Annotated in this window: 57 protein-coding genes and 2 tRNA genes (2 of these 59 only partly in view); 22 read left to right on the top strand and 37 right to left on the bottom strand. The window is 64.1% G+C overall.

Features of this window, described 5'->3' with window-relative positions; translation table 11 throughout:
* The 3 genes in view from KTQ36_RS03280 to KTQ36_RS03290 are tightly spaced (at most 57 nt apart) and all read left to right on the top strand, a layout consistent with a single transcriptional unit that may run on beyond the window.
* Positions 1-425: the 3' portion of a gamma carbonic anhydrase family protein gene (locus tag KTQ36_RS03280; RefSeq protein ID WP_218632321.1), read on the top strand. The gene continues 100 nt to the left of window position 1, outside the view; only the last 425 of its 525 coding nucleotides appear in the window; its start codon lies off the left edge, out of view; its stop codon occupies positions 423-425.
* Between the two features lie 57 nt (positions 426-482).
* A complete protein-coding gene (locus KTQ36_RS03285; RefSeq protein WP_218632322.1) occupies positions 483-1,178 on the top strand; it encodes a pirin family protein in 696 nt (231 codons plus the stop codon).
* 53 nt (positions 1,179-1,231) lie between these two features.
* Complete coding sequence (locus KTQ36_RS03290) at positions 1,232-2,485, top strand: hypothetical protein (protein ID WP_218632323.1); 1,254 nt, start codon at positions 1,232-1,234, stop codon at positions 2,483-2,485.
* A 4-nt stretch (positions 2,486-2,489) separates the two neighbouring features.
* Here KTQ36_RS03290 and KTQ36_RS03295 read toward each other — a convergent pair whose 3' ends face one another.
* The 18 genes from KTQ36_RS03295 to KTQ36_RS03380 form a co-directional block, all read right to left on the bottom strand.
* A complete protein-coding gene (locus KTQ36_RS03295) occupies positions 2,490-3,110 on the bottom strand; it encodes a DNA-3-methyladenine glycosylase family protein (protein ID WP_218632324.1) in 621 nt (206 codons plus the stop codon).
* On the bottom strand, positions 3,110-3,853 hold the full coding sequence (gene rlmB, locus KTQ36_RS03300) for a 23S rRNA (guanosine(2251)-2'-O)-methyltransferase RlmB (protein ID WP_218632325.1): 744 nt from the start codon (positions 3,851-3,853) through the stop codon (positions 3,110-3,112). The genes KTQ36_RS03295 and rlmB overlap by 1 nt, the downstream gene beginning before the upstream one ends.
* 38 nt (positions 3,854-3,891) lie before the next feature.
* Positions 3,892-4,590 (bottom strand): phosphate regulon transcriptional regulator PhoB, encoded by a 699-nt coding sequence (phoB, locus tag KTQ36_RS03305; protein WP_218632326.1) that lies wholly within the window; start codon positions 4,588-4,590, stop codon positions 3,892-3,894.
* Between the two features lie 22 nt (positions 4,591-4,612).
* Complete coding sequence (gene phoU / locus KTQ36_RS03310; RefSeq protein WP_218632327.1) at positions 4,613-5,293, bottom strand: phosphate signaling complex protein PhoU; 681 nt, start codon at positions 5,291-5,293, stop codon at positions 4,613-4,615.
* A 13-nt stretch (positions 5,294-5,306) separates the two neighbouring features.
* The gene (pstB, locus tag KTQ36_RS03315) at positions 5,307-6,146 is read right to left on the bottom strand and encodes a phosphate ABC transporter ATP-binding protein PstB (protein WP_218632328.1); all 840 of its coding nucleotides are present in this window, start codon (positions 6,144-6,146) and stop codon (positions 5,307-5,309) included.
* A gap of 11 nt (positions 6,147-6,157) precedes the next feature.
* Positions 6,158-7,417, bottom strand: a complete 1,260-nt coding sequence (gene pstA, locus KTQ36_RS03320) for a phosphate ABC transporter permease PstA (RefSeq protein ID WP_255554179.1) — start codon at positions 7,415-7,417, stop codon at positions 6,158-6,160.
* Positions 7,410-8,789, bottom strand: a complete 1,380-nt coding sequence (gene pstC / locus KTQ36_RS03325) for a phosphate ABC transporter permease subunit PstC (RefSeq protein ID WP_218632329.1) — start codon at positions 8,787-8,789, stop codon at positions 7,410-7,412. The genes pstA and pstC overlap by 8 nt, the downstream gene beginning before the upstream one ends.
* A gap of 20 nt (positions 8,790-8,809) precedes the next feature.
* On the bottom strand, positions 8,810-9,838 hold the full coding sequence (locus tag KTQ36_RS03330) for a substrate-binding domain-containing protein (RefSeq protein ID WP_218632330.1): 1,029 nt from the start codon (positions 9,836-9,838) through the stop codon (positions 8,810-8,812).
* Between the two features lie 116 nt (positions 9,839-9,954).
* On the bottom strand, positions 9,955-10,950 hold the full coding sequence (locus KTQ36_RS03335) for a sensor histidine kinase (RefSeq protein ID WP_218632331.1): 996 nt from the start codon (positions 10,948-10,950) through the stop codon (positions 9,955-9,957).
* Between the two features lie 33 nt (positions 10,951-10,983).
* Positions 10,984-11,436 carry a hypothetical protein gene (locus KTQ36_RS03340; protein WP_218632332.1) on the bottom strand — a complete coding sequence of 151 codons (453 nt, stop codon included), beginning with the start codon at positions 11,434-11,436 and terminating at the stop codon, positions 10,984-10,986.
* 39 nt (positions 11,437-11,475) lie between these two features.
* Positions 11,476-11,826 (bottom strand): hypothetical protein, encoded by a 351-nt coding sequence (locus tag KTQ36_RS03345; protein WP_218632333.1) that lies wholly within the window; start codon positions 11,824-11,826, stop codon positions 11,476-11,478.
* Positions 11,827-11,886: 60 nt separating this feature from the next.
* On the bottom strand, positions 11,887-12,456 hold the full coding sequence (locus tag KTQ36_RS03350; protein ID WP_218632334.1) for a helix-turn-helix domain-containing protein: 570 nt from the start codon (positions 12,454-12,456) through the stop codon (positions 11,887-11,889).
* Between the two features lie 203 nt (positions 12,457-12,659).
* Positions 12,660-12,745 (bottom strand) — tRNA-Tyr (locus tag KTQ36_RS03355).
* Positions 12,746-12,935: 190 nt separating this feature from the next.
* Positions 12,936-13,009 (bottom strand) — tRNA-Gly (locus KTQ36_RS03360).
* Positions 13,010-13,061: 52 nt separating this feature from the next.
* Positions 13,062-14,015 carry a prolyl aminopeptidase gene (gene pip, locus KTQ36_RS03365; protein WP_218632335.1) on the bottom strand — a complete coding sequence of 318 codons (954 nt, stop codon included), beginning with the start codon at positions 14,013-14,015 and terminating at the stop codon, positions 13,062-13,064.
* A 75-nt stretch (positions 14,016-14,090) separates the two neighbouring features.
* Complete coding sequence (locus KTQ36_RS03370) at positions 14,091-16,370, bottom strand: TonB-dependent receptor (RefSeq protein ID WP_218632336.1); 2,280 nt, start codon at positions 16,368-16,370, stop codon at positions 14,091-14,093.
* 159 nt (positions 16,371-16,529) lie between these two features.
* Complete coding sequence (locus tag KTQ36_RS03375; protein ID WP_218632337.1) at positions 16,530-17,900, bottom strand: glutamate--cysteine ligase; 1,371 nt, start codon at positions 17,898-17,900, stop codon at positions 16,530-16,532.
* A 37-nt stretch (positions 17,901-17,937) separates the two neighbouring features.
* Positions 17,938-18,675 carry a 16S rRNA (uracil(1498)-N(3))-methyltransferase gene (locus KTQ36_RS03380; protein ID WP_218632338.1) on the bottom strand — a complete coding sequence of 246 codons (738 nt, stop codon included), beginning with the start codon at positions 18,673-18,675 and terminating at the stop codon, positions 17,938-17,940.
* Positions 18,676-18,702: 27 nt separating this feature from the next.
* Between KTQ36_RS03380 and ubiA the strand changes: the two genes are divergently transcribed.
* Positions 18,703-19,614 (top strand): 4-hydroxybenzoate octaprenyltransferase, encoded by a 912-nt coding sequence (gene ubiA, locus KTQ36_RS03385; protein WP_425600725.1) that lies wholly within the window; start codon positions 18,703-18,705, stop codon positions 19,612-19,614.
* Positions 19,615-19,631: 17 nt separating this feature from the next.
* A complete protein-coding gene (locus KTQ36_RS03390; protein ID WP_218632340.1) occupies positions 19,632-20,978 on the top strand; it encodes a TldD/PmbA family protein in 1,347 nt (448 codons plus the stop codon).
* A gap of 55 nt (positions 20,979-21,033) precedes the next feature.
* Here the strand turns inward: KTQ36_RS03390 and KTQ36_RS03395 are convergent, their stop codons facing one another.
* The 3 genes from KTQ36_RS03395 to KTQ36_RS03405 all read right to left on the bottom strand — a co-directional run bounded on the left by KTQ36_RS03395 (position 21,034) and on the right by KTQ36_RS03405 (position 23,498).
* Positions 21,034-21,996, bottom strand: a complete 963-nt coding sequence (locus tag KTQ36_RS03395) for a hypothetical protein (RefSeq protein ID WP_218632341.1) — start codon at positions 21,994-21,996, stop codon at positions 21,034-21,036.
* A gap of 77 nt (positions 21,997-22,073) precedes the next feature.
* A complete protein-coding gene (locus KTQ36_RS03400) occupies positions 22,074-22,511 on the bottom strand; it encodes a CoA-binding protein (RefSeq protein ID WP_218632342.1) in 438 nt (145 codons plus the stop codon).
* Positions 22,512-22,538: 27 nt separating this feature from the next.
* Positions 22,539-23,498: an Mrp/NBP35 family ATP-binding protein gene (locus tag KTQ36_RS03405; protein WP_218632343.1), complete on the bottom strand. Its 960-nt coding sequence runs from the start codon at positions 23,496-23,498 to the stop codon at positions 22,539-22,541.
* 71 nt (positions 23,499-23,569) lie between these two features.
* On the opposite strand from KTQ36_RS03405, the gene hflK reads away from it, so the two are divergent.
* The 5 genes from hflK (at position 23,570) to KTQ36_RS03430 (ending at position 29,171) form a co-directional block, all read left to right on the top strand.
* Entirely contained in the window at positions 23,570-24,688 is a 1,119-nt protein-coding gene (gene hflK, locus KTQ36_RS03410) for an FtsH protease activity modulator HflK (protein WP_218632344.1), read from the top strand.
* A gap of 2 nt (positions 24,689-24,690) precedes the next feature.
* Positions 24,691-25,545, top strand: a complete 855-nt coding sequence (hflC, locus tag KTQ36_RS03415; RefSeq protein WP_425600736.1) for a protease modulator HflC — start codon at positions 24,691-24,693, stop codon at positions 25,543-25,545.
* A gap of 109 nt (positions 25,546-25,654) precedes the next feature.
* On the top strand, positions 25,655-27,193 hold the full coding sequence (locus KTQ36_RS03420) for a Do family serine endopeptidase (RefSeq protein WP_255554188.1): 1,539 nt from the start codon (positions 25,655-25,657) through the stop codon (positions 27,191-27,193).
* 66 nt (positions 27,194-27,259) lie between these two features.
* Positions 27,260-28,795 carry a helicase HerA-like domain-containing protein gene (locus KTQ36_RS03425; RefSeq protein WP_218632345.1) on the top strand — a complete coding sequence of 512 codons (1,536 nt, stop codon included), beginning with the start codon at positions 27,260-27,262 and terminating at the stop codon, positions 28,793-28,795.
* Entirely contained in the window at positions 28,782-29,171 is a 390-nt protein-coding gene (locus KTQ36_RS03430) for a nuclear transport factor 2 family protein (protein ID WP_218632346.1), read from the top strand. The genes KTQ36_RS03425 and KTQ36_RS03430 overlap by 14 nt, the downstream gene beginning before the upstream one ends.
* Here the strand turns inward: KTQ36_RS03430 and queF are convergent, their stop codons facing one another.
* Positions 29,172-29,618, bottom strand: coding sequence for a preQ(1) synthase (gene queF, locus KTQ36_RS03435; protein ID WP_218633805.1), 447 nt, complete (start codon positions 29,616-29,618; stop codon positions 29,172-29,174).
* Between the two features lie 68 nt (positions 29,619-29,686).
* On the opposite strand from queF, the gene sseA reads away from it, so the two are divergent.
* On the top strand, positions 29,687-30,514 hold the full coding sequence (gene sseA, locus KTQ36_RS03440; protein ID WP_218632347.1) for a 3-mercaptopyruvate sulfurtransferase: 828 nt from the start codon (positions 29,687-29,689) through the stop codon (positions 30,512-30,514).
* Here the strand turns inward: sseA and KTQ36_RS03445 are convergent.
* From KTQ36_RS03445 to KTQ36_RS03480, 8 genes are read right to left on the bottom strand one after another with little or no spacing between them, the layout of a single operon-like run.
* Complete coding sequence (locus tag KTQ36_RS03445; RefSeq protein ID WP_218632348.1) at positions 30,511-30,762, bottom strand: hypothetical protein; 252 nt, start codon at positions 30,760-30,762, stop codon at positions 30,511-30,513. The genes sseA and KTQ36_RS03445 overlap by 4 nt on opposite strands.
* Positions 30,763-30,811: 49 nt before the next feature.
* Positions 30,812-31,357 carry a winged helix-turn-helix domain-containing protein gene (locus tag KTQ36_RS03450; RefSeq protein WP_218632349.1) on the bottom strand — a complete coding sequence of 182 codons (546 nt, stop codon included), beginning with the start codon at positions 31,355-31,357 and terminating at the stop codon, positions 30,812-30,814.
* Between the two features lie 30 nt (positions 31,358-31,387).
* Positions 31,388-31,783 (bottom strand): DUF3035 domain-containing protein, encoded by a 396-nt coding sequence (locus KTQ36_RS03455; RefSeq protein WP_218632350.1) that lies wholly within the window; start codon positions 31,781-31,783, stop codon positions 31,388-31,390.
* Positions 31,776-32,276, bottom strand: coding sequence for a signal peptidase II (lspA, locus tag KTQ36_RS03460; RefSeq protein ID WP_218632351.1), 501 nt, complete (start codon positions 32,274-32,276; stop codon positions 31,776-31,778). The genes KTQ36_RS03455 and lspA overlap by 8 nt, the downstream gene beginning before the upstream one ends.
* Positions 32,273-35,149: an isoleucine--tRNA ligase gene (gene ileS, locus KTQ36_RS03465; protein WP_218632352.1), complete on the bottom strand. Its 2,877-nt coding sequence runs from the start codon at positions 35,147-35,149 to the stop codon at positions 32,273-32,275. The genes lspA and ileS overlap by 4 nt, the downstream gene beginning before the upstream one ends.
* Before the next feature lie 41 nt (positions 35,150-35,190).
* Complete coding sequence (locus tag KTQ36_RS03470; RefSeq protein ID WP_218632353.1) at positions 35,191-36,564, bottom strand: hypothetical protein; 1,374 nt, start codon at positions 36,562-36,564, stop codon at positions 35,191-35,193.
* Positions 36,561-37,496, bottom strand: coding sequence for a bifunctional riboflavin kinase/FAD synthetase (locus KTQ36_RS03475; protein WP_218632354.1), 936 nt, complete (start codon positions 37,494-37,496; stop codon positions 36,561-36,563). The genes KTQ36_RS03470 and KTQ36_RS03475 overlap by 4 nt, the downstream gene beginning before the upstream one ends.
* Positions 37,497-37,534: 38 nt before the next feature.
* Positions 37,535-38,566, bottom strand: coding sequence for a succinylglutamate desuccinylase/aspartoacylase family protein (locus KTQ36_RS03480; protein ID WP_218632355.1), 1,032 nt, complete (start codon positions 38,564-38,566; stop codon positions 37,535-37,537).
* A 223-nt stretch (positions 38,567-38,789) separates the two neighbouring features.
* Here KTQ36_RS03480 and rpsM point away from each other — a divergent pair, with 223 nt between their 5' ends.
* The 5 genes from rpsM to KTQ36_RS03505 all read left to right on the top strand — a co-directional run bounded on the left by rpsM (position 38,790) and on the right by KTQ36_RS03505 (position 43,767).
* The gene (rpsM, locus tag KTQ36_RS03485; protein ID WP_218632356.1) at positions 38,790-39,158 is read left to right on the top strand and encodes a 30S ribosomal protein S13; all 369 of its coding nucleotides are present in this window, start codon (positions 38,790-38,792) and stop codon (positions 39,156-39,158) included.
* A gap of 53 nt (positions 39,159-39,211) precedes the next feature.
* On the top strand, positions 39,212-39,601 hold the full coding sequence (gene rpsK / locus KTQ36_RS03490; protein ID WP_218632357.1) for a 30S ribosomal protein S11: 390 nt from the start codon (positions 39,212-39,214) through the stop codon (positions 39,599-39,601).
* A gap of 101 nt (positions 39,602-39,702) precedes the next feature.
* Positions 39,703-40,755: a DNA-directed RNA polymerase subunit alpha gene (locus KTQ36_RS03495; protein ID WP_218632358.1), complete on the top strand. Its 1,053-nt coding sequence runs from the start codon at positions 39,703-39,705 to the stop codon at positions 40,753-40,755.
* 117 nt (positions 40,756-40,872) lie between these two features.
* Positions 40,873-41,292, top strand: a complete 420-nt coding sequence (gene rplQ, locus KTQ36_RS03500; protein ID WP_218632359.1) for a 50S ribosomal protein L17 — start codon at positions 40,873-40,875, stop codon at positions 41,290-41,292.
* A 351-nt stretch (positions 41,293-41,643) separates the two neighbouring features.
* Positions 41,644-43,767, top strand: a complete 2,124-nt coding sequence (locus KTQ36_RS03505; protein ID WP_218632360.1) for a penicillin acylase family protein — start codon at positions 41,644-41,646, stop codon at positions 43,765-43,767.
* On the opposite strand, the gene KTQ36_RS03510 is transcribed toward KTQ36_RS03505, so the two are convergent.
* The 3 genes from KTQ36_RS03510 to KTQ36_RS03520 form a co-directional block, all read right to left on the bottom strand.
* A complete protein-coding gene (locus KTQ36_RS03510) occupies positions 43,764-44,423 on the bottom strand; it encodes a DUF3108 domain-containing protein (protein ID WP_218632361.1) in 660 nt (219 codons plus the stop codon). The genes KTQ36_RS03505 and KTQ36_RS03510 overlap by 4 nt on opposite strands.
* A gap of 86 nt (positions 44,424-44,509) precedes the next feature.
* Positions 44,510-44,938, bottom strand: a complete 429-nt coding sequence (locus KTQ36_RS03515) for an SRPBCC family protein (RefSeq protein WP_218632362.1) — start codon at positions 44,936-44,938, stop codon at positions 44,510-44,512.
* 177 nt (positions 44,939-45,115) lie between these two features.
* On the bottom strand, positions 45,116-45,271 hold the full coding sequence (locus KTQ36_RS03520; protein ID WP_218632363.1) for a hypothetical protein: 156 nt from the start codon (positions 45,269-45,271) through the stop codon (positions 45,116-45,118).
* 68 nt (positions 45,272-45,339) lie between these two features.
* On the opposite strand from KTQ36_RS03520, the gene KTQ36_RS03525 reads away from it, so the two are divergent.
* Both KTQ36_RS03525 and KTQ36_RS03530 read left to right on the top strand, forming a co-directional pair.
* The gene (locus KTQ36_RS03525; protein WP_218632364.1) at positions 45,340-47,850 is read left to right on the top strand and encodes a GAF domain-containing protein; all 2,511 of its coding nucleotides are present in this window, start codon (positions 45,340-45,342) and stop codon (positions 47,848-47,850) included.
* Positions 47,847-48,278 carry a response regulator gene (locus KTQ36_RS03530; protein ID WP_218632365.1) on the top strand — a complete coding sequence of 144 codons (432 nt, stop codon included), beginning with the start codon at positions 47,847-47,849 and terminating at the stop codon, positions 48,276-48,278. Before KTQ36_RS03525 ends, KTQ36_RS03530 begins: the two co-directional genes overlap by 4 nt.
* A 26-nt stretch (positions 48,279-48,304) precedes the next feature.
* Here the strand turns inward: KTQ36_RS03530 and KTQ36_RS03535 are convergent, their stop codons facing one another.
* Genes KTQ36_RS03535 through KTQ36_RS03545 form a run of 3 tightly spaced genes read right to left on the bottom strand, consistent with a single transcriptional unit; the run spans position 48,305 to position 51,355 of the window.
* Positions 48,305-49,351 (bottom strand): glutathione synthetase, encoded by a 1,047-nt coding sequence (locus KTQ36_RS03535; RefSeq protein ID WP_218632366.1) that lies wholly within the window; start codon positions 49,349-49,351, stop codon positions 48,305-48,307.
* Positions 49,348-50,577 (bottom strand): tyrosine/phenylalanine carboxypeptidase domain-containing protein, encoded by a 1,230-nt coding sequence (locus KTQ36_RS03540; RefSeq protein WP_218632367.1) that lies wholly within the window; start codon positions 50,575-50,577, stop codon positions 49,348-49,350. The genes KTQ36_RS03535 and KTQ36_RS03540 overlap by 4 nt, the downstream gene beginning before the upstream one ends.
* On the bottom strand, positions 50,570-51,355 hold the full coding sequence (locus KTQ36_RS03545; RefSeq protein ID WP_218632368.1) for an N-formylglutamate amidohydrolase: 786 nt from the start codon (positions 51,353-51,355) through the stop codon (positions 50,570-50,572). The genes KTQ36_RS03540 and KTQ36_RS03545 overlap by 8 nt, the downstream gene beginning before the upstream one ends.
* Before the next feature lie 147 nt (positions 51,356-51,502).
* Between KTQ36_RS03545 and KTQ36_RS03550 the strand changes: the two genes are divergently transcribed.
* The 3 genes from KTQ36_RS03550 to KTQ36_RS03560 all read left to right on the top strand — a co-directional run bounded on the left by KTQ36_RS03550 (position 51,503) and on the right by KTQ36_RS03560 (position 55,131).
* Positions 51,503-52,159 (top strand): hypothetical protein, encoded by a 657-nt coding sequence (locus tag KTQ36_RS03550; RefSeq protein ID WP_218632369.1) that lies wholly within the window; start codon positions 51,503-51,505, stop codon positions 52,157-52,159.
* 321 nt (positions 52,160-52,480) lie between these two features.
* Positions 52,481-54,259 carry a calcium-binding protein gene (locus KTQ36_RS03555; RefSeq protein ID WP_218632370.1) on the top strand — a complete coding sequence of 593 codons (1,779 nt, stop codon included), beginning with the start codon at positions 52,481-52,483 and terminating at the stop codon, positions 54,257-54,259.
* A gap of 218 nt (positions 54,260-54,477) precedes the next feature.
* On the top strand, positions 54,478-55,131 hold the full coding sequence (locus KTQ36_RS03560; protein ID WP_218632371.1) for a calcium-binding protein: 654 nt from the start codon (positions 54,478-54,480) through the stop codon (positions 55,129-55,131).
* Here the strand turns inward: KTQ36_RS03560 and KTQ36_RS03565 are convergent.
* Positions 55,128-55,502 (bottom strand): response regulator, encoded by a 375-nt coding sequence (locus KTQ36_RS03565; protein ID WP_218632372.1) that lies wholly within the window; start codon positions 55,500-55,502, stop codon positions 55,128-55,130. The genes KTQ36_RS03560 and KTQ36_RS03565 overlap by 4 nt on opposite strands.
* Positions 55,503-55,659: 157 nt before the next feature.
* On the opposite strand from KTQ36_RS03565, the gene guaA reads away from it, so the two are divergent.
* Positions 55,660-55,815, top strand: partial view of a glutamine-hydrolyzing GMP synthase gene (guaA, locus tag KTQ36_RS03570; protein WP_218632373.1) — the 5' portion only. The gene runs 1,416 nt beyond the window's last position; the window shows 156 of its 1,572 coding nt (coding positions 1-156); its start codon is at positions 55,660-55,662; the stop codon falls past the right edge of the window.

Below are 55,815 nucleotides of genomic sequence, written 5' to 3' on the forward strand. Positions count from 1 at the left end.
GCGCGAGCGTTTGGTTCAACGCCGTGATCCGCGCCGACAACACGCCGATCATTCTGGGCGAGGAAACCAATTTCCAAGACGGCGTGATCGGGCATTCCGACCCTGGCGCGCCGCTGACGATCGGCGCGCGCGTGACCGTCGGGCACCAGGCGATCCTCCACGGCTGCACGGTCGAGGACGAGGCGCTGATCGGGATGGGTGCGCGAATCCTCAATGGTGCCGTCATCGGAAGCCAGTCGATCGTCGGTGCCGGGGCGCTGGTGACCGAGAAAAAGAGTTTCCCGCCGCGCAGCCTGATCGTGGGCGCGCCGGCCAAGGCGATCCGGACGCTCGGCGACGAGCAGGTCGAGTTGCTGCGCGGGTCGGCCGCGCTCTATGCCGAGAAAGCGGCGCACTATGCGCGCGGGTTGAGGTTACAGCGCTGATACCAAGGAACGGCGGCGCGTCTTGAACCCTTTGCGCGCCTCCATCATTTCCTTGTCATGATCGACATCCGACCCTTCGCTTCGCTGGGCCATGCCAACCATGGCTGGCTCGATGCCCGCCACCATTTCAGCTTTGCCAGCTATCACGACCCGGACCGCATGGGCTGGGGCAAGATCCGCGTCTGGAATGACGACCGGATTGCCGGGCAGAGCGGCTTTCCCCCGCACCCGCATCGCGACATGGAGATCGTGACCTACGTGCGCACCGGCGCGATCACGCATCAGGATTCGATGGGCAACAAAGGCCGCACCGGAGCCGGTGACGTGCAAGTGATGAGCGCCGGGACCGGCGTCGTGCACAGCGAATATAATCTGGAGGACGAGGAAACGACCTTGTTCCAGATCTGGATCGAAACGGACGAGCGCGGTGCGCAACCGGGCTGGGGTCAGATGCCCTTTCCCAAGGAGGAGCGCGAAGGCGCATTCCAGCTGCTCGCGAGCGGGAGCGAGGATGATGGCGCGCTGACCATCAAGGCCGATGCGACGATCCACGGCGCGACGCTGCCACCCGGTGGCTCGATCGTGCACGCCGCCAATCCCGAGCGACACCTCTATCTCGTGTCCTCTGCACCGGTGACGATCAATGGCGTCGAGGCAGGTCCGCGCGACGGCGTGGCGATCACGGGCGAGGAGCGGATCGAGATCGTTGCAGGCGATGAGTCGGCGGAACTCGTCCTGGTCGACGCGGCATAGGGCGTTCACCCTGTTGACAGGGCGGCCTGATAAGGCTGTGTGCGCTCAAGTCCATGACTCGCGTATCGACCCTGCTGGCCGGCATGTCCGCCGTCGCCCTTCTCGTCGCCCCTGAGGCGCGTGCGCAAGATGGCGACCAGGATACGGCCATTCCGGGCCCGATCGTCCTGCCCAATGCGACGCCCGCGCCGACACCGTCGCCGACGCCTTCGGGCGGCATCGTCGCTATCCCGCCCTCGGGCCAGCGGGGGAGCGGGGACAGCGCCGTCGGCCCCGACTCGCTGCGCGACTTTTCGCTTGGCGGACCGACGCCTGCGCCGCGCGCCACGCCTGCGCCGACGCCTGCACCAACGCCGCCGCCCTCGACCGCGCCGACCCGCCCGTCCTCGACCGGCTCGCCGCCGCCCGCGCGGACCAATTCGCCCATCAGCCGCCCCGAGCCGCCGCCCCCCGGCAGTGCCGGCTCGTCCGGTCGCCTGACCCCGGTGCCGCCGACGCGGATCAACCCGGGCGCAGTCGTGCCGGAAGAGCGGGGTGCGCCCGTCGACCTGCCGCCACCACCCGAAGGCTTCACGCCGCCTGAAAGCGGGACGGCGGCCTGGCCGTGGCTTCTGGCGTTGCTCGCTTTGATCGGGGCGGGTGCCTTCGCCTGGCATCGCCGCCGGAGCGGACTGGCGCTGGCAGGCGGTCCCGCGCTCGAACGCGCGCCCGCGCCGCAACCCGCGCCTAGACCCGCACCCACGCCACCGCCGCCGCAGCCGGAAACGCCCAAGGCGCCGCCCGCCGCACCCGCGGGGGTTATTACGTCGTCGGTGCTCAAGCCAGACCTCGAGATCGACGTCGAGCCGGTGCGCGCAGTCTTCTCGGAGGAAGGCCTGGCGCTCGATTACCGGATGACGATTGCCAACAAGGGGCATGGCGAGGCGAGGGGCCTGACGATCCGGCAGGATTTCCTCTTCGCGAGCGGGACACAGGCGAACGATTTCGACGAGTTTCTCGGGCGCCCCGTCGATGCCGAGGACAAGCCGCTACCGACGACCATCCCTCCGGGGACCGCGATCGGTCTCGATGCGAAGGCCTTCCTGCCGCTGAACAAGGCGCGGGCAGTGATCTTCGAAGGGCGTCAGCTTCTTCTTCCCATCCTGGCGCTCGGCGTGCGTCATGGCGGGCAGGCATCTGCGCACAAACCCGATGCGCACGGCATGTGGCTGATCGGGCGCACGGGCGGCAGCGACGGTCGCATGGCGCCGATCCGTGCCGACCAGGGCCCGCGCATCATCCGCGATCTCGAACTGAAACGGCAGTAGCGCTTTAGTCGAGGGGCACCGCGTTGTAGCTGTGCCAGGCGAGGATCGCCGCGGCGCCGCGATGCGGTGACCAGGGCTCGGCCCATTGGCGCACCAGCTTCTCGGGCGGCCGTTCCTCACGGCCAAGGATGCGTCCCAGTTCGACCTGCACGGCAAGATCGCCTGCGGGAAAGACGTCGGCACGGCATTCGGAGAACAGCAGGTAGATTTCCGCCGACCAGCGTCCGATGCCCTTGATTTTGGTGAGCTCCTCGATCGCGGCTTCGTCGTCTTCGGGCAGCGCGGCAAAATCGACTTCGCCGTCGAGGACGAGGCGCGCGAGGCTGCGCGCATAGCCCGCCTTCTGGCGTGACAGGCCCGCTTCGCGCATCTCTTCGTCGCTGGCGGCGGCCATCGCGGCCAGGTCGGGGTCCTCGCCATACTTCGCCTCGAGCTTGCGCCACATCGAACTGGCGGCGGCGACGCTCACCTGCTGCCCGACGATCGTGCGCAGGAGCGTGACGTGGCCCGTCGGTCGCACGCGGGGTTCCGGGCGGCCGAAGCGCTCCATGGTCTTCGCGAAGGCCGGCTCGACCCCTGCGATGGCATCGAGCGCTGTGTCGAGACTGGCCTGCGTAGCGACCATTAGCGTGCGACCCGCGCGGCGTAGAGCGAGATCGCGGCGGCGTTGGAGACGTTGAGGCTTTCCATCTGCTCGGAGATGGGCAGCTTGGCGAGCGCGTCGCAATGATCGCGCACGTTGGCACGCATGCCGGGGCCTTCGGCGCCGAGCACCAGCGCCACGCGCGGCGGGCCGAGCGCTTCGGCAAGCGTACTCTCCGCCTCTCCGGCGAGACCTATGCGCCAAAAACCGGCCTCGGCCATCTCTTCCAGCGCGCGGTTGAGGTTGACGACGCGCACCCAAGGTATTGTCTCGAGCGCGCCCGAGGCGGCCTTGGCCAGCGCGCCACCCTCGGGCGGGGCATGGCGGTCCTGCGTGACGATGGCAGCGACGTCGAAGGCAGCCGCCGAGCGCAGGATCGCGCCGACATTGTGCGGATCGGTGACCTGGTCGAGCACGAGGATGATCGCTTCCTCGCCCGCCTCGGCGAGCACGTCGCCTAGCCAGACATCCTCGAGCGGTTCGCACTCGATGACGACCCCTTGGTGCGGGCTATCGGCGGGAACAAGCCGCGCAAGGTCGGGCGCCTCGGCCATCACGACGGGGATGTCGCTAGGGAACTGCATGAAGTTCGCCGCTTCGCGCGTCGCCCAGGCCTTGAGGACCTTGCGATCCGGATTGTCGAGCGCGGCAGCGACTGCGTGCTTGCCCCAGAGCCGAGGCCGGTTGGGGTTTGCGCCACCCCTATTCTTGCGTTTGCGAGCCATGGCGAGGCTCTGCCTGCCTCAGGGCCGACTGGCAAGTCTTAGGCGAACTCTTCCGCATCGAGCGCGTAGCCGGCGCTGCGCACGGTGCGGATGACGTCGTCGCCGCCATTGGCGCTGAGCGCGATGCGCAGGCGGCGGATGTGGACGTCGACCGTGCGCAGTTCGATGTCCTCGCTGTGCGGCCAGACGGCTTCGAGCAACTGCTGGCGCGAGAAGACGCGGCCGGGGTTTTCCATGAAATGCTTGAGCAGCCGATATTCGGTCGGCCCGACGTCGATCGGCTTGCCGTCGCGGCGCACGCGGTGGGCGGCGAGGTCCATCTCGATGCCCGCATAGTCCAGCTTTTCCGCGGCGATGGCCGGGCGTACGCGGCGCAGCACTGCACCGGCGCGCGCGACCAGTTCCTTGGGCGAGAAAGGCTTGGTGACATAATCGTCGGCACCGGTCTCGAGCCCGCGAATGCGATCCTCTTCCTCGCCGCGCGCGGTAAGGATGATGATGGGAAGGCTGGCGGTTTCCTTCTTGCGGCGCAGGCGGCGGCAGACCTCGATGCCGCTGATCCCCTCGATCATCCAGTCGAGGATCATGAGGTCGGGATTGACCTCTTCCACGAGGATCAGTGCTTCCTCGCCATCGCCGGTCCGCGTGACGTCGTAGCCGTCGCGATCGAAGGTGAAACCGATCAGGTCGGCAAGATTGCGGTCATCTTCGACCAGCAGGAGCTTCTTCGATTGCATCGTCTCCGCCCCTCCCAGCCGATTACTGTCCCAGCCGCTCGGCCATGTTTTCGCCAGTGGCAGCGTAGTAGACCATCTCGGCGATGTTGGTGGCGTGATCGCCCACGCGCTCGATATTCTTGGCCACGAACAGGAGATGCGCGGCCTCGGTGATCTGCTGCGGATTTTCGATCATGTGGGTCAGCAGGGTGCGGAAAATCGAGTTGTAGAAATCGTCGACCTTCTTGTCGCGCTCGAACACCTCGCGCGCCGCTTCGGCATCACGCTCGACGAAGGCGTTGAGGACGTCATGCACCATCTCGGTCGCGATGCGCGCCATTTCGGGCATCAGAGAGAGCGGCTCGATATTGCGGCTCTCCATCTGCGGCACGCGCTTGGCGATATTCTTGGCATAGTCGCCAATGCGCTCGACGACGCCCGAAATCTTGAGCGCGGCGACCACGTCGCGAAGGTCGGCGGCCATCGGCGCGCGCAGGGCGATCAGCTGGATCGCACGGCGCTCGGTCTCGATCTCGAGCGCGTCGATCTTCTTGTCGTCCTTGACGATCTGCTTGGCGGTTTCCTCGTCGCGCTGGACGAGGCAGCGCATCGCTTCGCGGATAGCATGTTCGGCCATGCCGCCCATCTCGGAGATGAGCGCGCGCAGGCGATTGAGATCGTCGTCGAACGCCTTGAGCGTATGTGCGGTGGTTTCTTCGTTCATCGTTGCCCTCCGATCAGCCGTAACGACCGGTGATATAGTCCTGCGTGCGCTTGGCCCGCGGGTTGGTGAAGATCTCACTGGTGCGCCCATATTCGACCAGCTCGCCGAGATGGAAGAAGGCGGTTCGCTGCGACACGCGCGCGGCCTGCTGCATGTTGTGGGTCACGATCGCGATGGCATATTTGCCGCGCAGTTCGTGGATCAACTCTTCGATCTTGGCAGTGGCGATAGGGTCGAGCGCCGAGCAGGGCTCGTCCATCAGGATGACTTCGGGGTCGACCGCGATGGCGCGCGCGATGCACAGGCGCTGCTGCTGGCCGCCCGAAAGCGCGGTGCCGCTATCTTCGAGGCGATCCTTGACTTCATCCCACAGGCCGGCGCGCTTCAGCGACTTCTCGACGATCGCGTCCATCTCGCTCTTGCCCGAGGCGAGGCCGTGGATACGCGGGCCGTAGGCGATATTCTCGTAGATCGACTTGGGGAACGGGTTGGGCTTCTGGAACACCATGCCGACGCGCGCACGCAGCTGCACCACGTCCATGCGCGGGGAATAGATGTCCTCGCCGTCCAGCTCGATATGACCGGTCACCTTGGCGATCGGGATGGTGTCGTTCATGCGGTTCATGCACCGCAGGAAGGTCGACTTGCCGCAGCCCGACGGGCCGATAAAGGCGGTGACCTTGTCGTCGTGGATGTTGATCGACACGTCCTTGATGGCGTGCTTGTCGCCATAATAGACGTTGACGTCTTCGGCCTTCATCTTGGGCGTCTTGCCGACGTCGAGATCGTCGGGCGCCACGGGCGTGGAGACGTCTGGGGCGTCGGTGTCGATCGGGGTTGCGGTCTCGTTCATGATGTTCCTGCCTACCAGCGGCGTTCGAAGCGGTTGCGGAGATAGATGGCGAGCCCGTTCATCAGCAGCATGAAGATGAGCAGGACGATAATGGCGGCGCTGGTCTTCTCGACGAAGCCGCGATCGACTTCATCGGACCAGAGAAAGATCTGCACGGGCAGCACCGACGCGGGCGACGTGATCGTGTCGGGTGGCGAGGCGATGAAGGCGCGCATGCCGATCATCAGCAGCGGCGCGGTTTCGCCGAGCGCGCGCGCCATGCCGATGATGGTGCCGGTCAGGATGCCGGGCAGCGCGAGCGGCAGGACATGGTGGAAGACGACCTGCATCTTCGACGCGCCCACGCCGAGCGCGGCGTCGCGGATGGAAGGCGGCACGGCCTTGATCGCATTGCGACCCGCAATGACGATGACCGGCATGGTCATCAGCGCGAGCGTCAGGCCGCCGACCAGCGGCGCGGAGCGCGGCAGGTGCATGAAGTTAAGGAAGACGGCGAGCCCGAGCAGGCCGAAGATGATCGAGGGCACCGCGGCCAGGTTGTTGATCGAGACCTCGATCATGTCGGTGATGCGATTGCGAGGCGCGAATTCCTCGAGATAGACGGCCGAAAGCACGCCGATCGGGAAGGCAAGCGACATCGTCACCAGGATGGTCAGCAAGCTGCCCTTGAGCGCGCCCCACACCCCGACCGCGCTCGGATCGGTCGCGTCGGAGGCGGTGAGGAAGTCCTCGTTATAGTGGCGCGAGAATTCGCCACCTGCCGCTTCGATCTCGGCGACCAGTGCCTCGCTGGCGGCGTCGCCGTCGCTCTTGGCGGCGATGTCGATATTGCTGGCCACGGGAAGCGAGACGGTCACCTGTCGTTCGAGCATCGAAGGGTCGTCGATGATCTGCTGCGCAAGCTCGCGCCGCGCACCGTCGCCGAACAACTCCTTGCCGATCTCCTCGCCATAGGTCGCGGTCGCACTGTCACGGATCAGCTTGCCGAGCCCGGCGTTGGCGAGCGTCGCCTGCGCGCCCGGGCCCCGCACGGAGGCAGGGTCGACCATGACGGCCGAGCGCGGGAAGTCGAGCTGAATCGACGTTTCCATGCGGGTAAACCCGCCGATGCCCTTGGCGGCCATGGTGACCAGCAGGAAGGCAAGGAACAGGACCGAGACGGCGACGGCGGCAAAGCCGAATGCCTTGAAGCGTCGTTCGGCGGCGTACCGTTTCCTGACGCGGGCCTCCATCGACCCGTCGGTCCACTTGCTGGCGGTGGCGCTACTCATAAGCTTCCCGATATTTGCGCACGACGCGCAAGGCGATGAGGTTGAGGATCAAGGTGATCACGAAGAGGACGAGACCGAGCGCGAAGGCGGCGAGCGTCTTGGCGCTGTCGAATTCCTGGTCTCCGGTCAGCAGCTGGACGATCTGGGTCGTCACGGTGGTGACGCTGTTGAACGGGTTGGCGGTCATGTTGGCGGCAAGGCCTGCGGCCATCACCACGATCATGGTTTCACCGATCGCGCGGCTCACTGCGAGGAGGACGCCGCCGACGACGCCGGGGAGGGCGGCGGGCAGGACGACGCGCTTGATCGTTTCCGACTTGGTCGCGCCTAGCGCTAGGCTGCCATCGTTCATCGCCTGCGGGACCGCTGCAATGCTGTCATCGGCCATCGAGGACACGAACGGGATGATCATGATGCCCATGACGAGGCCCGCGGCGAGCGCGCTTTCAGAGCTCGAAGGAATGCCCAGCATCATGCCGAAATCGCGCACGGCAGGCGCTACGGTCAGCGCGGCGAAGTAGCCGTAGACGACGGTCGGCACGCCAGCGAGGATCTCGAGGATAGGCTTGAGCCAGGCGCGCACGCGCGCGTGGGCATATTGGGTGAGGTAGATCGCGCTCATCAGGCCGAGCGGGATCGCGACGATCATGGCGATGATCGCGCCGATGAAGACCGTGCCCCAGAAGAGCGGGACCGATCCGAACGCGCCTGAGGAGCCGGCCTGGTCGGCGCGGATCGCAATTTGAGGCGACCACTGCGTCCCGAACAGGAATTCGGTCGGGCTGACCATGCCGAAGAAGCGGATGGTCTCGAACAAGAGCGAGAGGACGATTCCCAGCGTGGTGAGGATCGCGATCAACGAGGCCGCGACCAGCACGATCATCACCCAGCGTTCGACGCCAGTGCGGGCGCGGAATTCGACGCCGATGCGCCGGAGCGCAAAGAAGGCGCCGCCGAGCGAGAGCAGGAATGCAATGCCGCCACCGAGCGCTGCATAGCGCGACGATGCCTCGGCATAGATGGGGGCGATTTCGCTCGCTTCGCTGTTGAAACCGACGCTGCGCGCGCCCGAGGCGATATCGCGCGCTTCGGCGAGAATCGCGTTCCGCTGCAGGTCGAAGTCGGGGAGCGCCATGCCCTGCGGGCTGGCAAGCACCGCCTGTTCGACCAGGCCCTGCTGGATCGGCGCCCAGATGGCGAGGAGAAGGAGGGCCGGTAACGCCGCCCAGAGCAGGGCGTAGAATGCGTGGTAGACCGGCAGGCTGTTCAAGCGCTGGCCGTCCCCGCGAAGCCCTTTCGCCCGACGATGGGCAAAGAGCGCGGCGAGGACGGCAACGCCGAGAATGGCGACGAGTGCAATGGACAAAGACATGGCGCCCGTCGCCCTTCTACTTAGAGTTCCGACCCGTCAAGGGTGGTAAGGTTGGTGGCCGCGTCGTTCGAAGCGGCAGCGTCGTCGCCGGCAAGCGGAACGAGGCCGCGCTGCTCGAGCATGCCGCCCGAACCCCACGACTGGGCGTAGAGGTTGAGGAAGTCGCGAATCGCGGGCTTCACTTCGACATGCTCGCCCTTCACGTAGATGAATAGCTTGCGCGCGCCCGGATATTCGAGCGACGAAATCGTCTCGGTGTTCGGCATTGCGCCACCGATCGACACGGGCTGCACCTTGTCCGAGTTGGCTTCGAGGAAGCTGTAGCCGAGCACGCCGAGCATGCCGTCGTCAGCCGACACCTTCTGCACGAGCAGGTTGTCGTTTTCGCCCGCTTCGATGAAGACGCCGTCTTCGCGGATCGTGTGACAGGTGGCCTCGTAGGCCTTCTTGTCGCTCTCCTTGAGCGCCTTCATGTCGTCATTCGACGCGCAGCCGGCTTCGAGGATCAGTTCGGCGAAGCTGTCGCGCGTACCCGACGTGGGCGGCGGGCCGTAGACGCGGATGGGAATGTTCGGAAGGCCTTCGCGGACGTCCGACCAGTTCTGCGCTGTCTGTTCGCCGCCATAGGGATCTTTGGCGAGCGCGGCGTAGATGTCTTCGACGGTCAGGTCGATCGGATCGGCACCCTTGGCCTGGATCAGGGTCAGGCCGTCAATGCCGACGGCGACTTCGATGACGTTGTTGACGCCCGCTTCGGCGCACATGTCGAATTCGCTCTTCTTCATGCGGCGCGACGCGTTGACGATGTCGGGATGCTCTTCACCGACGCCAGCGCAGAACAGCTTCATGCCCGACCCGGTGCCGGTCGATTCGACGATCACGCTGGTGCCGGGGTTGGCGCGCTGGAAGCTTTCGGCAACCGCGGTGGTGAACGGATAGACGGTCGACGAGCCGACCACCTTGATCTGGTTCAGCGCGGACGAACCGCCGTCCGAACCGCATGCCGCGACGGCAGCCGCGAGCGGCAGGATAATCAGAGATTTTTTCATCGGAAGAAATACTCCCTTGGAATTCGATGAGGGTTGGCTTTGCACGCACCCGCCTAGCGGCCATTGCGGTGGTCGTTGTGACGCTTTTGTTACAGTTTCGTGACGCCGGTCCCGGCTTATTCCGCCAGCGGCAAGGCGATCGTGACCGTCGTCCCGTGCCCGGGGCTCGATGCGATGTCCAAGATTCCCCTGTGGCGCTCGACGATATGCTTGACGATCGCGAGGCCCAGACCGGTCCCCCCGCTCTCCCGGCTGCGCGCTTCATCGGCGCGATAAAAACGTTCGGTCAGGCGCGGCAGGTGGTCCGCAGCAATGCCTTCGCCCTCGTCGCGCACGATCAGGCGCACGAATCGCCCCTCCTTGCGAACGCTGATCGCGACCGCCGGCTTTTCCGGCGAGCAGCCATAGCGCAGCGCGTTGCTGATCAGATTGTCGAGCACCTGCCGCAGCTGCCCGACATCCCCCACGATCGCAGGAACGTCCTCTGCCATTTCGGTCCTCACGCGACATTGCGATCGATTCGCCAGATCCTGGTTGGCATCGACCGCATCCTCGACCAGCGCGGGCAGGTCGACCTTATCGCGCGGGCGCACGAAGCGGTCCGCCTCGATGCGCGACAGGTCCATCAGGTCCTCGACGATCCGCAGCATTCGAATCGATTCGGTCTCGATCGTCTTGGCGAATCGTTGTCTGAGTTCGGGGTCGATCTCGGCATCGTCGGCGAGTGTCTCGGCATAACCGCGAATGGTGGTGAGGGGCGTACGCAACTCGTGACTGGCATTCGCCACGAAATCGACGCGCATCCGCTCGGCCGCGCGGGAGGCTCCACGATCGATCATTCGAATAAGGAGCGTCGAGTCCTCGAGCGGCGTCAGGATGACGCGCCAGGGACGGTCGACGCCGCCAATGCCTTCGACGTCCAGGCTCGCTTCCTTGCCGCTCTCGATCGCGGCGAGCACGGCGGGATGGCGGATGGCGAGGCGGATGTCGTTGTGGACCAATCGCCGCGCGAAGATGTCGCGTGCCGCCCGGTTGGCCTGTTCGAGACGATGGCCGCGGACCAGCAGTGCCGGTTCGCTGATGGCGTCGAGAAGGGCGGCGCGTTCGGTCATGGCTCGTCCCTTAGCGAGCCCCGTCGCGAAGGACTAGGCGGCTGCGGGGGGAGGGGCTTCGTCGCCCTCGACCATCGCGCGCAGCTCTCTACGCTGCGAGCGCCAGACGGCGATGCCGATGCAGAGCAGCACCGGATAGCTCCAGAACTGCACGGCGAGCGCGTAGGCGGTCGGGATAAGATCCATCTTCAACGCGCGAATGGCATGAGCCGACACGGTCACGAGATGAAAGCCGGCAATCCACAACGGCCAGAAGCGCTGCGATCGCAAGGCAATGAAAAGGAAAAGACCGAACAGCATCACGTCGACGGCAAGAACGCCGAATTCCATGCTGCTATACTTGGTCGCGTCGGGAGACACGAGCAGGCGCGTCGCAACGGTTGCTGCGACGCAGCCTGCTGCAGCTAGTTTATGCTCTCCTGTGCCTTTGAGGAAAGCATAGAGCGTAATCGAAAACAGCAAGGTCCAGTAGAGGGTGGGAAGCATGCCTGGCTGAACCTTCCTGTTTTCCGCGTCTCAGTGAGATCAGGCGACGACGCGAAGGTCGGCGCGACCCTGGGTCGGCATCGGCGTGTCGCTCTCGTCACCGAACATCACGGTATGGCGAAGTCCGGGGACGTGCTGGGCGGTTTCTTTCAAGATCGCGTGAGCCATCGCGACATTTCCGCGCGCGGCAACCATACCCTGAAGCGACTGGGCGACCTGTTCGAGCGCCTGATGGCCGGTGGCGGTCGGGACGTTGGCAGTCTCGCGGGCGCGGATCATCCGCATCTGCAGCTCGGCCAACTCCTCAAGCGCGCTTTCGATTTTCTGTTCCACGAGACGGACCTGGGTCCCGACTTCGTAGGCGGCGTTTTCGATCATCTGCTTACGCATGGTTTTTCACTCCAGTCTGTCCGCGTTGTGCGGAGCGGGAGCGGTTCGTCGAACGAGTGGTTAGCCCTGAATTCCCAACAGGCGAGCGAGGCTTTCGAGACCGGCAAGGTACATGCCCGCCGAAAACAGCGCGCCGATGGCGATGAGGACAATCCAGAGCAGTCGGAATCCGACGCCCATCTCGTTGCGAGGCTGACTCCCTGTTGCAAACGGCAAAGGCAGGGAGGTCCGAATACGCGCCGAACCTTGCTCGGTTTGAAGCCCGGCAAAGTCGGACCCCCCTGCACGGCTGGCGTGCCGAATCTGTGTGCCAACCGTGTTTTCGGATTGGCTCGATTCGGTCGCTTCGGGAATGTACGGCGATTGATGTATCAACCGTTGAGATGGTCCTTCCACTTGGACCACGAGGCGCGCGGCCTCCTGACGGCGCGAGACGCCGAGGATCTGGATCGCCTGACGCGCCCGCTGGTCGACCGTATGCGGCGAAATATCGAGCTCGGCGGCGATTTCCTTGGAATTCATGTGATTGGCAACCATGCGCAACACTTCCAGCTGCCCCTCGCTTAATTGAGCAACGAGCGCCGATGTGTCGCGATAGTCATCGTCCGATTTCTTCACGGCCAGTCCCATACAAATTCCCTGCCCACTGCCGAGTTGCCCTCACTCGGATACCAACGCATTAACCCTAAATGCCGGATTTCCGCTAATTCTGAAGCGGTGTTCATATCCTAAACGCGCGACAAAAGCCAACGGGGGCATTGGAAAAAGCACCTGTAGAGGCTCGCATCACAGAGATGGAGCGGCTCGAAGCACGGCGTTGCTTAAAGAGAAAATGGTGGACAGGGCTGGATTCGAACCAGCGTACGCTTGCGCGGGCAGATTTACAGTCTGCTGCCTTTAACCACTCGGCCACCTGTCCACAGGTGCTAGGCAGGGGCGCCATTTGGCGGGCAACGGCCTGTCTGTCAACAGGGTACGGCGGCGTTCAGGCGCTTCTTAAGCGATGTTGCACACGAATGGATTTCGAGTGGGCGCTTGGCAGTCGCCTGCGGGCGGCTTCGCCACGCCGCAGCGCTCCACCGATTTTCGTCCCCCGGACGAAAAGTCGATGGAGCGGGTGAAGGGAATCGAACCCTCGTCGTAAGCTTGGAAGGCTTCTGCTCTACCATTGAGCTACACCCGCCCATGTCGGTGCGAGCGGCTCCCTGCCACCGAGCGCCCGCCTTGGTCAAGCACTACTGGTCCGCGAAGCGGTCGGTCGCGCGGATGAGGCCGTCGAGAATTCCCGGCTCATTATAGAGATGGCCGCCATCGGGCACGATCTGGAGATCGGCCTCGGGCCATGCCTTGCTGAGCGCCCAGGCGGCAGCTGGCGGCGTGCAGCAATCGTGCCGGCCCTGGACGATCACACCGGGGATGTGACGGATCTTCTCGGCGTCGCGCAGCAGCTGGTTCTCTTCCAGCCAGCAATCATGGATGAAATAGTGATTCTCGATCCGGGCGATCGCGATCGCGAATTCGGCATCGGTGAAATGGTCCATCACGTCGGGCTGCGGCAGCAACGTGACGGTCGACGCTTCCCAGCCCGACCAGGCCTTGGCCGCCTCGACCTTCTTCTCGTGATCGTCTCCGGTCAGGATCTTGCGATAGGCCGTGACATTGTCCTTCTCCGTGTGGCCCGCGATCGGCGCCATGAACGTCTCCCACGCCTCGGGGTAAAGCTCGCTCGCGCCATAGGTGAACAGCCAGTCATGTTCCTTCTGGCTCGACAGGAAGATGCCGCGCAGGATCAGTTCGGTGACGCGGTCGGGATGGGTCTGGGCATAGGCAAGGCTCAGCGTCGAGCCCCAGCTGCCGCCGAACACCTGCCATTTCTCGTGCCCGCACATCTCGCGCAGCTTCTCGATATCCGCGACGAGGTCCCAGGTCGTATTGTGCTCGAGGCTGGCGAAGGGCGTCGAGCGCCCGCACCCGCGCTGTTCGAACAACAGGACGTCATATTTCTCGGGGTTCCAGCAGCGGCGATTATCGTCGCCGAAGCCGCCACCAGGCCCGCCATGCAGGAAGACGGCGGGCTTGGCGCCCGGCGTGCCGACCCGCTCGTAATAAAGACTGTGCCCGTCACCGACGTCGAGATGCCCGGTCTCGTAGGGCATGATGTGGGGGTAGAAGGTGCGGCGTTGGGTCATCGAGGGCTCCGAAACGAAAAGGGCGGCGATATGCCTCGCGCACCGCCGCCCCTTTGGCAAGCCCATGGTGAGGGCTTAGAACTTCACGCCAAACTCGACGCCATAGATACGCGGTTCGTTGACCATGCCGGTCAGGTTGTTGAAGTCGATGCCGCTCACCGCGCTTTCGTCGTCGGTGATGTTGCGGACGAAGCCGGCAATGTCGAACTTGTCGTTGCGATAGCCGAGACGCACGCCGCCTTCGGTCAGTTTGTCGTCCGAGAATTCAACCGCTTCGTAGAGGAAGAAGTTGATCTTCGAACGATGATACCAGTCGGTGAAGGCGTAGATTTCGCCGTTGCCGACCGGATGCGCGTAACCGGCGGTGAAGTTGAGCGTCCACTTGGGCGCCTGCGGCAGCGCGTTGCCGTCGATAAACACGATGGCCGGCTGGAACGGCGCCGCCGGGACTGCGATCGGGTCGGTGACGGTGCAGGGTGCGCCGCACGTTTCGACCGTCAGGCCGCTGTCCTGGATTTCGGTGTCGTTATAGCTGACGCCTGCGGTGAAGGTCAGGCCACGCGCCGGGCGCGCCTGCAGTTCGGCTTCGAAGCCCTTGCCCTCGACCTTGTCGGCATTGAGCAGCAGGTTGGCGTTGGCCGCCCCGCCGACTGCCGACAGCTGGAGGTTGTCGGTTTCGAAATAATAGCCGGTCAGGTTGAAGCGCACGCGATTGTCGAGCAGCACGGTCTTGACGCCGGCTTCGTAGCTCATCGTCTCTTCGCTGTCGGCCGTGGTCACGTCACGGTCGAACAGGATACGGCCCTGGATCGCCGGGGCGCGATAGCCCTTCGCGACGCGGGCGTAGACGTTCACGTCCGGGTTGATCTCGTAGATCGCGCTCGCGTCCCACGTCAGCACCTCGTCTTCGACGAAGGTCGTGCTTTCGGGAACCGGGCCGCCACCGACGAAGCCGGGACGCGCGTCGAACAGGCGGTCGGCGACCAGCTTCTTCTCGTCCTGGTTCCAGCGCAGGCCACCCTGGAGGGTGAGCCCGTTGTCGAACGCGTAGCTGAGCGAGCCGAACACGCCGAGCGCATTCGAGGTCTGCAGCTGGTTGACGATCGCGGCGGGTGCGGTGTCCTGCGGGTTGGAGAAGTCGAAGCTTTCGATCGACAGGTTTTCGTCAAAGAAGAACACGCCCGCCTGATAGTTCAGGCCCGAAGCATAATCCGACGCGATGCGGACTTCCTGCGTGAACTGGTCGAGATCGGGGATGTTGTCCTGGCTCTGCGCCGGGAAGGGAATGAAGCCCGGGCCGCTCTCGGGCAGGAAGACTGCGCCGAAACCGCCGTCGATGTCCCCGCGGCTTTCGAGCTTGCCGTGCCAGTAGCTGGTGATCGAGTAGAGGCGGGCATTCTCGCCGAAGCCGGTTTCGACCGCGAGCGAGATGTTCTTGGTGCGCAGCGTCTGGAAGTTCTTGGCGTCGGTCCAGATCTGGTCGCGCTCGAAGTCCCCGCCGTCGAGGCCGACCAGCTCGTTCGAACCGGTATTGAACAGGTTGGCGCGGAAGGCGCGGGCGCTGCCGTTGAGGTCGCGATGCTGACCGGTCAGGCGGATCGCAAGATCGTCATGCGGTTCGTAGGCGAGCTGGACGCGCGCGGCGAACTCGTTGAAGCCGCCAAGATCGCCGTCCTGCGTGGTGGCGATGTTGTTGATCCAGTCGTCGCGGCTCTGGAACATGCCCGAGACGCGAACGGCCAGGTCGTTGGTGAGCTGGCCGTCGGCGGCCGCTTCGAGGTTGACGCTGTCGTAGCGGCCGTAGCTGGCCTTCACGTAACTGCGGCCATCACCCGGACGAACCGTGTCGAACTTCACGATCCCAGCCGGCGTATTGCGGCCAAAGGTGGTGCCTTGGGGGCCGCGGAGGACTTCAACACGGTCCATATCGAACACGGGGAAACCCTTGAGGATCGGGTTTTCGAGGACGACCTCGTCGTAGATCAGGCTGACCGGCTGCGACGCGTTGAGGTCGAAGTCGGTGTTGCCGAGGCCGCGGATGTAGAAGCGCGGGAAGGTCCGGCCGAACGAGCTTTCGATGTTGAGCGAGGGCACGCGACCGGCAAGGCCGCGAATGTCCGCACCGCCCGAGTTGATCGCGCTCAGCGTGTCGTCATCGACGGTCGCGACCGACAGCGGAATGTCCTGAAGATTCTCGCTGCGACGCGTGGCGGTCACGACGATGACGTCGAGGCCTTCGCTATCGTCCTGGGCGGCGGGTTCTTCGGCACCGGCGTCCTGCGCGAAGGCAGTGGTCGGAACGAAGGAAAGGCTCGTCGCCAGTGCGACGGTCGAAAGGAGCTGGGTGCGGCGCATCGTCCGGATTTCCTTGTGGTTTTTCAGATGGGCGCCCCCCACGGCCGCCCTTCACGGCGCCGCTGTAAGAAAACTGACTTGAGAGTCAATAAAGGCGGTTAGCTGCTGCGAATTATTCACCGCAAGCGTGGCAATGTCGCATCGCCGACATTTGGCGCGCTAGAAGCTCTCTTCAGCATAAATTCGCGAAATGTCGCCATCCCATTCACCGTGATAGCGCTCGAGCAGGCGATCGGCAGGCGTCATGCCGCTTGCGACCACATCACGCAGCGGGTCGAGGAAGCCGACTTCGGTGTCGCCCGCGCCATTCGTCCGCCCGCGCGCCTGCAGGCCCGATGCGGCAATGTCGAGAACGTCGCTTGCGAGCTCGCGCATGGTCCGCCCGTCGGGCGTCGGCGCCTTGAGCGCAAGCTTGGGCACCGCGCTACGCAGCGCTTCGCGCTCTTCGATGGTCCAGTTTTTGACCAAGTCCCAGGCCGCGTCGAGCGCACCGCTGTCGTAGAGGAGGCCGACCCACAATGCGGGAAGCGCGCAAATCCGGCTCCACGGCCCGCCGTCCGCTCCGCGCATTTCGAGAAAGCTCTTGAGCCGCACTTCGGGGAAGGCGGTCGACATATGGTCGGTCCAGTCGGCCATGGTCGGCGTCTCGCCTTCGAAGCCTTCGAGCCGGCGGTCGAGAAAGTCGCGAAAGCTCTTGCCGGCAACGTCGTGATTGATGCCGTCGCGAAACACGAAGTACATCGGCACGTCGAGGATATAGTCCGCCCAGCGTTCGTAGCCGAACCCGTCTTCGAACACGAACGGCAACATGCCGGTGCGATCGGGGTCGGTGTCTTCCCAGATGTGACTGCGGAAGGAGAGATAGCCGTTGGGCTTGCCCTCGGTGAAGGGCGAGTTGGCGAAGAGCGCGGTCGCGACCGGCTGTAGCGCGAGGCCGACGCGGAACTTGGCGACCATGTCCGCTTCGCTCGAATAATCGAGGTTGGTCTGGATGGTGCAGGTGCGCTGCATCATGTCGAGGCCGAGGTCGCCCTTGGTCGGCATGTAGCGGCGCATGATCGCGTAGCGGCCCTTGGGCATCCAGGCGAGGTCGTCGCGGGCCTTGTCGGGCCACATGCCGAGCCCCAAGAAACCGAGATCCAGTTTCTCCCCGACCGCCTTGACCTGGCGCAGGTGGCGCGCGGCCTCAGCGCAGGTGAGGTGCAAATTGTCGAGCGCGGCACCCGACAGTTCGAGCTGGCCCGAGGGTTCGAGGCTGATGGTCCCGTCTTCGCCCACGAGCGCGATGACCTTCTCATCCTCGATGACCGGCTTCCACCCGAATTCGGTCATCGCCATCAGCAGGTCGCGGATCCCGCCATCCTCTTCCCACGACGGCGCGTGATGATCCTTGCAGCTGTAGACGAACTTCTCGTGCTCGGTGCCGATTAGCCATTTGTCCTTGGGCTTTTCGCCACCGGAAAAAACCGACAAGAGGTCGTCGCGACCTTCGATGGGCGGGCTTTCGGAAAGGTCGGTACGCGTCGTCATGCGGGCTGCCCTACAGGTTGCATGGTGCAACCGGAAGTCATTTCCAGTCGGTTCGGGCCATATAGGTGGCGAGTGCCGCGAGGGAAGCGGTCTCGGCGCGAAGAATGCGCGGGCCAAGCGAGATGGCGGTTGCGCCCGGCGCCGCGCGGATCGCCGCGCGCTCTTCGTCCGTAAACCCGCCCTCGGGCCCCACGAGGATCGTCGCGGGAGGCGGACCGTAAGCTTCGGGTGCCGGTGTACCGCCTTCCTCGTCACAGAAATAGAGCGGGACCGACGGCTCGCGGACCTTCAGGAAAGCATCGAGCTTCATAGGCTCTGCAATCTCTGCGACCGAGGTGCGGCCACACTGCTCGGCAGCCTCGACGATATAGGCGCGCATCTTGTCGAGGTTGATCTTGTCGACGACCGAGCGGTTCATAATCACCGGCTGGAGCCTGTCCGCGCCCAACTCGACCGCCTTTTCGACGAGGAACTCGATCCGCCCTTTCTTGATCGGCGCGAAGGCGAGGGTGACGTCGGGCGTCATTTCCTGCTCCTTCGTCTGCCGATCGAGCGCCAGCGCCAGCCGCTTCTTCCCCGCCTCCGCGATCGTCGCGAGCCATTCGCCGTCGCGTCCGTTGAACAGCAGTACCGGGTCGCCAACGCCCTTGCGCATGACCTTGCCGAGATAATGGGCGGCATTGCCCTCGACCATTACGCCCTGGCCCTCGGCCAGATCCTGCTCGACGAACAGGCGCGGGGTCGATTTTGGCGGCCATGCGGGGGTTGCGATCATGCCTCCACCTAATCCAAGGGGATGGCCATGGCTACCGACCTCGTCCTCGACAGCGAACGCACCGGCCTGATCGGCGCACTGCCCGCGTCGTGGCGTCCCTATGCCTCGCTCATGCGGTTGGACCGCCCGATCGGCACGTGGCTGCTATTCTGGCCCTGCGCGTGGAGCGTGGCGCTGGCAGGCGTCGAGGGGGAGTGGGCGTTGTTCGCCTGGTTCCTGCTCGGCGCCTTCGCCATGCGCTCGGCGGGCTGCGCCTATAACGATATCGTCGACCGCGATCTCGACCGCCAGGTCGAGCGTACGAAGCTGCGCCCGCTGGCTTCGGGACGCGTGTCGCTCAAGCAGGCATGGGCGCTGACCATCGCCCTGTGCCTCGTCGGCCTCATTGTCCTGCTGCAGCTCCCGCTGGCAGCGCAACTGATCGCGCTGGCCAGCCTCGCGCTCGTCGCCGCCTATCCGTTCATGAAGCGCATCACCTGGTGGCCGCAGGCGTGGCTCGGCCTCGTCTTCAGCTGGGGCGCGCTGGTCGGGTGGCCGTCGGTCACCGGATCGCTCGCCGCGCCCGCCGTCACTTTATGGGCGGGCACGATCTTCTGGGTGGTCGGCTACGACACGATCTACGCGATCCAGGACAAGGAAGACGACGCGCTGGTCGGGGTAAAGTCGAGCGCGAGGGCGGTCGGCACACGCGCGCGACCCGCCGTGACCTTGCTCTATCTGGCGGCGTTGGGCCTCTGGGGCTGGGCGCTCTGGCAGGCCAAACCGCATGTGCTGGCCCTGATCGCGCTGGCTCCGGCGGCGCTGCACCTTGCGTGGCAGGCAGCACAAGTCGACCCCGACGACGGCGACGAGGCGCTGCGCCTATTCCGCTCGAACCGCTTCACCGGCCTGCTTGTTTTCGCCGCCTGTCTCGTCGTTGGCTTGTCGGTCGGCAGCTGAGACCCTACCTCGCCTCCATGCAATCACCCGAACAAGCCCGCTCGCTGGTCGAGCAGATCGTCGACGCCGCCACCAGGGCAGGCGCCACTGCCGCCGACGCCGCCTATCTCGGCAGCGCTTCCTCCTCGGTCGAAGTCCGCAACGGCCAGCTCGAGGGGGTCGATCGCTCGGAGGGCGAGAAGCTGGGCTTGCGTGTTTTCATCGGCCAGCGCGTCGCATCCGCATCGGTCAGCGATTTTTCCGACGACAGCCGTACCGCGCTGGTCGAGCGGCTGATCGCAATGGCGAAGGAGGCCACCGAAGACCAATATGCGGGCCTCGCTCCGAAAGAGATGCTGGCGAGCGGCGATGCGCCCGACCTCGACCTGGTCGACGAGCACGAGCCCGAGCCCGAGGCGCTGAAGGAGCGCGCGCTCGCCGCCGAGGCCGCGGCGCTGGCGATCGAGGGTGTCACCAATTCGCAAGGCACGGCCGCAAGCGCGTCGAGCGGCCTGTTCGCGATCGCGACCAGCCATGGCTTTTCGGGCACGTCGCGTTCGACCGGGCATGGTTGCACGGTCAGCGTGGTCGCCGAGCGCGACGGCGCGAAGGAGCGCGACTATCACTGGATGAGCGCGCGCCACCTCGAAGACCTCGACGACCCCGAAGCGATTGGACGAGAAGCGGGTGAACGCACGGTCGCCCGGCTCGGTCCCAAGCCGGTCAAGCCCGGCAAATACCCGATCCTATTCGACTCGCGCGTCGCCACGAGCCTGCTGTCCCATCTCTCGGGCGCGATCTCGGGCGCGTCGGTCGCGCGCCGTTCCAGCTTCCTGATGGACCGGATGGGCGAACAGGTCTTTGCCAAAGGCATCGACATTATCGATGACCCGCTGCGCAGGCGAGGCCTTCGCAGCCATGCCTTTGACGGCGAAGGTTTGCCGGTCAAAAAGATGAAGATGATCGAAGATGGCGTCCTCAGGAGCTGGTACGCCGACAGCGCGGCAGCACGCCAGCTGGGCATCGATCCGACCGGCCACGCAATCCGCGGCCCCGGCGGCGGGCCGGGCGCCGGCCCCAGCAACTATTACATCGCCGCCGGGCAGCGCAGCCCCGAAGAGATGATGGCGGACGTCGGCACAGCCATCCTCGTCACCGACATGATGGGGCAGGGGGTCAATGGCGTCACCGGCGACTATTCGCGCGGCGCGGCCGGTTTCCTCGTCCGGAATGGCGAGATCGTCCATCCGGTCAGCGAGATTACGGTCGCGGGCAACCTGAAGGACATGTTCGCCAGCCTCGAGCCGGCGAACGACCTGGAGTTCAAGCGCGGGGTCGATGCCCCGACCATCCTGATCCCTGAAATGACGGTGGGGTCCGCCTGACCGCGCCTCACGCGCCAGGCGAACCCCACTCGATCATCACGAATTGACGCGCAGCCTAGTGTGCGTGGTCATCTCCGTGATGCTCGCCCTCGGGCTGGTAGCCCGGGACCCAGGTCACGTGGACGACTTCGGTCAAGTTGCCACGCAATTTCTTGAAGACGTTGGGACGGCCCTGTGCATCCCAGCCCACGGGTGTGCCGAAGACGGGATGGTCGCGCCCGCTTGACTGCCGGATCTGGCCGACTTCGCGGAACGTCATGGCATCGGCATGGCCTGCAATGGCGCCCTTGTCGGGCTTGCCGCCGCCCTTGCCGCCGCCTTTGCCGCCGCCGCCGCCGCCGCCGCCTTTGCCGGGTTTACCGCCACCGCCGCCACTTCCTTCAGCAGCGTGCGCAGTATAAATTGCATCCAATTGCTCCCAGTCATGAGCGTCGGGGTCCTCATTGCCGACTGGGTTGCTGGTATATTCCATGCAACTGTCGGTCTCGTCAGTGTTGAAATTCTCATTTTGATGACCAAGCCCGAACACGTGGCCGACTTCCTGACAGGCTACTAGGGCACGGTCGGAAAACGTATCGTAAGACCCCCCGACCCGGAAATAGGTGTCGTTGAGTTTTACATAGCCAGCGGTGATGTGGCCGTCGCGATTGGCATAGATCCCAGCAATGCCGAGCCAGCCATTATTGCCATACGTATCGCTGCAATAGGTCGCCTCGCCCGTGTTGGGGGTACAGCTATTACGATCGAGCGACGGGTCGTACGACGCGCTCAGCGACAGATGGTCTGTCCCTGACGGGGGTGTTTCCCAGTCGGCAATCGATCCAAGAATGAAGTTTGTATTTCCGTCACTGTTATTGGCCAGCCAGACCGACGCCGTGTTGTAACGGAAGTTTATGGTCGGCGAGCCTGCCGCCGACAAGTTCCAGTGATAGTTGCTCCAGCTATGATTGGCGGTCGCCGGCCCCATCGCCGCAGCTGCGACGATCATTGCCGCGCCCGCAAGAAAAGATTTACGCATTTTGTTTCCCCATGCTCCGCGCCCATGCCCCCATGGCACACGCCCGAGTCGGATGGTTTAGGGAAATTTAACGTGAGTCAAGTTGGCTGCGGTCCGTCGGCGATCCCGAGCCTGGGGATTTCGATATTGGGGCAACGATTTACGACCGCTTCAAGGCCCGCTTCCTCGGCCCGCGCGATCGCTTCCGGATCGAAGACGCCCAGCTGGGTCCAGACCGCTTTTGCGCCTGCCGCGATGGCGGCGTCGATGGCTTCGCCGGCGCGATCGGAACGGCGGAAGATGTCGACCAGGTCGATCGGCTCGTCGATGTCGGCCAGGCTCGCGACCACCGTCTCTCCGTTGAGTGTCTCGCCGGCGATGGTCGGATTGACCGGGATGACGCGATAGCCCTGGCGCTGGAGGAATTGCATCACGCCGTTCGAGGCGCGACCGGGCCTGCCCGACGCGCCGACCATCGCGATCGTGCGGGTCTCGCGGAGGAGGCGGGATATGTCTTCGTCGGCGGTCAGCGGCATCGGGGTCTCCTTTGCCTTACCAACCGATCAGCGCGCGATCGTTTCCAGCTGGCTCATCAGCGCATCGGCGAGCGTCGCGAAAGCGTCGCCTGCCGGCCCGTCCTCGCTGGCGGGCGGACGGCCGGCATCGGAGGCCTCGCGCAGGCTCGCCGACAAGGGCAGGCGACCCAGGAATGGCACGCCCAGCTCTTTCGCCGACGCCTGCGCGCCGCCGCTTCCGAACGGGTCGCTTTCCTCGCCGCAATGCGGGCAACGATAGCCGGCCATATTTTCGACCAGGCCCAGCACGGGCACGCCGACTTTTTCGAACAGGTCGATGGCGCGCGTCGCGTCGATCAGCGACAGGTCCTGCGGGGTCGAGATCACCAGCGCCCCGGCGGGCTTGGCCTTCTGGACCAGCGACAATTGCACGTCTCCCGTTCCGGGCGGAAGGTCGACGAGCAGCACTTCGGTGTCGCCCCAATCGCCCTCGACCAGCTGGTTCAAGGCCCCGCTCGCCATCGGTCCGCGCCAGGCGAGTGCAGTGCCCGCTTCGACAAGCTGGCCGACCGACAGGAGCTTCACGCCGCTCGGGCTGGTGACAGGAATGAGCTGTTTGTCGCGCGCCTCGGGCTTGGCGTGCGCGTTCAACAGGGTGGGCTGCGAGGGGCCATAGATGTCGGCATCGATCACGCCGACCTTGACGCCCTTCTTTGCCAGCGCGGCGGCGAGGTTGGCGGTCATGGTCGACTTGCCGACCCCGCCCTTGCCCGATCCGATCGCCACCAGCTTGCGGTGGACCTTGGGGGCGCTGATCGCGATTTCGACCGCCTCGACGCCGTCCAGCACGCGCGCCGCTTCGGTCAGCCGCGCTTCCAACGCGTCGCGCTCGTCACGCGCCAGTCCTTCGCCGTCGAGGATCAGGTGCAGGCGCCCCTCGCGAAGTACCTTGGCGCGGATGCGGGCGGCGTCGGGATGGCTTTCGAGCGGTTGGAGGCTGTCGGTCATGAGGGCGGCCCTAAGGCGTTTTTCGACCGATAGCACTGTTTTTTGCCGAAAGGCTTCCTATACAGAGAGGCATGAGCATTTTTTCCGGTTGGGCCGCACGAGGTTGGGGCCTGTTTAGCGAGAGCAAGGGCCCGTGGGGCTCCAAGCCGCCCAAAAAGGGTGGCAACGGCAGTGGCGGCGACAAGCCCAAAGGACCTTGGAAGACGCCCGAACCCGGGCCTTCGCAGCCGGGTCAGTCCGGCCAGTTCGGCAATGTCTCCTCGCTCGACGATTGGCTCAAGCGTAATCGTTCGCGCTTCGGCGGCGGCGGTGGCGGCGGTCGCGGCCCCGGCGGCTTCGGCCAGCCGAGTGGCTCGCTGATCGTCTGGGGGATCCTCGCCTTCCTGCTGCTCATCATCCTGTTTACCAGCGTCCACCGCGTGCTCCCCAACGAGCGCGGCGTGGTGACCACTTTCGGCAGCTACAGCTCGACCATGAACCCGGGTGTCGGCTTTACGCTTCCCGCGCCGATCCAGAATGTCGAAAAGGTCAATGTGCAGCTGATCCGCGAGATCGCGATCGGGCAGGACCAGCAGCAGACGCTGATGCTGACCGGTGACGAGAATATCATCGACATCGCCTATCAGGTGCGCTGGAAGATCCGCGATCCCGAGAAATATCTGTTCGAACTCGCCAACCCCGAGGACACGGTCCGCCAGGTCGCCGAAAGCGCGATGCGCCAGGTGATGGCGCAGGTGAACCTGCAGGACGCGATCGGCGAGGGCCGCCTCGAAATCCAGGCGCAGGTCCAGCAGGAAATGCAGGAAACGCTCAACAGCTATGACAGCGGGATCGAGATGCGCGGTGTCGAAATCAAGCGCGCCGATCCGCCCGCCGAGGTCAACGAGGCGTTCAAGGAAGTGACCGCCGCGCAGCAGGACGCCCAGTCCTACATCAACCAGGCCCGTGCTTACGCGCTAGAGCTGACCGCGCGCGCGCAGGGTGAGGCCGAAGCCTTCGACAAGGTTTACGAGGAATATCGCCTTGCACCCGAAGTGACCAAGCGGCGCATGTATTACGAGACCATGGAATCGGTGCTGCAGGGCGTCGACAAGACCATCGTCGAGACGCCGGGTGTCACGCCTTATCTTCCGCTCAACGAACTCAATCGCCGCCCCCGCCCGCAGGCGCAAAGCGGTGGAGGCCAATAATGATCAACGCCATCAAAGCGCACCCCATGCGGAGCCTGTTCATCGTCTTCGCGATCCTGGTCATGCTGCTGTCGACCTTTGCGATCGTGCACGAAACCAAGCAGGGCATCGTCGTCCGCTTCGGTAAGCCGGTGCGGATCATCAACCCCTACGAAGACGGCCAGCCCTTCGGGGCCGGCGGCGCAGGCCTGACGGCGCGCATCCCCTTCGCCGAGAATATCGTGTGGATCGACAAGCGTGTGCGCGACCTCGACATGGAGCCGCAGCAGGTGCTCTCGACCGACCAGCTGCGTCTCGAGGTCGATGCCTTCGCGCGCTACCGCATCGTCGATCCGCTGCAGATGTTCGTCGCCGCGCGCACCGAGGAACAGCTCGAAAGCGCGCTGAGCCCGATCCTCGGGTCGCAGCTTCGCAACGAGCTCGGCAAGCGGCCCTTCGCCTCGCTGCTGTCGCCCGAACGCGAGGGTGTGATGGACAATATCCGTCTCGGCCTCGACCGGATCGCGCGTCAGTATGGCGCCGAGATCATCGACGTCCGCATCAAGCGTGCCGACCTTCCCGACGGCGCGCCGCTCTCGGCGGCGTTCGTGCGCATGCGCACCGCGCGTGAACAGGAAGCCCGTTCGATCCGCGCGCAGGGTGAGAAGCAGGCCGCGATCATCCGCGCCGAAGCCGATGCCGAAGCCGCCGCAACCTATGCCGACGCGTTCGGAAAGGACGCCGACTTCTACGATTTCTATCGCGCCATGCAGTCCTATCGCACGACCTTCATCGACAATGGTCGCGAGGGCATGGGACAGACGTCGATCGTGATGAGCCCCAACAATGAATATCTCGAGGAGTTCATTGGTCGCTAATCGAAAAAGTGAAATCGACGAACGGGGGGACGGATCGCAGCGCGTTCAATCCGCGTTCAGCGTTTCGATTTAGCCTTTCGAGAAAGACTGTTAGAGTGAGGATCAAGACATGCTGAGGGAGCACCGACCCGTGCGCTATGCCTATGGAGTTGCCGCCGCCTTGTTTCTGGGTGGCGCCGCCTTTTCGATGACCACCGGCGAAACGCTGGGTGTCGACCAACAGGCACAAAACCAGGTGGTCCCGGTCCCCGGGGCCCCGAGCAGCTTTGCAGATCTGTCGGCGCGCCTCGCCCCGGCGGTCGTCAACATCTCGACCACGCAGCGCGTGCCGGTGCGTCGCCAGATGGATCCGTTCGACCAGTTCTTCCGCCGCTTCGGCGTGCGGCCAGCGCCCGACAGCCAGGAAGAAAATGGCAACGGCCCGACCCGCGAGGCCGGCTCGCTCGGTTCGGGCTTTATCATCTCGCCCGACGGCTACATCGTCACCAACAACCACCTCATCCAGGGGCAGGGCGGCAACGACACGGTCGACGAAGTCATCGTCACCATGACCGATCGCACCGAATATGAAGCGCGCATCATCGGGCGCGATCCGGCATCCGATCTCGCGCTACTGAAGATCGACGGTGCCAACCTGCCTTACGTCAATTGGGGCGACAGCGACCGCGTGCGCGTGGGCGACTGGATCATCGCCATCGGCAACCCCTACGGCCTTGGCGGTACGGTCACTGCAGGCATCGTCTCGGCGCTCCAGCGCGGGATCACCGGCATGGGCGCCTACGACCGCTACATCCAGACGGATGCGAGTATCAACCGCGGCAATTCGGGCGGCCCGATGTTCGACATGGCGGGCAACGTCATCGGCATCAATTCGGCGCTCATCTCGCCCACGGGCGCGAGCGTGGGCATCGGCCTCGCCATCCCGGCGGAAGCCGCCATCCCCGTGATCGAGGCGCTCAAGCGCGGCGAACGTCCGCAGCGCGGTTATCTCGGAGTCGCGCTCCAGGACCTCGACGAAGATATCGCCGAGGGTCTCGGCCTGCCCAAGGATCGCGGCGAACTCGTTCGTACGGTCGTGCCCGGCGAGGCTGCGGCTGCGGCCGGTCTGCGCCAAGGCGACGTCATCCTGACCATCGACGGAATCGACGTCACGCCCGACGCCACCGTCAGCTATCTCATCGCCAATACCGAAGTCGGCTCGACCATTCCGGTCGACATCGTCCGCGACGGTCGCCGCCAGACGGTGATGATCACCGTGGGCGAACGTCCCAGCGAGGAAGAACTCAACCGCCAGATGGCGACCGAAGAGGAGTTCGATCCGGACGAAGAGCCCGAAATGGACAATCTGGACACCCAGCTCGGCATGATGCTGCAGCCGATCGATCCGTCGGTCCGCCGCGCGCTTCGTCTCGACAGCGACGTCACCGGCGTCGTTGTTGCTGGTGTCGATCCGAATAGCGCGGCAGCCGAAAAGGGCCTGCGCCGCGGGGACGTGATCCTGTCGGTCAACCGCCGCCGCGTCACCAGCGTCGCCGATGTGGCCGAGGCGATTGCCGCTGCGCGCAGTGCGGGTCGCTCCAGCGTCCTGATGCTCGTCAAGCGTGGCAACGCGCCTGAAGCCTTCGTCGGGATCGAACTGGACCGCTAGCCTTCAAGGGGCTTGTCTAGCCCGCGCCGCTCCCCCAAGCTGATCGCTTGAAACAAGGGGAGCGGCGTGAGCGACACGATTTTCATCGGTGCAGTATCGGATAGCGAGGGCCAGACGCATGTCGGCCTGCGCCTCGACAAGTCCAATCGACACGGGCTGATCGCGGGGGCGACCGGCACGGGCAAGACGATCACGCTACAGGGCCTCGTCGAAGGCTTTTCCGCCGAAGGGGTTCCGACCTTCGTTGCCGACGTTAAGGGCGATCTTGCGGGTCTCGCCATGGCGGGTTCGCCCACGCACAAGCTGCACGAACCCTTTACCAAGCGCGCGACCAAGATCGCCCACCCGGACTATGCCTACCAAGATTTCCCGGTGCAGTTCTGGGACCTGTTTGGGGAGAAGGGGCATCCGGTCCGCACCACGGTCAGCGAGATGGGGCCACTGCTCTTGGCGCGCCTGCTCGACCTTACCGATACGCAGGAAGGCGTGCTCACCATCGCCTTCCACCTCGCCGACAATGAAGGGCTCGCGCTGCTCGATCTCGACGATTTGCAGGCGATGCTAGGCCATGTCGGCGAGCGCCGCAAGGAGCTGACGCTCGATTATGGCAACGTCTCGACCGCCTCGATCGGCGCGATTCAGCGCAAGCTGCTGCAACTTCGAAGCCAGGGCGGCGACCTCTTCTTCGGCGAGCCCGCGCTCAACCTCCACGACTTTATCGCACGCGACAGCGAGGGTCGCGGCCTCGTCAACATCCTCGACGCGCAAAAGCTGATGCAGAGCCACAGGCTCTACGCCACCTTCCTGCTCTGGCTACTGTCCGAACTGTTCGAAACGCTTCCCGAGGTCGGCAATCCCGACAAGCCCAAGCTGGTTTTCTTCTTCGACGAGGCGCACCTCTTGTTCGAAGACGCGCCCAAGGCACTGCTCGAGAAGGTCGAGCAGGTCGTGCGCCTCATCCGCTCCAAGGGCGTCGGGGTGTTTTTCGTGACGCAGAACCCGATCGACATTCCCGACGATGTCGCCGGCCAGCTGGGCAATCGCGTGCAGCACGCCCTGCGCTCGTTCACTGCCCGCGACGAACGCGCGGTCCGTGCCGCGGCGGAGACGTTCCGTACCAACCCCGACCTCGACGTCGCAGAGGTCATCACCGAGCTGAAGGTGGGCGAGGCGCTGGTTTCGGTGCTCGACGAGGATGGCGCCCCGACCGTGGTCGAGCGGGTGCTGGTCAAGCCGCCGCGCAGCCGCGCGGGCGTGCTGTCCGATGCCGAACGCGCTGCGGTGATCGCCAGCGATCCGGTCGGAAGCCGCTACGACCAGCTGGTCGACCGCGAAAGCGCCGAGGAATTGCTGGGTGCGCGCGCCGAGCAGGCCGCGAAACGCGCCGCGCGCGAGGCCGAGGAAGAGGAAGCCGAAAAGCGTCGCCGCGACGAAGAGAAACGGAGCCGCTCGCGCTCTTCGGGCCGTCGCCGCAGCACGCGCATGACGCCGACCGAGCGGGTGGTGAACAGCGCAACGCGCACCATCACCGGCAAGATTGGTCGCGAGATCGGGAACATGATCATGCGCGGCATTTTGGGGGGCATGCGTGGACGTCGATAACTGCCCCATCCGCGCGATCGAGGAAGAGTGGCGCCAGGCGCTGCTCGCCAAGGACGAGCCGACGCTGCGCCGCATCCTCCACCCGCGTTTCCAGCTGGTCGGGGTTCGCCCCTCGGGTTTCATGTCGGTCGATGTCGAGGGCTGGATCGCAGCGCTCAAGGATATGGACATCGCCAATATCGAGATTGATGTGACCGACTGCGCCGCGCTCGGCGACGTCATGGTCGCGACGGTAAAGGCGTGCTGGAAGGTGCGCTATCTCGGTCAGGAGATCGAGGAGAAGGTGCTGCTTACCGACGTCTGGCTGGAAACCGATGTCGGGTGGCAGATCGTCCGCCGCCACTCGAGCGCGATCCCCGCGGGCGCTGCGGACTAGTTAGCCGCGGCCGCGATAGGGCGCGACGCCCTGGTCGGGCAGCCACAGTCCCTTGGGCGGTTCGCCCGACTGCCAGAAGACATCAATCGGAATGCCGCCGCGCGGATACCAATAGCCGCCGATGCGCAGCCATTTGGGCTTCATCTCGTCGAACAGCCGCTTGCCGATCCCGACCGTGCAGTCCTCGTGAAAGGCCTGGTGATTGCGGAACGAGCCGAGGAAGAGCTTGAGGCTCTTGCTCTCGACGATCGTCTCGTCCGGCGCATAGTCGATCACGAGATGCGCGAAGTCGGGCTGGCCGGTCACCGGGCAGAGCGAGGTGAATTCGGGGGTGACGAAGCGTGTCAGGTACAATTCGCCCTTGCGCGGGTTCGGCACGTAATCGAGTTCGGCCTCTTCCGGAGAGGCGGGCAGGGCGCTGGTCTGCCCCAGATGTTTCGGCGTCATGCTCATGGCGCGAAGCCTCTAGCAGCGTAATCGGCTCTGCACTATCCCTTGTGCCAAAGGAGGCGCGCATGGACGATCTGGTGACCACCAAGTGGCTGGCCGAGCATCTGGGCGAGAAAGACCTCAAGGTCGTCGACGCCAGCTTCCACCTTCCGGGAGCCAATCGCAATGCGCGCGAAGAATATGAAGCGGCGCATATCCCGGGCGCGGTCTTCCTCGACATAAGCGAGGTTGCCGACAAGGATCATCCAGCGCCGCACATGCTGCCGCCTGCTGCCGAGTTCGGGAAAGCGATGGGCGCGCTCGGCATCAACCGCGACGACCGCATCGTCGTCTATGACAATAGCGACCTGCGCACCGCCGCGCGCGGCTGGTTCATGTTCCGCCATTTCGGCGCTGATCGCGTCGCCATTCTCGATGGCGGGATGCAGAAATGGCAGCGCGAGAAGCGGCCTGTCGAAAGCGATGTTCCTTCGCCTGTTCCGGGGCGGTTTGAGGCAAAGGAGGCGGCGCACAAGGTCGTCGACAAGGCCGCGATCCTGTCAGGCAACTCGCCACGCATCGTCGACGCGCGTGGCCCCGACCGCTTCAGGGGAACGGCGCCAGAGCCGCGCGAGGGGATGGCCTCGGGCCATATACCGGGCGCCCGCAACCTGCCCATGTCCTCGCTCTACGACGAGCAGGGGTGCCTGAAGTCGAATGCCCAGATCGAGCGGCTATTCGAAGAAGCGGGGATCGACCCCACGGCGCCGTTTGCCGCGAGCTGCGGGTCGGGCGTGACGGCGTGCAACATCCTGTTCGCCGCGCGTCGCCTCGGGGGGCGCGAAGGGCGGCTCTACGATGGCAGCTGGTCGGAATGGGGCGCCGATCCGGACACCCCGAAAGAAAAAGGCTAAAGGCTGGTCAGGCCGGCTAGGCCAAGCGCCGCAGCCGCAGCCACTTCGTCCGCGCGCCCTTCGAGGACCGCCTTATCCTGGTCGCTCGCGACTTCCCACGCCGTCGTCAGGTCATGTTCGGGCAGCGCGTTGGTGGCGCGGGTTGCCTCGATCATCCGTGCGACCGCGTTCAGGCGCGCGACGGCGTCGGCATAGGGTGCCGGGGTGGGTGTTGCAGTCTTTGTCGAGTCGGGCAGCAGGTTGATCATGGCCTCACCCTAGGGAGGACATGGTAAACGAGCCGTTAAAAAGCGTGACTTACGCCTTGGCGCTGTCGACGTCGCGCAGGATCCAGCCGCGCTGCGGGATCGTCTCGATAAATTCCGCCCCGTTCGACGCGCTGCGCAGCTTCTTGCGCAGTTTCGAGATGAACACGTCGATGATCTTGGGCTGCGGCTGGTCGTCCGCGCGGCGATAGAGATGCTTCAGCAGCATGTTGCGCGTGACGACATTATTGCGCGCATAAGCGAGCAGTTCGAGGACGCGATACTCCATCTCGGTAATCCCGATCGGATGACCGTCGATGCGGATCAGGCGCTGCACCGGATCGACCGCCATACGGCCGTCGCACAGCGTTTCGGGCATTTCCTGTCCCGACGCCTTGAGGCTGGAGAGCATCTGCGAGGCGGCTTCGTCGCTGTCTTCCGCGCTGACGCGCTGCGGCGCGCCGAGTACCGCCTGCTGGATGTCGGCGATCGCATTCTGCGCCTCGTTGACGAGGCCGAGCCCGTCCTCGAGCCGCTTGCGCGCCTTTTCGAGCTGGCTTTCAATGTCGACCAGTTTTCCCGAGATCGGATCGGCCATGGCGGGACCCCCTTCCGCTGATTGCTGAAATTATTGCGGCGTATCCGCGCTCGCGTCCTGGCCGTCCAACTCCGGCGAAGACAGGATGGTTTGCGTTTCCGCGCCCTTGTCGATCACGCGCGTCTGCGGGTCACCGGCGTTCGAACGGGTGCCGACGGGCACACGGCCCTGGCTTGCGGCGCCCAGCACGGCGGCTTCGCCCGACGAGCGCGGTGCGGGTCCGCCGAACAACGCTTCGATCGCCTGCGCCTGCGTTTCGCCCACCGACTGGCTGATCGTGCCCGCACGCGGCGGTTCCAGCGTGTAGTCGGGCGGCAGGATCAGCGGCGCATTACGCGCGACCGCATATTCGTCGAGGGCACCTTGCTTGCCCCCACAGGCCGCGAGGCCAAGGCAAAGAGTGGCCAGAATCAGGGGCTTATGCATTCTTTTTCTCCTCGGGCGGCTTTACGAAGAAAGCGCGCAGCAACAATATTACGATCCCGATGCTAATCGCGGCGTCGGCGATGTTAAAGACCAAAAAGGGACGAAAGTCACCGAAGTGCAGGTCGGCATAGTCGACGACGTAGCCGAACCGTGCCCGATCCACGATGTTTCCCAGCGCCCCGCCGAGCACCAGCGACAGCGCGGCCTGGTCGCCCCACTGCTTCTCTCGCGTGATCCAGATGGCGACCCCGGTGGCGATGATCGCGGTGATCCCGGTCAAAAGCCAGCGCGCAGCCTCGGACCCCGCAGTGAATAGGCCGAAACTGATCCCGCGATTTTCGACCCAGGTGAAGTTGAAGAAGGGCAGCACCTCGACCTGGCGGATCGCCTCGAGGTTCATCGGCCCGATCACCCACCATTTGACCAGCTGGTCGAGGATGAAGATGGCAATCGCGATGACGAACGCACGGCGCGTGTTGCGGGAAAGGGTCAATTCAATACCTCGTCGCAGCGATCGCAAAGATCGCCGTCTTCCTCAACCTCGGGCAAGTGACGCCAGCAGCGCCCGCACTTGGCGTGCTCTGTCGGCGTGATCGTCACGCTATCGGCGTTCGCGACTGGACCGGAAATGAACAGCTCGGCGAGGAAGTCGCTATCCTCATCCGACGGCACGCCGACCTCGGCCTGCAGCGACGAGCGGATGACCTTGTCCTTGCGGTAGGGTTCGATCGCCTCGGTCACACTTTCACGCAGCGCGATCAGTTCGCCCCAGCGCTTGGCCAGCGCCTCGTCCTTCCAGCCTGCGTCCACCTCGGGCCATTCGAGCAAATGGACGCTGCCGCCGTCGGGATAGCGCGTGCCCCACACTTCCTCGGCGGTGAACACCAGCACAGGCGCGGCCCAGCGCACCATCGCGTGGAACAGGATGTCCAGCACGGTGCGATAGCTACGGCGTTTCACCCCTTGGGTGTCGTCGCAATAGAGGCAGTCCTTGCGGATATCGAAGAAGAAGGCGGACAGCTCTTCATTCGCAAAATCAGCCAGGGTGCGGGTGTAGAGGTTGAAGTCGAAATCCTCGACTGCCTGCCGCAGCACGCCATCGATCTCGGCCAGCCGGTGGAGCATGTAGCGCTCCAGCTCGGGCATGTCGGCGGGGTCGACTTTCTCGTCGTCCGAGAAATCGGCCAGCGCGCCGATCATATAGCGGAACGAGTTGCGCAGCTTGCGATACTGGTCGCCCACGCCGCGCAAAATCTCGTCGCCGATGCGATGGTCCTCGGTATAGTCGACCGACAGCGCCCACAGGCGGATGATGTCGGCCCCGAACTGCTCCATCACCTTCAGCGGGTCGATGGTATTGCCGAGGCTTTTCGACATCTTCTTGCCCGCGCTGTCCATCGTGAAGCCGTGGGTCAGCACCGCCTTGTACGGTGCGCGCCCGCGCGTCCCGCAGCTTTCGAGCAGGCTCGACTGGAACCAGCCGCGATGCTGGTCGGAGCCTTCGAGATAGAGGTCGGCCGGGCTCCGCAACTCGGGCCACTCGTCGCTTTCCAGCACGAAGGCATGGGTCGAGCCTGAATCGAACCAGACGTCGAGAATGTCGCCGACCATCTCGTAATCGTCGGCATTCCGGTCGGGACCGAGATACTCGGCCATCCGCTCTTCGCTCCACGCGTCGATGCCCATCTCGCGGATCGCGTCGGTGATGCGCTTGTTGACGTCCGTGTCGACCAGCAATTCACCGCTCTCGCGATGCACGAACAAAGCGATCGGCACGCCCCAGGCGCGCTGTCGGCTGATCAGCCAGTCGGGACGCCCTTCCACCATCGAGGCGAGGCGGTTGCGCCCCTTGTCAGGCACGAAGCGCGTCTTGTCGATGGCGTCCATCGCCGTTTCACGCAGCGTCGGATAATCGTCGATCTTCCCGCCATCGTTGGCGGGGCCGCCCTCATTCTCCCAGCGAATCTCGGCGCGGGTCTTGGGGTCGAGATGGTGAAGCGGCTCGTCGATGGCGATGAACCATTGCGGCGTGCAGCGATAGATGACCTTGGCCTTCGAGCGCCACGAATGCGGGTAGCTATGATGGTAGTCCGCGCTCGCCGAGAGCAGCGCACCGGCCTCCCTGAGGTCCGAACAGATCGGGCCTTCGGGCGCATTGAACGGCTTGTTGATGACGCTACGGCGGCGCTCGTCATGCGCGCCGAGCCAAAGCCAGTCGTCGCGATAGCGCCCGTCGCGCTCGACCGCGAACTTGGGGCCGATGCCGTGCTGGCGGCACAATTCGAAATCGTCCTCGCCATGGTCGGGCGCCATGTGGACCAGTCCGGTGCCGCTGTCGGTCGTGACGAACTCGCCCGGCAGGAACGGCCGCGGCTCGGCATAGAAGCCGCCAAGATGATGCATCGGGTGGCGGGCAACGGTGCCAGCGAGGTCTGAGCCGCCGTATGGTTCGATAGCTACAAGCTCCAACCCGTCATCATCGTAACTGTCCTGCAGGCGATGCTTAACAGCCATGATCAGGGACTCTGCAACCAGCAGACGCTTGCCGTTGAGATGGCTCTCCTTCGCATCTTCGACTTCGACCAGGGCATATACGACCTGAGGCCCATAGGCCAAAGCCTGGTTCACCGGGATCGTCCACGGCGTCGTGGTCCAGATCACCGCATGTGCGCCAACCAGTTCCTCGATCGGGCTCTCGACGATCTCGAACGCCACGTCGATCTGGGTCGACTGGATGTCCTCATATTCGACCTCGGCCTCGGCGAGCGCGGTTTCCTCGACCGGCGACCACATCACCGGCTTGGCGCCGCGATAGAGCTGGCCGGTCTCGGCGAACTTGAACAGTTCGGCGACGATGTCGGCCTCGGCCTTCGCGCGCATGGTGAGGTAGGGCTTGTCCCAGCGCCCCTGGATGCCCAGCCGCTTCAGCTGCTCGCGCTGAACGTCGACCCATTTCTGCGCATAGGCGCGGCACTCGGCGCGAAATTCGGTCGCCGGCACCTCGTTCTTGTTGCGCTTCTTCTTGCGATAAAGCTCCTCGACCTTCCACTCGATCGGCAGCCCGTGACAATCCCAACCGGGCACATAAGGCGCGTCCTTGCCGAGCAGCGTCTGGCTCCGGCACACCATGTCCTTGAGCACATGGTTCAGCGCATGGCCGATATGGATGTCGCCATTGGCGTAAGGCGGGCCGTCATGGAGAATGAACTTCTCGCGCCCCGCGCGCTCTTCGCGCAATTGTTCGTACAGCCCCTCGGACTGCCAGCGTTCGAGAATCCCCGGCTCCTTCTGCGGAAGGCCGGCTTTCATCGGGAAGTCGGTCTTGGGAAGGAAGACCGTGTCTTTATAATTGGGTTTGTCGGACATCGCCTGCGGCGATTAGTGACACTTGCCGCAACGCACAACCGTTAAGAGGCGCGGCGGCGTATCGGACCTCGCCACAACCACGCGGTCAGCAGCAGCCCGAGCAGGCTGAGCGCCAGCCCGATCTTCTCTTCGTCGAGCATCCGCAATTCGGGTTCGCCGTCGAGAAACACCCCGTCCTCACTGGGCCCGAGCGAGGGGAAGTAGAAGACACCGTCCTGTTCGAGCGCCCAGCGCCGGGGCAACTGCCCCTCCGGTACCGGCGCGGCGGCGGGCAGATATTCGTTGGCATCCTGATGCGGCTGGGTGAAGTCGGACAAAGGCAGCGGCTTGCGTTCGAGCAGCAGCGTGCTGGTCGCGCTCGCCACCAGCAAGGGCGCCGCCGACGCCCAGGCCCAGAGCGGCGCGCGCGCATGGGCGAAGGCGGTTGCCAGCGCGAACCCAGCGATCGGCAAGGCGCGCCACGGAAACTGCACCTTCTCGATCAGCGGCAGCGACCAGATGCCATAGCCGACCGTCACCAGCGCCAGTATCGCGATCGCGGCGATCGCCCAGCGAGGCTGCTGGCGCGCGACGAGCAATGCGCTCAATCCCATGAAGCCCATGACGGCATAGATGATGGTCGAGAAGGGCGCATAGCCGACCATCGATCCGCCGATCAGCCATTCGGTGGCGGTGAAGTGCGCGTTGGTGAAGAGCGCGCCGACCAGGATATGCTTCTGCAGCAAGAGTGCAGGCACGACATAGATGCCGGCCAGCAGCAATCCGGCGGCAAGCCCCAACGCGGTGGGCAGGAGGCGGTCGCGATCCTTTGCGATCATCATTAGCCCGTAGGGTGCGACGAAGAAGATCGAGACGAGCAGCGCGAGCGGCAGATGCGACAGGATCAGCCCCGCATACGATATTGCCAGCAGGACCGGCCTACGGTCGCGCAGCGCCAGCGCGAGGAGCGGGATGAAGACGATTGCGACAAACTCGCCGATCGCCGCGCGCAGATAGAAGTCGATCACCGTATAAGGAAGCAGCATGAAGAGAAGGCTGCCGAGCAGTGGGCGCCTGCTCCCGCGCAGCCAGAGCAGCATCGCCGAGCCCATGGCGACGCTGCCGGTGCCGAAGGTCGCTACCACCGACCAATAGTTGGATAGGCCGAGCGCGTTTGGGATCGCGGCGACGTAGAAGGGCAAGGGCGCGTAGAAATAGAAGGTCGGCGCGCCGCCGCCGCCATGGCTGTCGGGCAGCCAGCGCGGATAGAGATGACCCGCGCGAAGCTGGTCGGTGAACTGGTCGACCCAGTTGACGTTGTTCCACCAGCTTTGCTGCGACTGAAGCGGCAGGAAAAAGAGTGGCGCCACGAAGGCGCAGGCGACGAGGACGAGGATCAGGAAGTTGCGCGGCGTCAGGACGGGCGCCTGGGTCACGCGCTACGGCCTTTGTCGAGCCAATGTTTGGCCTCGGCCGCGTCGCTATCCATCTGCCGCTTGAGCGCTTCGAGATCGTGGAAGTTCGCTTCGGGGCGGAGGTAGTGCATCAGCGCGATCTCGATCTCCTGTCCATAAAGATCGCCTTCGAAGTCGAATAGGTTGGCCTCGAGCAATTCCTTGGGCGGGTCGAACATCGGGCGGGTGCCGAGGTTGGCGACACCGTCATGCTCGCTGCCATCGGGCAGGCGCACGCGCACCGCGTAGATGCCGTAGGCGGGGCGGAGATAACTGCCGAGCTCGACATTGGCGGTCGGCCAGCCCAGTTCGCGCCCGCGTTTGTCGCCATGGACGACCTCGCCGCGGATCGCGAAGGGGCGGGTGAGGAGGCGCGTCGCGCTTTGCGGATCGCCCGCCTGAAGCGCCTCGCGGATGCGGCTCGAGGAGACGGGCGTGTCGCCCAGCATGACCGGGGCGACGGCCTCGGCCTCGATCCCGAGCGGCTTGCCCCATTCGCGCAGCTTGTCGGCGTCCCCCCCGCGCTTGGCGCCGAACGTGAAGTCTTCGCCCGTGACGACGCCCGTCGCGCCGATCTGTTCGCCGAGCAATTTTGCAACGAAATCCTCGGCGCTGGTCTGCGCCAGCGTGTCGTCGAACTCGAACACCAGCATCGCGTCCGCGCCGGCATGAGCGAACATCTCCTGCCGCTGGTCGAGCGTGGTCAATCGAAAGGGCGGGGCGTCCGGGCGGAAATGGCGCACCGGATGCGGGTCGAACGTCGCGACAATCGCAGGCCGGCCCTCATGCGCGGCGCGCGCGACGGCACGCCCGACCACCGCCTGGTGGCCCAGATGGAACCCGTCGAAATTTCCCAACGCGACGACCGCACCGCGCAGGGATTCCGGAATGTTGGCAAGGGTCAGCCGCTCCATGGGAACGGGCTAGTGGGGCAGGGCGCGGGGCGCAACCCTCACATCACTTCATGTTCGTCGAGCATGACGCCGGTGAACCATTCCTCGGTTTCGGGGTCGAGCAGCGTGTCGGTGTCGCCGATCTGGGCGAGGTGGATCATCGCATCGCCGCGATTGACCACGCCGAGGCGGCTATGGCCGATAACGATGCCGTCGATGGGCGACTTGATGACGTCTTCCTCGTCCCCCACCGGATTTCGCACGACCGCGAGCACTGCGCCTTCCTTGACGATGCGGCCGGACTCGGCGCGGATCGCGGCGATGCCGCCGCGCGGCGCGCGCAACCACATCGACCGATGCGCTTCGAGCGTGGGGTGGGGCGGGCGCTTGGGCTTCCTGAGCGACAGCATGCCCATCGCCTGCATGGTACGCAGCACGCCGTTGACCCCGACGCGGGTCGAGCGCTTGTCGAAGCGCAGCGCCTCGCCCGCTTCGAACACCAGCATCTCAACGCCGATCTCGTGGGCGAAAGCCCGCATCGACCCGTCGCGCAGCTTGCTGGTCATGATGACGGGCGGGGCGAAGGCACGCGCGAGTTCGAGCGCGCGCTCGCTTTCGCTGCTGACGCGGATCTGCGGCAGGTTGTAGCGGTGGGCGGCGGCCGAATGAAGGTCGATGCCGAAGTCGGCTTTCTCCATGATCTCGGTGCGAAAGAGGTAGGCGAGTCGGCTGGCGAGTGGGCCGTCGGGGCGCCCCGGGAAGCTGCGGTTGAGGTCGCGGCGGTCGGGCAGGTAGCGGCTGCCCGCAACGAAGCCATAGGCGTTGACGACCGGCACCACGATCAGCGTGCCCGACAGGCGGGCCGGGCTGACTTTCTTGATCAGGCGGCGGGCGACTTCGACCCCGCTAATCTCGTCGCCATGCACGGCGGCGCTGACGAACAGGACTGGGCCTTCTTTCTTCCCGTGGATCACGCGGACGGGGAGGCTGACCACGCTGTCCGCGGCATCGCGGCTGACCGGGATGTCGATGCTCGCGCGCTTGCCCGGCGCGACGGTCGTCTGGTGGACTTTGAAGGGCGATGCGTTCATGGTGCGCGATATAGGCCGTGAGCCGCCGCGATCCTAGCGGATTTGTGCGGTGCAGCGGTTGACTCTTCGGCGCCTCATTCCTACATGGCGCTCATCCCGCGAGGACGAGACTCGGCGGCGCACTCGTGCGCGCGCCATTTTTTCGTTGGATTTGCGGGAATAACGCTACGAGATGGGGCGGCCAGCCACGCTGCCCCGTGGAGCCGAGAGGAACTACGTTTTTATGGCACGTATTGCTGGGGTGAACATCCCGACGAACAAGCGCGTTGAAATCGCGCTGACCTACATCCACGGCATTGGGCGCACCAAGGCCAAGGAAATCACCGAGAAGCTGAAGATTTCGCCGGAACGCCGGGTCCAGGACCTGACCGACCAGGAAGTCCTTCACATCCGCGAAGCGATCGACGCCGACTACACGGTCGAAGGCGATCTTCGTCGCGAAACCGCGATGAACATCAAGCGGCTCATGGACATGGCCTGCTATCGCGGCCTTCGTCACCGTAAGGGCCTGCCGGTCCGCGGCCAGCGCACGCACACCAATGCGCGCACCCGCAAGGGCAAGGCCAAGCCGATCGCCGGGAAGAAGAAGTAAGCCTCGGCTTGCTCCTTTCCGTCAGCACACAGCTTTAAGGTAGGAATTTCGATATGGCACGTGAACCGCAGCGCGTTCGTCGCCGGGAAAAGAAGAACATCACCGCCGGCGTCGCGCACGTGAACGCCTCGTTCAACAACACGATGATTACCATCACCGACGCGCAGGGCAATGCGATCAGCTGGTCCAGCGCCGGCATGATGGGCTTCAAGGGCTCGCGCAAGTCGACGCCGTACGCCGCGCAGGTTGCCGCCGAAGACGCCGGCAAGAAGGCGCAGGAACATGGCGTTCGCACCCTCGAGGTCGAAGTGAAGGGTCCGGGCTCGGGCCGCGAAAGCGCGCTTCGTGCGCTTCAGGCGGTGGGCTTCACCATCACCTCGATCCGCGACGTGACGCCGATCCCGCACAACGGGGTCCGTCCCTCGAAGCGCCGCCGCGTCTAACCGCTGCGCTGATCGTTTTGCCGCCGGGACCCGACGTCACCCCGGCGGCGTGAAAATTTTGACAAACGGCGGGGGACGCTCCGCCACAGGGCAGGAACTCTATGTCGATCAACGCAAAGAACTGGCAGGAACTCAAAAAGCCGCAGGGTCTCGACCGCAAGTCGGGCACCGACACCAAGCGCAAGGCCACCTTCGTCGCCGAACCGCTCGAGCGCGGCTTCGGCATGACGCTGGGCAACTCGCTCCGCCGCGTGCTCCTGAGCTCGCTGCAGGGCGCTGCCGTCACCTCGATCAAGATCGAAGGCGTGCTCCACGAATTCTCGTCGCTGGCAGGTGTGCGTGAAGACGTCACGGACATCGTCATCAACGTCAAGCAAATCGCGCTCAAGATGGAAGGCGAAGGCCCCAAGCGGCTGCAGCTTTCGGCGACCGGTCCGGGCGAAGTCACGGCGGGCCAGATCGCTTGTCCCGGCGACCTCGAGATCACCAACCCCGATCTCGTCATCTGCCACCTCGACGAGGGCGCGACGCTCAACATGGAACTGACCGCCGACGTCGGCAAAGGCTACGTCCCCGCGGCGATGAACCGCCCGTCGGACGCCCCGATCGGCCTCATCCCGGTCGACAGCCTCTATTCGCCGATCAAGCAGGTCGCCTACAAGGTCGACAATACGCGCGTCGGCCAGGATCTCGACTATGACAAGCTGAGCCTGACCATCGAAACCGACGGCACCGTCACCCCGGAAGACGCCGTGGCCTACGCCGCGCGCATCCTCCAGGACCAGCTGCAGCTGTTCGTCCACTTCGACGACAGCGCGATCGCCCCGGCCCCGGCGCAAAACCAGGGTGCAGGCGAAGGCGGCGAAGACGCCAACCAGCTCAACCGTTACCTCCTCAAGAAGGTGGACGAGCTGGAACTGTCGGTCCGCAGCGCGAACTGCCTCAAGAACGACAACATCATCTACATCGGCGACCTGGTCCAGAAGACCGAAGCCGAGATGCTGCGCACGCCGAACTTCGGCCGCAAGTCGCTCAATGAGATCAAGGAAGTGCTCGCGAGCATGGGCCTGCGTCTGGGCATGGAAATCCCGGGCTGGCCGCCTGAAAATATTGAAGAAATGGCGAAGAAGCTCGAGCAAGAGCTTCTGGGCTAACAGTTTCGGGGAGTGCTTTGGCGCTCCCCGACATTACGGGGTCTTGGCGCTGCCCCATTCCAGCGCCTGGGACGGGGTGCCTCATACGGCCCCGCCACGAACGTAAGGAAACGACCTATGCGCCATCGCGTTGGCCATCGCAAACTCAACCGTACCGGCAGCCACCGCACCGCCATGCTTCGCAACATGGCCGCTGCGCTGATCAAGCATGAGCAGGTGAAGACCACCGTCGCCAAGGCGAAGGAACTGCGTCCCTACACCGAAAAGCTGATCACGCTGGCGAAGAAGGGCGGGCTGTCGAACCGTCGCCTCGCGCACTCGAAGATCATGGACGACGCGCAGCTCCAGAAGCTGTTCGACGTGCTGGCCGAGCGCTACAAGGATCGCAACGGTGGGTACACCCGCGTCATCAAGGCCGGCATCCGCAAGTCGGACGCTGCGCAGATGGCGGTGATCGAATTCGTCGACCGTGACGAGGATGCCAAGGGGCAGGATTCGGGCCCGGTCGAGATCATGGAAGAAGAGTTCGAAGGCTAAGGCCCAAGCTTCATCCGTGACGTGACATGAGGGGTCGGGAGCGTAGAGCTTCCGGCCCCTTTTGCTTGGGGCTAGCCCGAGAAGGCGGCGAGCTGGACCGCGAAGAGGGCAAGGACGGTGCCGTGGACGATGAAGGTCGTGACGGTCGCGGCGGCGAAACCGATGAAGGGGTTGGGGTCGTGGGTCATGGTCTTTCTCCCGAGCTGGTAGGGCCGGTGTAGCGCGAGGGCGGGGGGAGAGCTTGAGACGGGGCTGAAATGAATCTGCGAAGATTCTGAGAAAAGTGAGGAGCGGTTGCGCGAGGGGCGGGGCCGGCTAGGGTGGCAGGCGAACCAACGGGGGAGCGCACCTATGTCCTTGAGCCTGATGATCGCGGCGGCGGCGCTGCAGCCTTACGAGGCCGAGATTACGCGTGACCGGTTGGGCATTGCTCATGTGGTGGGGGAGACCGACGCCGATGCGGTGTTCGGGATGATCTATGCGCAGGCGGAGGACGATTTTCCGCGGATCGAGCGCAATTACCTCGAGAATATGGGGCGGCTGGCGGAGGCCGAGGGGGAGGCTGCGCTGTGGTCGGATCTGCGCCAGCGGCTGTGGATCGACGAAGCGGATCTTCGGGCGCGGTACGAAGGGAGCCCGGATTGGCTCAAGGCGCTGTGCGAAGCGTGGGCGGCGGGGCTCAACCAATATCTCGCTGATCATCCGGAGGTGACGCCCAAGGTACTCACCAGGTTCGAGCCGTGGATGCCGCTGGCGTTTAGCGAAGGGTCGATCGGGGCGGACTATACGCAAGTGCCGCTGGGGCCGTTGAAGGCGCTGTACGGGGACGGGCGCGAGGGCGACAAGGTCGCGGCGCTGGCCAAGCCTCGCGAGCATCAGGGGTCGAACGGGATCGCGATCGCGCCCAAGCTGACCGAGGACGGGCGCGCGCTGCTGCTCATCAACCCGCACACGACATTGTTCTTCAGGGACGTGGTGCACATGCAATCGGGCGAGGGGCTGGACGCCTATGGCGCGGTCACCTGGGGGCAGTTCTTCATCTACCAGGGGTTCAACCCGCGGCTGGGCTGGATGCACACGACCAGCGGGCTCGATAATGTCGACTTCTTCGCCGAGCATTTCGTGTCGGACGAAGAGGGCGGGCTTGCCTATCGCTATGGCGACGAGGTGCGGCCGATCACGGTCAGGCCAGTCGACATCAAGGTGAAGACGGATGCGGGGATGGAGCTGCGGCGCTTTGCGACGCTGGCGACGCATCACGGACCGGTAACCCGGTTCGAGGATGGCAAGTTCGTCGCGACCTCGCTGATGCTGCGGCCGGTCAAGGCGCTCGAGCAGAGCTTCCTTCGGACCAAGGCGCGCAACCTCGACGAGTATATCGCGGTGTCGGAGCGCAGGGCCAACAGCTCGAACAACACGATCCTGGCGACCGCCGACGGGCAGATCGCGATGCTGCTGCCGCAATATCTGCCGATGAAGGATGGTGGGTATGACCATCATGAAGTCGTCGACGGCAGCGACCCCGACACCGACCTAGGCCCTGACCGGCCGTTCGACGAGTTGCCCAACGTGATCGATCCGGCGAGCGGCTATGTCTTCAACGTCAATGACGAGCCATGGGCGGCGGCGGGTCCGGGGACCCTCGACCCAGCCGAGTGGCCCGACGACGTCGACCGCTTCGGCTGGAACCCGCGCACGAGCCATGCGCTGCAGCTGCTCGAAGGGTCGAGCGGCTGGTCGATGCAGGCGCTGCGCGATGCGGCCTACAGCCCGATGCAGCCCGCCTTCGATAAGCTGATCATGCCGCTAGTGGAGGCGTGGGAGCGGCTCGAAGATGGAGAGACCAAGCAGGCGCTGGAAGCGCCGGTCGTCGCGCTGGAGGCGTGGGATCATCGCTGGGACGCCGACAATGATGTCCAGCTGCTCGCGCTTACCTATCTCAATGAGATGACCGACCGGTCGCGCCGCGAGGCACCCGGCCGCTACGGCTACGAAGCCTCGCATGCATGGTTTGACGAGGCCGATGACGAGACGCGGCTCGAGGAGTTGCGCTCGGCGATCGCGCGAGTCACGCGCGACTGGGGCGACTGGGGCGTGCGGTGGGGCGATGTGAACGTCTACCAGCGCATCGACGGGGCGATCGAGCAGGATTTCGACGACGACAAGCCCGCGATTGCCGTGCCGTTCACGCCCGGATCGACGGGCAGCCTTGCCAGCGCCAACACCACCACGCCTGCGGGTGAGAAGCGGCGCTATAACCGTCACGGCAACAGTTTCGTCGCGGTGGTGGCGTTTGGCGACGAGGGACCCGAGGCGTGGATGGTGACCGCAGGCGGAATCTCAAACGACCCTGCCTCGCCGCACTTCGACGACCAGGCCGACAATCATGTCGAGGGCAATTTGCAGAAGGTGCCACTGACCGGCGAGCAGATCGCGGCGGAGGCAACGGCCAGCTATCGCGTGTCGAGCGACTAGCGGTCGCAGTTGGGCAGCAGGCGCTGCGCGAACATCGGGCTGTCGACGCCCAATTCGGTGCCGTCATCCTTGGCGACGAGATAAGTGACCGGGTTGCCGTCGCCCAGTTTCATCGCGACCTGCCACGCGGCGCGCGGGCCGTCGAGCGTGTCGACTTCGTCTTCGCCGATGACCGCGACCTCGAACCGAGTGATACCGCGATCGTAATGGTAAGCGGGCAGGGTGTAGCCGGCGCCACGTTCGAGCGGCATGGCGCGCATCAGCGGACCCCAGATGTTGGCATCGAGCAGCGGCTCGTCGGTCGCGATTTCATCGACCGCCTGCGTCTCGCCATAGACGGTGCGCTCGATACGGCTGCCCTTATAGGCGAGGTCGACGTGAAGCTCTCCGTTGCGATAGTTGCGGAAGTGCCAGGGGCGAAGCGTGCGGGCATCGAGCACTGCGACGTCGACCATCTCGAAATTGCGTGCGGGCAGCGACTGGCGGATGGTGACATTCCAATAGTCGCGGCCCTGATAGCTGACCGGCTCGATCCGCTGCATCACAGTGCCGATGCGCTCGCCCTGTCGCTCGATCGCGAAGCATTGTTCGCCCGCCTCCCACAGGGTGCCGTTGAGGATGCCGGGAAGGGTGGCGGCCAAAGCCAGGCTGATCATCGTTGGTCTCCAATCTGGTGCAAGGTCATTGGAGACCAGCAAGCGCGCGGGTCACGGCAGGATCGACGAGCGGGCGGGTGGTTCGATCAAGTGGCGCGGGCGATCAGCGTCGGCCATTCGCCGATCATGGCCGCGAATTTCTCCTGGTCGATGGCATCGACCTCGGCGCGGGCGGCGTTGGTGAGCGGGGTAAAGGTGTAGGCGACGGTGACCGCGCTGCCCTCGCCGTCGGGCTCGACGGTCACTTCGACCACGTCGAAACTCGCGGCGGGCATGACGCGGGCGTAGCGCACGGAGCGCGGCGGCTCCCAGTCCATGCACATCCACAAGGTGCGCGTCCCACCTTCGCCGGTCTGCCAAACCGTGCCTTTCGCGGTCGTCTCGGGACGCTCGGCATGGAGGAAAGTGGGGTTCCAGCCTTCGACCCACGCCCGTTCGCCCTCTGCCGTGAACAGCGGAAAGGCCTCTTTGGGTGGCAAGTCGAGCGTGAAACGGTGGGACAGGGTTTTCTGCATGGCGCAGGCCTAAGGCGCGTGCGCGGTGCTGCCAAGGGGCGGGCGGGGGATGCGTTGGACATCCCCACGCGGTGCACAGGGGCGTGATCCGCGCTTGCCCAAGGGGACGATAGCGCAGGCGGCCTAGCAAAATCAGCGGCTTAGCGGACAGCTGTTCCGAATCGAGACGCGCAAGCCTTATTGTTTGGCAGCGGCGACCGTGATCGGCACGCCGGTGGTGTCGGCGCGGATCGGCGCGTGGGTGATGAGAACGTGGGTGCCGGGCTCGATGGCACCGCGCAGGCGGTCCGCAGGGGCGGCGGCTTCTATGCGAATGAAATCATCAGTCGGCAAACGCGATACGGCACAAAGTGGCGGTCCAAAAGTTACATAGCGTAGCGATGTAACATGGGGGCTTTCGAGTGAACGAAGTGAGTAGTGTTGAAGAGGCGGCCGTCAGCGCGCGACAAATTTCGACCTGGTTCAATCACGCGCCCGGGTTCATGGCCGTGCTGCATGGACCCGACCATGTCTTCGACGTCGCGAATCCCGCCTATCTCGACTTGATCGGACATCGGGACGTGATCGGGAAGCCGATGTCCGACGTGGCGCCGGAGGCGGTCGAGCAAGGCTTTGTTGACATCCTCGATGAGGTTTTCAGGACCGGTAAGCCCTATGTCGGTCACTCGGTGGAAGCGAAGCTCGAAGGCCGCAGCAGCCCGATATTCGTCGACTTCGTCAATCAGCCCATTTTCGATCAGGATGGGAACGTCACTGGCATTTTCATCCAGGGTGCCGATGTCACCGAGCGCGCGCGGGCCGAGCGATTACGGGCGGCCCAAGGCAAGATGCTCGAGGCCGCATTCCAGGATAAAAGCCTTCCCGAGCTGCTCGACATGTTGATGCGGACTGTCGAGGAGGAAACCCAGACCGACATGCTCGGCTCCATCCTCCTTCTCGACCGTGAGGGTAGACGCTTGCTCCATGGCGCCGCGCCTAGCTTGCCCGACGCCTATAACGACGCGATTGACGGGATCGAAATAGGCCCCGATGCCGGGTCGTGCGGAACAGCTGCATATTCGCGCGAAGCGGTTTTCGTCAGTGACGTCGAAAGAGACCCGAAGTGGGCGGACTTCAAGGATCTGGCCCTCGAGCATGGCTTGCGCGCCTGCTGGTCCATCCCGATCATTTCATCGAGCGGAGCCGTTCTCGGGACGTTTGCCATGTATTATCGTGAACCGCGCGAACCGAGTGAAGCCGACATCGAAATGGTCGACTTCGTCATACGGACCGCGGCAGTGATCATCGAGCGCAAACGGGCCGAGGTCGAACTTGAAGAAGAGCGTCGCACACTCGAGACTCTCAACAAGACCGGCGAAGTAATCGCCGCCGAGCTCGATCTGGAGCAGGTCGTCGAACAGGTCACGGACGCCGGCGTCAAGTTGACGGGCGCAGCGTTCGGAGCCTTCTTTTACAACACTCACGATGAGGATGGGGCTAGCTACATGCTCTACACCTTATCGGGCGTAGAGCGCGCGGCGTTCGAGAAGTTTCCAATGCCGCGCAAAACGGAGATTTTTGCGCCGACATTTGACGGGACGGGTGTTCTGCGTTCCGACGACATCGCCACCGATCCCCGATATGGCCATAACAAGCCCTATAAAGGAATGCCCGAAGGCCATTTGCCGGTGACCAGCTATCTTGCCGTGCCGGTCAAGTCGCGATCGGGTGAAGTGATCGGTGGGCTATTCTTCGGGCACCCCGACAAGGCCCAATTCACGGACAGACACGAGGAGCTTGTTGTCGGTATCGCTGCACAGGCGTCGATCGCGATAGACAATGCTCGGCTGTATCGTGCAGCGAAAACCGAAATCAAGGAACGCAGGCAGACCGAAGAGGCGCTACGTGACATCAGTCGGCGATTCGACGCGGTGCTCAATAACACGCGCATGGCGGTGTTCCTGATGGATGAGAAGCAGCAGTGCGTCTACGCCAATGCCGCTGCAGAAGACCTGACCGGCTATTCCTTCGAGGCCATGCAGGGCAAAACGCTTCACGACGTGATCCATCATACCCGACCCGATGGTTCGCACTATCCGCTCGAAGAATGTCCGATCGACCGAGCCTTTCCCGAAAATGCGCAAACCGAAGGCGAGGAAGTCTTCATCCATCGCGACGGAAGCTTCTATCCAGTCCACTTCACCGCTTCGCCGATCCGTGACGAGGCTTCCAACACCATCGGCACGATCATCGAGGCGCGAAATATTTCCGAGGAACAGGAACGCGCCGAGGAACTCGCCGAAGCACTGAAGGTCAAGGACATTCTGCTTCATGAGGTGAACCACCGCGTTAAGAACAGCCTCCAGGTGGTCACGTCCCTGTTGACGCTGCAGGCCCGCAAGGCGGACGATGGCGATTTGCGCAAGAGTTTGCAGGAAGCGCGCAACCGTGTCGCGGTCATTGCGGCGATGCACCAGCGGCTTTACGCCACGAGCGATCATGACCGCGTCGATTTCGGCGATTATCTGGGCGATCTCGCCGACGAAGCAATGCAGTCGATGGGGTCGAGCGATCGGGTCCGCCTCAAGACCAATATCGATCGCGGTATCGTCATGGATCTGAGCCAGGCGGTGCCGCTAGCACTCGTCGTGAGTGAACTGATCACAAACGCAATAAAATATGCCTACCCGTCGGAGCTGGAAGGCGATGTCTATGTCGGGCTCGATCATGCCGATGACCACGTCAAGATCTGCATTGCCGATGACGGTATCGGCCTGCCCGACGGATTCGACCCCGCAAGATCGGATGGCCTCGGCATGCGTATCGTCACGTCGCTCCTGCGCCAGGTGCGCGGCGAATTGACCGTCGAGCAGCGCGAAAGAGGCGCGCAATTCGAAATCGTTGTTCCAATCAAAGCCAAGGAGGTCGCGTGACTGACCGCGACACAGAACTGAACATCCGCGACGGTCTGGAAGTGCTCGTCGTCGAAGACGAAGCATTGGTCGCGATGGAAATCGAATTCATGCTCGAGGAGGCGGGCCATGAAGCGATCGCCAGCGCAGACGACCTTGAATCGACGCTCTCGGCAATTGAAAACTGTGAACCCGACCTTGCGCTGGTCGATATCCAGTTGGCCTTTGGCGACAGCGGCCTCGATGTCGCGAAAAAACTGCACGAACGCGGAATTCCCGTCCTGTTCGCGACAGGGAATTGTCCGGGCGAACAAGGTCGTCCGTTGGCGCTTGGCTGCCTTCACAAACCGATCGTCGATCGGACCCTTCGTGCTGCGCTGGCGGCCGCGAAGGAAAAGCTGGCAGGACGAGAAGTCCCCCCGCTCCCTTCATCTGTCCATTTCTATTAGCTAGGCCTAACAGACCCTCGCCGGCGTCAGATAATGGCGAGGTGTGCGTTGTCGAAGTCGTGGGCGTAGTCGGACATGATCGCGACCTTGCGCTCGAGCGCTTCGATGATGGGGACCGAGAAATCCTCGCCCGCCATGCGCGAGCAGGTGACGAGGTTGCCGGGCGAGAAGACGTTCACCTCGAGGATCTTGTCGCCGACGATGTCGATGCCGACGAGGAACATGCCATCGGCGATGAGCTTGGGACGGATGACCTCGGCGACGCGCAGTTCCTTGTCGGTGACTTCGGTCGCGACCGCCTTGCCGCCGGCATGGATGTTGGAGCGGATGTCGTCCTTGGCCTGTTCGCGGCGCAGCGCGGCATATTTGCCGTTCACCTTGAGCGGGTGGCCATTCATGATGAACAGCCGGATGTCGCCCTTCTTGGCGGCGGGGACATATTCCTGCGCGATGACGTAGCCGTCGCGGCAGATGCTCTCGATCATCTGGTTGAGGTTGGTCTTGTTGTCCTTCGACAGTTTGAAGACGCCCGAGCCGCCCGAGCCCTGGAGCGGTTTGAGGATGATCTCGTTCTTATGCTTCTTGGCGAAGGCCTTCACGTCCTTGTCGTGGCGCGTGATGATCGTGTCGGCGCGCACCTCGCGCGGGAAGGACTGAAAATAGAGCTTGTTGGTGCCGCGGCTGAGGCTGTCGGGATCGTTGACGACGAGCACGCCGCGCTTGACGCATTCGCGTCCCCACAAAATGCCCGCCTCGGCCGCCCACGGCTTGTCCTGCGCGTCGTTGGCGGGATCGTTGCGCAGCATGAGCACGTCGATATCCTTGACGTCGATCATCTCCTGCGAACATTTCTTCGAGCGCAGTAGCTTGAAGAAGGCGCCGTGATCCTTCGACTTGCCACCGGGCACGCAGCGGGCGTGCACGGTGAGGCTGTCGTCGGCATTCAGGAGGAAATCGTTGGGGGTGACGTAGAGGACGTCATGCCCGCGCTGGCGCGCCTGCCACGCGAGGAAGGTGGTCGCGTAGTTGGGATATTCGGAGGCGAGGTCGTTGACGAAAAAGGCAATCTTCATGACGCGGCACTTTCTGGGGTAGGTTCGGGGCTAAGCCATTTGTCGGGGGAGGGGTCGGCGACATAGTCGTCGATGCGAGCCTTCGCGTCGGGACGCGAGAGGAATTCGGGGATGAGGCGCGGCGGTTTGAGATATCCGGCGTCGGAGAGCTTCTCGACGACGGGCACGTGGACCGGCGCGATCTTGCCCATCCAGTAAGGCGACAGATCGCCGCCTTCGGAGAGATATTGCATGATGCGGAAGAAGCCGCGCAGGTAGATCGCGTCCTTGGCGAGCCCGCCTGAGCGGTAGACGCGCGCGGCGAGCTTGAAGCTGGTGCGCTGCCCCATGCCGCATTTCATGCGCAGCTCGCGATAGCATTCGGTAAAATCGGCGCCCGACAGCATCGCGCGGACCGCGATGACGCGCCCGGCGATGAGACGCAGGCGGCTGGCATAGAGGCCGCCGACCGCCCATTCGGCGAACACGCCGAGACCCTCCTGGATCTCTTCGTAGCCGGCGAGCCCGGTCTCGAAGATGGAGAAATCCTGGCAGTCGCCGTTGAAGCCGGTGACCATGTGGATCGAAAGTTCGTGGGAGAGGAGCGGATCGACCCGGCGCTTGGACACGCGCGCGTCGGCGTCGATGTAGAGCTTGGGATAAGAAACGAGCAGCCCCGTGACGTCGTCGCGTATCTCCAGCTCGGGCTGGAAGTCGGCGTCGTGGTGCTGGTAGCGCGCGATGATCAGCTGGGCGTGCTCGAGCAGTTCGACCGCGCCGACCACCTGCCGGTCGCGCTTCGAGCGTTTGACCTTGTGGAGGATCGCCTTGGCAGCATCGTAGAGTTCGTCGCTGACCGCGCCGTACAGCTGTTCGGACGCGAGGAGGAAGTCCTTGCTGCAGCGATTTTCGAGCAGGGTGAGCTGGAGATCGAGTTCGTGGCGCTTTTCGAGCAGCAAGCCTTCGATCAGCGGTTCGTGCAGGCCCGACAATTCGATGGCGTGGAGCTCGCGGCGGATCTCGGCCGGATCGAAGTCGAGCTCGCGATAGTGAAAATCGGGGTCGCCCTCGCAGCCATTGTCGAACCAGCACTGCATCGCCTCGGGCGTGTTGGTGGGAGACAATGAAAGGAGAAAGTCGAATTTCTCCGAAATCTCGTTGAGTTTCTGGTCGGCGCAATCGCACGCTTCGAGAATGTCGGCGCGACTGGGCGTGGAGGCGATATCGAGCGGATCGGCATCAGCCATCGAGCAACTCCGCGGCTTTCTGGGCGAGCTGGGTGACGAGTGCGCGCATGGCGGGGAGCGCGTGGGGGTCGGGCTGTCCGGTCCACTCGTCCATGTAGATCTTCTTGAATTCGAACGCGATCGCGCAGGCGCGGCCGGGATATCGGTCGTGGACGAAGCGGGTCTGTTCGCCCTTACCCTGAAAGGCGACATTCTCGCGCACGTCGAGCTTGCGGCCCGCAAAGTCGAAAGAGGCGATTTCGTCGATCAACGGGTCGAGCAGCCAGCCCCATTCCTCGCGCGGCATCGAGAAGGTGCCGATATTGATGTCGGGATTGCCGGCCTGCGGGGCAGGTTCGGCATCGGCACCGTCGCGGCGATGATTGTAGCTGTGGACGTCGAGCAGGCAGAATTTGGGATGCGCTTCTGCGATATCGTCGAGCAGGTGGGCGAGGTTGGCGTAATAGGCGTCGTGGATGGCAAGCGAGCGCTCGACCAGTTCGTCGCCCGGATCGCCGTCCCACACGTCGAGGCCCCAGGCCATGTCGGGGGTACGGTAGACGGCGCTGTCGCGGGCGCGGTTGATGTCCACTTCGAAGCGCGAGCGATTCATGATGATGTGGGTGGAAACGCCTTTGACCGCCTGTCCGGTGAACGGATCTTCCTCGCGCAGCCGCTCATGCTCGGGCAGCTTCATCGCCTCCGCGACTTCGCCGCGCAGCGCATGCCCGTCATGGATCGCGGTGGCGACCACCGGGCCCGGCCCGCGCTGCGATGTCCACCAGTGACTGTCCCTCATGAAAAGCCCAGCGAACCGGAACCGAAATGGTTGCGAAAAGCGAGCCGACTTTCCTGAACGAATGCCAACATCGGCGTTCAGCCTGAATGCACAGCGCATCGCGTAGAAAGGGCGCATAGTGAGTAACTGATGCGGGAGACAGCGACGATGCTGCGCAAGACCAAAATCCTTTTGACGGCCGGTGCCGCCGCTGCGGCTGCCGCCACGTTCGCCACGCCGGCGAGCGCACAATATTACGATCGCGGATACAGCCAGGGCGGCGACGTGCTTGGCGCGATCATTCGCGGCGTATTGGGTGCGGGCCGATACGGCCAGTATCCATACGGCAATTATGGCTACAACCAGGGCTATTACGGCGAGCGGAACGCGATCAACCAGTGTTCGCGCGCGGTCGAGAACGAGATCAACCGGCGCGTGAACGCCCGTTACGATCGCTACGACCGTCGCTATGACAGCCGCTACGACCGTCGATACGACCGCCGTTATGACGACCGTTACGATCGTCGCTACGACCGTCGCTATGGCGACCGGTACGAGCGCGTGCCCGACCGTTATCGCACCGACCCCTATGTCCGTAACTATGGCAGCTTTGGCGGCCAGGCACGGATCGCGGGGATCACCGACGTGAAGCGCAAGGGTTGGGGCACGCAGGTGAAGGGCGTCGCCATGTCGGGTCGCTACGCCACCAACTATAACCGCTACGACCGTCGCGGCTATGGCTACGGCCAGCGCCCGGACATCAAGTGGAACTGCGAAATCGACCGTCGCGGCTACATCCGCGATATCGACATCAAGCGCCGCTGATCATCGAGCGCAACGAGTGGTGAGGAAGGGCGCGTCTCCTGAAAAGGAGGCGCGCCTTTTCGTTGCTGGTTAGAAATATCTGCCATTAACTTACGAAAAGGCCGGGCTGGTTGATGACAACCCACCGATCCAAACAAATAATCGTGTGACAACTCAGCGATAATCCAAATACAAAACCGCTATGTACGATGACTATGATCTTGTGTCGGGTTGCCAACATTAAAAACGCGCTTTACTCAATATCTCGAACGAAAAGCTTTAGCGATGCTTGTCGCCCGCGCGTGCGTGGTGGCGTTGGTTTGGTAAAGAGGGGAAGCGAACATGGCGAACATCACAGGTACTGCAGACCGCGACATTCTCGAAGGTACGGAGAGCGACGATACGATCGATGCGCTTGGTGGCGATGACGATCTGTTTGGTAACGGCGGCAACGATACGCTCAATGGCGGTGCCGGAAACGATGTCCTCGACGGCGGGGCCGGCAACGACACGATGGATGGCGGCGACGATGTCGACTTCGTCTGGTACGATTCGGCACCCGGCGCAGTGACCGTCAATCTCGCGACCGGGACGGCGACCGGATATGGCACTGATACGCTTTCGAACATCGAGAACGTGCTGGGGAGCGCGTTCGACGACACGATTACGGGGGATGCGGGCAATAACATCCTCGCAGGTGGTGGCGGTAACGACACGCTGACCGGCGGCGATGGCGACGACACGCTGGTGCCGGTGACCGGCAACCACGTCATCGCCGGCGGTACCGGGATCGATGCGCTCTCGTTCCAGTTCATCGACAGCCTGACGGGTGTCACGGTCGACCTGAGCTTGGCCGGCGCGCAGGCATATGGTCATGGTACGGTCGACATCAGCGGAATCGAGGTTCTTGATGGAACCAGCGCAGACGACCAGTTGACCGGAGATGCGGGGCGGAACGTCCTGTTCGGCCGCGAGGGTAGCGACATCCTGATCGGCGGCGATGGGGACGACGCCCTGTTCGGCGACGGCGCGCTTGTCTTCAACGACGAGACGGCTCTTGTGGATACGAACCCGGATGCTGGCGGCGGCGGTGCCGACACGCTGCAAGGCGGGGCGGGCAACGACACGCTCAACGGGGGCGGCGGGAACGACATCCTCGATGGCGGCACCGGCAACGATTCGATGGTCGGTGGTGCCGGCACCGACACGTTAATGGGCGCTGCGGGCGAAGATTCGCTGCAAGGCAACTCGGGTAACGACACGATGTTCGGCGGATCGCGCGCGGACGAGCTGTTCGGCGGCTCGGGCAATGACAATATGAACGGTGGCTCGGGCAATGACCGTATGAATGGCGGGTCGGGTAACGACACGATGTCTGGAGGTTCGGACAACGACCTGATCATCGGTGGCCCCGACGCTGATATGCTCTCGGGCGGAGGCGGCGACGACCAGATGGTTGGCGGGAGCGGTGTCGACACCGTGTCCTTCCAGGCCGCGCCGGGCGCGGTGAACGTCAACCTGATCCAGGGCGTCGCGTCGGGCGAGGGTAATGACACGCTTGCAGGGATCGAGAACGTCAACGGCTCACCCTTCCAGGACGTCATCGTCGGCGATGCCAATGACAATGTGCTCAATGGTGCGGGCGGTGCCGACAGCTTCTTCGGCAATGCCGGCGACGATACGATCTTCGGAGAGACCGGCGCCGACGAGTTCTTCGGCGGTGTCGGCAACGACATGCTGTGGGGCGGAAGCGGCAACGACCGCGCCAATGGCGGTTCGGGCGATGACACGCTGATGGGGGGCGGCGACAACGACCTGCTGATCGGCGGGCCGGGCGCGGATATCCTCAACGGCGGATCGGGCAACGACACGATGGCCGGCGGCAGTGGGGACGACACCTTCATCTTCACCAACGGGTCGGGTGATGACACGGTCAACGGTTTCACTGCGGGCAGCACGATCGACCAACTCGATTACAGCGCCACAGGGCTCGTCTTTGAAGACCTGACCATCGCGGCGCAGGGCGGCGATACGTTGATCACGACGCCGGGCGGCGACAGCGTGCTGCTCGTCGGGGTGACACCAGGCGAGCTCGACCAGAACATGGACTTCATCTTCTGATCGATCTGAAGAGGGTCGTCTGGAGGGCGCGTCTCCGGCGAGGGAGGCGCGCCCATTTTCGTTTCAGTTGCTAGCCTGACCGATTATTCGACCAAACGATGAAGCGGGGGTTGCGCGGGAGTTGCGCTTCCCTAAGGTCCGGAACTGACGATCCGGTGCATCGGTTTGCCGAATGCCGCCCGCCCCGACGTCCTGTATGGTTTTTCAGGGGGGCGTTCATGCCGGACATTATTGGTGACGATTTCGACAACGTGCTCGAGGGCACGGACGAGGGTGATCGCATCTATGGCAGGGGCGGGAACGACACGTTGACCGGTATCGAGAACATCTCCTCCGGTGGAGGCGACGATCTGGTGCGCGGCGATGAGGGGGCCAACGGACTCTACGGCGGAGGCGGTGAAGACACGATCTTTGGCAATGGCGGTGACGACGTCCTGCTCGGACAGAGCCAGGCGGACGCGATCTTTGGCGGTACCGGCGACGATATCGTCAATGGCGGCACCGGCAATGACCGCCTCAACGGCGGGTCGGGCAACGATTCACTGGAAGGCGGGGAAGATAACGACTTGCTGATCGGTGGGCCGGGGGACGACATTCTCTTTGGCGGTTCCGGCAATGATATGATGGCCGGCGGGAGCGGGAATGACACGTTCCTGTTCACAGCTGGTTCGGGGGACGACACCATCAATGGCTTCATCGCCGGGGGCGTGGTCGACCAGCTCGATTACAGCTTCCTTGGCATCACGTTCAGCGATCTCACGATCGAACAGCAGGGTGGCGATACGTTGATCACGACGCCGGGCGGCGACAGCGTGCTGCTGGTGGGCGTGACCTCGACCGATCTCGATCAGAGTACAGACTTTATCTTCTAAACCATCGCCTTTTCGAGCAATGCGTCGACCCGGATGACCAGTTCGTCCGGGTCGATCGGTTTGCGTAAGTAGTCGTCGGCGCCGGCTTCGTAGGCGATGGCTTCGTCGCTGCGGCCGGTGCGGCCGGTGAGGACCAGGACGGGGAAGGAGCGGCCGAGACCGCTGGCGCGCAATTCGCGCAGGGCGTCGAGCCCCGCCTTGCCCGGCATCGAGCAGTCGAGGATGAGCAAATGCGGGCGCTTGTTGAGCACGACGTCGACCACCTGGCTGCCGTCGGGCAGCGCGCCGACGAGATGGCCCTCCTGCTCAAGGATACCGGTGACGATGTGACGGATGACGGGATCGTCGTCGGCGATGATGATCCGGGCCATGAAACGCGGCTCCTGCTAGACACGCGCCAAGGTGGCGGGGAGTGGTAAAGCACGCCTTGCGAATGGGTCCGCTTTGAACCTTTCACCCCGTGGTGGACAGGGGAGCGGGGTCGCCCTATCGACCGGCCAGCGACGGCAGACGAAAGGGAATCGGGCGATGACGGGCGAATTTGGCGAGACGATCCTGATCGTCGACTTCGGGAGCCAGGTGACCCAGCTGATCGCCCGCCGCGTGCGCGAAGCCGGCGTCTATTGCGAGATCGCGCCCTTCAACGCCGCCGAGGAAGCCTTCGAAAAGCTCCAGCCGAAAGGC

It is taken from the genome of Sphingomicrobium clamense (assembly GCF_019264355.1).
Taxonomy (GTDB): domain Bacteria; phylum Pseudomonadota; class Alphaproteobacteria; order Sphingomonadales; family Sphingomonadaceae; genus Sphingomicrobium; species Sphingomicrobium clamense.

Coding starts and splice junctions, on each gene's coding strand:
- KTQ36_RS03345 (WP_218632333.1), bottom strand. CDS start 11,826: ATGCGTAAGCAGATGATCGAAAACGCCGCCTACGAAGTCGGGACCCAG.
- KTQ36_RS03550 (WP_218632369.1), top strand. CDS start 51,503: ATGCTGCGCAAGACCAAAATCCTTTTGACGGCCGGTGCCGCCGCTGCG.
- KTQ36_RS03340 (WP_218632332.1), bottom strand. CDS start 11,436: ATGCTTCCCACCCTCTACTGGACCTTGCTGTTTTCGATTACGCTCTAT.
- KTQ36_RS03565 (WP_218632372.1), bottom strand. CDS start 55,502: ATGGCCCGGATCATCATCGCCGACGACGATCCCGTCATCCGTCACATC.
- phoB (WP_218632326.1), bottom strand. CDS start 4,590: ATGCAATCGAAGAAGCTCCTGCTGGTCGAAGATGACCGCAATCTTGCC.
- KTQ36_RS03380 (WP_218632338.1), bottom strand. CDS start 18,675: ATGATCGCAACCCCCGCATGGCCGCCAAAATCGACCCCGCGCCTGTTC.
- KTQ36_RS03335 (WP_218632331.1), bottom strand. CDS start 10,950: ATGACCGAACGCGCCGCCCTTCTCGACGCCATCAGCGAACCGGCACTG.
- KTQ36_RS03510 (WP_218632361.1), bottom strand. CDS start 44,423: ATGATCAGCCTGGCTTTGGCCGCCACCCTTCCCGGCATCCTCAACGGC.
- rpsM (WP_218632356.1), top strand. CDS start 38,790: ATGGCACGTATTGCTGGGGTGAACATCCCGACGAACAAGCGCGTTGAA.
- KTQ36_RS03450 (WP_218632349.1), bottom strand. CDS start 31,357: ATGGCCGATCCGATCTCGGGAAAACTGGTCGACATTGAAAGCCAGCTC.
- pstC (WP_218632329.1), bottom strand. CDS start 8,789: ATGTCTTTGTCCATTGCACTCGTCGCCATTCTCGGCGTTGCCGTCCTC.
- KTQ36_RS03560 (WP_218632371.1), top strand. CDS start 54,478: ATGCCGGACATTATTGGTGACGATTTCGACAACGTGCTCGAGGGCACG.
- KTQ36_RS03545 (WP_218632368.1), bottom strand. CDS start 51,355: ATGAGGGACAGTCACTGGTGGACATCGCAGCGCGGGCCGGGCCCGGTG.
- KTQ36_RS03475 (WP_218632354.1), bottom strand. CDS start 37,496: ATGGAGCGGCTGACCCTTGCCAACATTCCGGAATCCCTGCGCGGTGCG.
- queF (WP_218633805.1), bottom strand. CDS start 29,618: ATGACGCCGAAACATCTGGGGCAGACCAGCGCCCTGCCCGCCTCTCCG.
- ubiA (WP_425600725.1), top strand. CDS start 18,703: ATGGCTACCGACCTCGTCCTCGACAGCGAACGCACCGGCCTGATCGGC.
- rplQ (WP_218632359.1), top strand. CDS start 40,873: ATGCGCCATCGCGTTGGCCATCGCAAACTCAACCGTACCGGCAGCCAC.
- KTQ36_RS03375 (WP_218632337.1), bottom strand. CDS start 17,900: ATGACGACGCGTACCGACCTTTCCGAAAGCCCGCCCATCGAAGGTCGC.
- pip (WP_218632335.1), bottom strand. CDS start 14,015: ATGACCCAACGCCGCACCTTCTACCCCCACATCATGCCCTACGAGACC.
- KTQ36_RS03455 (WP_218632350.1), bottom strand. CDS start 31,783: ATGCATAAGCCCCTGATTCTGGCCACTCTTTGCCTTGGCCTCGCGGCC.
- KTQ36_RS03330 (WP_218632330.1), bottom strand. CDS start 9,838: ATGAAAAAATCTCTGATTATCCTGCCGCTCGCGGCTGCCGTCGCGGCA.
- KTQ36_RS03535 (WP_218632366.1), bottom strand. CDS start 49,351: ATGAAGATTGCCTTTTTCGTCAACGACCTCGCCTCCGAATATCCCAAC.
- KTQ36_RS03395 (WP_218632341.1), bottom strand. CDS start 21,996: ATGCGTAAATCTTTTCTTGCGGGCGCGGCAATGATCGTCGCAGCTGCG.
- KTQ36_RS03420 (WP_255554188.1), top strand. CDS start 25,655: ATGCTGAGGGAGCACCGACCCGTGCGCTATGCCTATGGAGTTGCCGCC.
- KTQ36_RS03370 (WP_218632336.1), bottom strand. CDS start 16,370: ATGCGCCGCACCCAGCTCCTTTCGACCGTCGCACTGGCGACGAGCCTT.
- KTQ36_RS03290 (WP_218632323.1), top strand. CDS start 1,232: ATGACTCGCGTATCGACCCTGCTGGCCGGCATGTCCGCCGTCGCCCTT.
- KTQ36_RS03480 (WP_218632355.1), bottom strand. CDS start 38,566: ATGAACGCATCGCCCTTCAAAGTCCACCAGACGACCGTCGCGCCGGGC.
- KTQ36_RS03515 (WP_218632362.1), bottom strand. CDS start 44,938: ATGCAGAAAACCCTGTCCCACCGTTTCACGCTCGACTTGCCACCCAAA.
- pstA (WP_255554179.1), bottom strand. CDS start 7,417: ATGAGTAGCGCCACCGCCAGCAAGTGGACCGACGGGTCGATGGAGGCC.
- KTQ36_RS03400 (WP_218632342.1), bottom strand. CDS start 22,511: ATGCCGCTGACCGCCGACGAAGACATATCCCGCCTCCTCCGCGAGACC.
- pstB (WP_218632328.1), bottom strand. CDS start 6,146: ATGAACGAGACCGCAACCCCGATCGACACCGACGCCCCAGACGTCTCC.
- phoU (WP_218632327.1), bottom strand. CDS start 5,293: ATGAACGAAGAAACCACCGCACATACGCTCAAGGCGTTCGACGACGAT.
- KTQ36_RS03540 (WP_218632367.1), bottom strand. CDS start 50,577: ATGGCTGATGCCGATCCGCTCGATATCGCCTCCACGCCCAGTCGCGCC.
- KTQ36_RS03295 (WP_218632324.1), bottom strand. CDS start 3,110: ATGGTCGCTACGCAGGCCAGTCTCGACACAGCGCTCGATGCCATCGCA.
- KTQ36_RS03495 (WP_218632358.1), top strand. CDS start 39,703: ATGTCGATCAACGCAAAGAACTGGCAGGAACTCAAAAAGCCGCAGGGT.
- sseA (WP_218632347.1), top strand. CDS start 29,687: ATGGACGATCTGGTGACCACCAAGTGGCTGGCCGAGCATCTGGGCGAG.
- KTQ36_RS03445 (WP_218632348.1), bottom strand. CDS start 30,762: ATGATCAACCTGCTGCCCGACTCGACAAAGACTGCAACACCCACCCCG.
- KTQ36_RS03505 (WP_218632360.1), top strand. CDS start 41,644: ATGTCCTTGAGCCTGATGATCGCGGCGGCGGCGCTGCAGCCTTACGAG.
- KTQ36_RS03390 (WP_218632340.1), top strand. CDS start 19,632: ATGCAATCACCCGAACAAGCCCGCTCGCTGGTCGAGCAGATCGTCGAC.
- KTQ36_RS03285 (WP_218632322.1), top strand. CDS start 483: ATGATCGACATCCGACCCTTCGCTTCGCTGGGCCATGCCAACCATGGC.
- KTQ36_RS03555 (WP_218632370.1), top strand. CDS start 52,481: ATGGCGAACATCACAGGTACTGCAGACCGCGACATTCTCGAAGGTACG.
- KTQ36_RS03350 (WP_218632334.1), bottom strand. CDS start 12,456: ATGGGACTGGCCGTGAAGAAATCGGACGATGACTATCGCGACACATCG.
- KTQ36_RS03405 (WP_218632343.1), bottom strand. CDS start 23,498: ATGACCGACAGCCTCCAACCGCTCGAAAGCCATCCCGACGCCGCCCGC.
- hflK (WP_218632344.1), top strand. CDS start 23,570: ATGAGCATTTTTTCCGGTTGGGCCGCACGAGGTTGGGGCCTGTTTAGC.
- ileS (WP_218632352.1), bottom strand. CDS start 35,149: ATGTCCGACAAACCCAATTATAAAGACACGGTCTTCCTTCCCAAGACC.
- rpsK (WP_218632357.1), top strand. CDS start 39,212: ATGGCACGTGAACCGCAGCGCGTTCGTCGCCGGGAAAAGAAGAACATC.
- rlmB (WP_218632325.1), bottom strand. CDS start 3,853: ATGGCTCGCAAACGCAAGAATAGGGGTGGCGCAAACCCCAACCGGCCT.